General features: G+C 72.6%; 53 protein-coding genes, 1 tRNA gene and 1 riboswitch (1 of these 55 only partly in view). Of the genes, 29 read left to right on the forward strand and 25 right to left on the reverse strand.

Annotated features, from left to right (window positions below):
- Nucleotides 1-1,568, reverse strand: a 1,568-nt coding sequence (locus OJ962_RS13660; RefSeq protein ID WP_270006399.1) for a peptidoglycan DD-metalloendopeptidase family protein, incomplete at its 3' end; no start/stop codon positions are given.
- 97 nt (nucleotides 1,569-1,665) lie between these two features.
- A riboswitch (cyclic di-AMP (ydaO/yuaA leader) is annotated at nucleotides 1,666-1,834 on the reverse strand.
- Between the two features lie 50 nt (nucleotides 1,835-1,884).
- Complete coding sequence (locus OJ962_RS13665) at nucleotides 1,885-3,360, reverse strand: sensor domain-containing diguanylate cyclase (RefSeq protein ID WP_270006400.1); 1,476 nt, start codon at nucleotides 3,358-3,360, stop codon at nucleotides 1,885-1,887.
- Between the two features lie 52 nt (nucleotides 3,361-3,412).
- Here OJ962_RS13665 and OJ962_RS13670 point away from each other — a divergent pair, with 52 nt between their 5' ends.
- Nucleotides 3,413-4,198: a fumarylacetoacetate hydrolase family protein gene (locus OJ962_RS13670; protein ID WP_202955235.1), complete on the forward strand. Its 786-nt coding sequence runs from the start codon at nucleotides 3,413-3,415 to the stop codon at nucleotides 4,196-4,198.
- On the opposite strand, the gene clpP is transcribed toward OJ962_RS13670, so the two are convergent.
- From clpP to OJ962_RS13685, 3 genes are read right to left on the reverse strand one after another with little or no spacing between them, the layout of a single operon-like run.
- Entirely contained in the window at nucleotides 4,187-4,768 is a 582-nt protein-coding gene (gene clpP / locus OJ962_RS13675; protein WP_202955236.1) for an ATP-dependent Clp endopeptidase proteolytic subunit ClpP, read from the reverse strand. The two genes, OJ962_RS13670 and clpP, sit on opposite strands and share 12 nt — an antisense overlap.
- A 19-nt stretch (nucleotides 4,769-4,787) precedes the next feature.
- Nucleotides 4,788-5,345: a response regulator gene (locus tag OJ962_RS13680; RefSeq protein ID WP_202955237.1), complete on the reverse strand. Its 558-nt coding sequence runs from the start codon at nucleotides 5,343-5,345 to the stop codon at nucleotides 4,788-4,790.
- Between the two features lie 34 nt (nucleotides 5,346-5,379).
- A complete protein-coding gene (locus OJ962_RS13685; RefSeq protein WP_202955238.1) occupies nucleotides 5,380-6,615 on the reverse strand; it encodes a hemolysin family protein in 1,236 nt (411 codons plus the stop codon).
- Nucleotides 6,616-6,650: 35 nt separating this feature from the next.
- On the opposite strand from OJ962_RS13685, the gene pgsA reads away from it, so the two are divergent.
- Entirely contained in the window at nucleotides 6,651-7,205 is a 555-nt protein-coding gene (gene pgsA, locus OJ962_RS13690) for a CDP-diacylglycerol--glycerol-3-phosphate 3-phosphatidyltransferase (protein ID WP_202955239.1), read from the forward strand.
- Here the strand turns inward: pgsA and OJ962_RS13695 are convergent.
- Genes OJ962_RS13695 through OJ962_RS13705 form a run of 3 tightly spaced genes read right to left on the reverse strand, consistent with a single transcriptional unit; the run spans nucleotide 7,159 to nucleotide 9,889 of the window.
- Complete coding sequence (locus OJ962_RS13695; RefSeq protein WP_270006401.1) at nucleotides 7,159-8,235, reverse strand: hypothetical protein; 1,077 nt, start codon at nucleotides 8,233-8,235, stop codon at nucleotides 7,159-7,161. The two genes, pgsA and OJ962_RS13695, sit on opposite strands and share 47 nt — an antisense overlap.
- A gap of 16 nt (nucleotides 8,236-8,251) precedes the next feature.
- A complete protein-coding gene (mptA, locus tag OJ962_RS13700) occupies nucleotides 8,252-9,235 on the reverse strand; it encodes a GTP cyclohydrolase MptA (protein WP_202955241.1) in 984 nt (327 codons plus the stop codon).
- A gap of 18 nt (nucleotides 9,236-9,253) precedes the next feature.
- Nucleotides 9,254-9,889 carry an alpha/beta hydrolase gene (locus OJ962_RS13705; protein WP_202955242.1) on the reverse strand — a complete coding sequence of 212 codons (636 nt, stop codon included), beginning with the start codon at nucleotides 9,887-9,889 and terminating at the stop codon, nucleotides 9,254-9,256.
- A gap of 286 nt (nucleotides 9,890-10,175) precedes the next feature.
- On the opposite strand from OJ962_RS13705, the gene OJ962_RS13710 reads away from it, so the two are divergent.
- Nucleotides 10,176-11,306: a sigma-70 family RNA polymerase sigma factor gene (locus OJ962_RS13710; protein WP_238931817.1), complete on the forward strand. Its 1,131-nt coding sequence runs from the start codon at nucleotides 10,176-10,178 to the stop codon at nucleotides 11,304-11,306.
- A 22-nt stretch (nucleotides 11,307-11,328) separates the two neighbouring features.
- On the opposite strand, the gene OJ962_RS13715 is transcribed toward OJ962_RS13710, so the two are convergent.
- From OJ962_RS13715 to OJ962_RS13725, 3 genes are read right to left on the reverse strand one after another with little or no spacing between them, the layout of a single operon-like run.
- The gene (locus OJ962_RS13715; RefSeq protein ID WP_202955244.1) at nucleotides 11,329-11,961 is read right to left on the reverse strand and encodes a nuclear transport factor 2-like protein; all 633 of its coding nucleotides are present in this window, start codon (nucleotides 11,959-11,961) and stop codon (nucleotides 11,329-11,331) included.
- A 13-nt stretch (nucleotides 11,962-11,974) separates the two neighbouring features.
- Entirely contained in the window at nucleotides 11,975-12,694 is a 720-nt protein-coding gene (locus OJ962_RS13720; RefSeq protein ID WP_202955245.1) for a ParA family protein, read from the reverse strand.
- Nucleotides 12,691-14,148 carry a CYTH and CHAD domain-containing protein gene (locus OJ962_RS13725; RefSeq protein WP_202955246.1) on the reverse strand — a complete coding sequence of 486 codons (1,458 nt, stop codon included), beginning with the start codon at nucleotides 14,146-14,148 and terminating at the stop codon, nucleotides 12,691-12,693. The genes OJ962_RS13720 and OJ962_RS13725 overlap by 4 nt, the downstream gene beginning before the upstream one ends.
- 232 nt (nucleotides 14,149-14,380) lie before the next feature.
- Between OJ962_RS13725 and OJ962_RS13730 the strand changes: the two genes are divergently transcribed.
- Nucleotides 14,381-15,553 (forward strand): BtrH N-terminal domain-containing protein, encoded by a 1,173-nt coding sequence (locus OJ962_RS13730; protein ID WP_270006402.1) that lies wholly within the window; start codon nucleotides 14,381-14,383, stop codon nucleotides 15,551-15,553.
- A 46-nt stretch (nucleotides 15,554-15,599) separates the two neighbouring features.
- On the opposite strand, the gene OJ962_RS13735 is transcribed toward OJ962_RS13730, so the two are convergent.
- Together OJ962_RS13735 and OJ962_RS13740 are read right to left on the reverse strand one after the other, a co-directional pair.
- Entirely contained in the window at nucleotides 15,600-15,992 is a 393-nt protein-coding gene (locus OJ962_RS13735; RefSeq protein WP_202955248.1) for a hypothetical protein, read from the reverse strand.
- A gap of 19 nt (nucleotides 15,993-16,011) precedes the next feature.
- A complete protein-coding gene (locus tag OJ962_RS13740; RefSeq protein ID WP_202955249.1) occupies nucleotides 16,012-16,713 on the reverse strand; it encodes a hypothetical protein in 702 nt (233 codons plus the stop codon).
- Nucleotides 16,714-16,801: 88 nt separating this feature from the next.
- Here OJ962_RS13740 and OJ962_RS13745 point away from each other — a divergent pair, with 88 nt between their 5' ends.
- The 12 genes from OJ962_RS13745 to OJ962_RS13800 all read left to right on the forward strand — a co-directional run bounded on the left by OJ962_RS13745 (nucleotide 16,802) and on the right by OJ962_RS13800 (nucleotide 28,313).
- Complete coding sequence (locus OJ962_RS13745) at nucleotides 16,802-17,833, forward strand: LacI family DNA-binding transcriptional regulator (protein ID WP_202955250.1); 1,032 nt, start codon at nucleotides 16,802-16,804, stop codon at nucleotides 17,831-17,833.
- Nucleotides 17,834-17,929: 96 nt separating this feature from the next.
- The gene (locus OJ962_RS13750) at nucleotides 17,930-19,285 is read left to right on the forward strand and encodes a sugar ABC transporter substrate-binding protein (RefSeq protein WP_202955251.1); all 1,356 of its coding nucleotides are present in this window, start codon (nucleotides 17,930-17,932) and stop codon (nucleotides 19,283-19,285) included.
- Complete coding sequence (locus tag OJ962_RS13755) at nucleotides 19,285-20,274, forward strand: carbohydrate ABC transporter permease (RefSeq protein WP_202955252.1); 990 nt, start codon at nucleotides 19,285-19,287, stop codon at nucleotides 20,272-20,274. The genes OJ962_RS13750 and OJ962_RS13755 overlap by 1 nt, the downstream gene beginning before the upstream one ends.
- Complete coding sequence (locus tag OJ962_RS13760) at nucleotides 20,271-21,107, forward strand: carbohydrate ABC transporter permease (protein ID WP_202955253.1); 837 nt, start codon at nucleotides 20,271-20,273, stop codon at nucleotides 21,105-21,107. The genes OJ962_RS13755 and OJ962_RS13760 overlap by 4 nt, the downstream gene beginning before the upstream one ends.
- A complete protein-coding gene (locus OJ962_RS13765; protein WP_202955254.1) occupies nucleotides 21,104-22,462 on the forward strand; it encodes a GH1 family beta-glucosidase in 1,359 nt (452 codons plus the stop codon). The genes OJ962_RS13760 and OJ962_RS13765 overlap by 4 nt, the downstream gene beginning before the upstream one ends.
- Entirely contained in the window at nucleotides 22,462-23,580 is a 1,119-nt protein-coding gene (locus OJ962_RS13770) for an ABC transporter ATP-binding protein (RefSeq protein WP_202955255.1), read from the forward strand. The genes OJ962_RS13765 and OJ962_RS13770 overlap by 1 nt, the downstream gene beginning before the upstream one ends.
- 112 nt (nucleotides 23,581-23,692) lie before the next feature.
- Nucleotides 23,693-25,300 (forward strand): flavin monoamine oxidase family protein, encoded by a 1,608-nt coding sequence (locus tag OJ962_RS13775; RefSeq protein ID WP_202955256.1) that lies wholly within the window; start codon nucleotides 23,693-23,695, stop codon nucleotides 25,298-25,300.
- The gene (locus OJ962_RS13780; RefSeq protein ID WP_202955257.1) at nucleotides 25,300-26,010 is read left to right on the forward strand and encodes a Rid family hydrolase; all 711 of its coding nucleotides are present in this window, start codon (nucleotides 25,300-25,302) and stop codon (nucleotides 26,008-26,010) included. Before OJ962_RS13775 ends, OJ962_RS13780 begins: the two co-directional genes overlap by 1 nt.
- Before the next feature lie 24 nt (nucleotides 26,011-26,034).
- Nucleotides 26,035-26,116: transfer RNA gene (locus tag OJ962_RS13785), tRNA-Tyr, on the forward strand.
- Nucleotides 26,117-26,417: 301 nt separating this feature from the next.
- Nucleotides 26,418-27,245, forward strand: a complete 828-nt coding sequence (locus OJ962_RS13790; RefSeq protein ID WP_270006403.1) for a hypothetical protein — start codon at nucleotides 26,418-26,420, stop codon at nucleotides 27,243-27,245.
- Nucleotides 27,242-27,430 (forward strand): hypothetical protein, encoded by a 189-nt coding sequence (locus OJ962_RS13795; RefSeq protein ID WP_270006404.1) that lies wholly within the window; start codon nucleotides 27,242-27,244, stop codon nucleotides 27,428-27,430. Before OJ962_RS13790 ends, OJ962_RS13795 begins: the two co-directional genes overlap by 4 nt.
- Before the next feature lie 127 nt (nucleotides 27,431-27,557).
- Nucleotides 27,558-28,313, forward strand: a complete 756-nt coding sequence (locus OJ962_RS13800; protein ID WP_202955259.1) for a phosphatase PAP2 family protein — start codon at nucleotides 27,558-27,560, stop codon at nucleotides 28,311-28,313.
- 182 nt (nucleotides 28,314-28,495) lie between these two features.
- On the opposite strand, the gene OJ962_RS13805 is transcribed toward OJ962_RS13800, so the two are convergent.
- From OJ962_RS13805 to OJ962_RS13815, 3 genes are read right to left on the reverse strand one after another with little or no spacing between them, the layout of a single operon-like run.
- Nucleotides 28,496-29,914: an acyl-CoA synthetase gene (locus OJ962_RS13805; protein ID WP_202955260.1), complete on the reverse strand. Its 1,419-nt coding sequence runs from the start codon at nucleotides 29,912-29,914 to the stop codon at nucleotides 28,496-28,498.
- Nucleotides 29,911-30,462, reverse strand: coding sequence for a thiamine pyrophosphate-dependent enzyme (locus OJ962_RS13810; RefSeq protein ID WP_202955261.1), 552 nt, complete (start codon nucleotides 30,460-30,462; stop codon nucleotides 29,911-29,913). Before OJ962_RS13810 ends, OJ962_RS13805 begins: the two co-directional genes overlap by 4 nt.
- Nucleotides 30,459-30,962: a thiamine pyrophosphate-binding protein gene (locus OJ962_RS13815; RefSeq protein ID WP_202955262.1), complete on the reverse strand. Its 504-nt coding sequence runs from the start codon at nucleotides 30,960-30,962 to the stop codon at nucleotides 30,459-30,461. Before OJ962_RS13815 ends, OJ962_RS13810 begins: the two co-directional genes overlap by 4 nt.
- Nucleotides 30,963-31,010: 48 nt before the next feature.
- Here OJ962_RS13815 and OJ962_RS13820 point away from each other — a divergent pair, with 48 nt between their 5' ends.
- The 5 genes from OJ962_RS13820 (at nucleotide 31,011) to OJ962_RS13840 (ending at nucleotide 37,487) form a co-directional block, all read left to right on the forward strand.
- Nucleotides 31,011-31,748, forward strand: a complete 738-nt coding sequence (locus tag OJ962_RS13820) for a FadR/GntR family transcriptional regulator (protein WP_202955263.1) — start codon at nucleotides 31,011-31,013, stop codon at nucleotides 31,746-31,748.
- On the forward strand, nucleotides 31,745-33,784 hold the full coding sequence (locus tag OJ962_RS13825; protein WP_202955264.1) for a hydantoinase/oxoprolinase family protein: 2,040 nt from the start codon (nucleotides 31,745-31,747) through the stop codon (nucleotides 33,782-33,784). Before OJ962_RS13820 ends, OJ962_RS13825 begins: the two co-directional genes overlap by 4 nt.
- Before the next feature lie 76 nt (nucleotides 33,785-33,860).
- A complete protein-coding gene (locus tag OJ962_RS13830; protein WP_202955265.1) occupies nucleotides 33,861-35,528 on the forward strand; it encodes a hydantoinase B/oxoprolinase family protein in 1,668 nt (555 codons plus the stop codon).
- The gene (locus OJ962_RS13835; RefSeq protein ID WP_202955266.1) at nucleotides 35,525-36,319 is read left to right on the forward strand and encodes an SDR family NAD(P)-dependent oxidoreductase; all 795 of its coding nucleotides are present in this window, start codon (nucleotides 35,525-35,527) and stop codon (nucleotides 36,317-36,319) included. The genes OJ962_RS13830 and OJ962_RS13835 overlap by 4 nt, the downstream gene beginning before the upstream one ends.
- 4 nt (nucleotides 36,320-36,323) lie before the next feature.
- A complete protein-coding gene (locus OJ962_RS13840; protein WP_202955267.1) occupies nucleotides 36,324-37,487 on the forward strand; it encodes an NAD(P)/FAD-dependent oxidoreductase in 1,164 nt (387 codons plus the stop codon).
- A gap of 13 nt (nucleotides 37,488-37,500) precedes the next feature.
- Here the strand turns inward: OJ962_RS13840 and OJ962_RS13845 are convergent, their stop codons facing one another.
- Nucleotides 37,501-38,004: a MarR family winged helix-turn-helix transcriptional regulator gene (locus tag OJ962_RS13845; RefSeq protein WP_202955268.1), complete on the reverse strand. Its 504-nt coding sequence runs from the start codon at nucleotides 38,002-38,004 to the stop codon at nucleotides 37,501-37,503.
- A gap of 99 nt (nucleotides 38,005-38,103) precedes the next feature.
- Here OJ962_RS13845 and OJ962_RS13850 point away from each other — a divergent pair, with 99 nt between their 5' ends.
- Complete coding sequence (locus OJ962_RS13850) at nucleotides 38,104-39,045, forward strand: NADP-dependent oxidoreductase (protein ID WP_202955269.1); 942 nt, start codon at nucleotides 38,104-38,106, stop codon at nucleotides 39,043-39,045.
- On the opposite strand, the gene OJ962_RS13855 is transcribed toward OJ962_RS13850, so the two are convergent.
- Together OJ962_RS13855 and OJ962_RS13860 are read right to left on the reverse strand one after the other, a co-directional pair.
- On the reverse strand, nucleotides 39,042-40,229 hold the full coding sequence (locus tag OJ962_RS13855; RefSeq protein WP_202955270.1) for a TerC family protein: 1,188 nt from the start codon (nucleotides 40,227-40,229) through the stop codon (nucleotides 39,042-39,044). The genes OJ962_RS13850 and OJ962_RS13855 overlap by 4 nt on opposite strands.
- A 45-nt stretch (nucleotides 40,230-40,274) precedes the next feature.
- Complete coding sequence (locus OJ962_RS13860; RefSeq protein WP_202955271.1) at nucleotides 40,275-40,619, reverse strand: STAS domain-containing protein; 345 nt, start codon at nucleotides 40,617-40,619, stop codon at nucleotides 40,275-40,277.
- 203 nt (nucleotides 40,620-40,822) lie between these two features.
- Here OJ962_RS13860 and OJ962_RS13865 point away from each other — a divergent pair, with 203 nt between their 5' ends.
- Nucleotides 40,823-41,752 carry a DUF5996 family protein gene (locus tag OJ962_RS13865; protein WP_202955272.1) on the forward strand — a complete coding sequence of 310 codons (930 nt, stop codon included), beginning with the start codon at nucleotides 40,823-40,825 and terminating at the stop codon, nucleotides 41,750-41,752.
- Here OJ962_RS13865 and OJ962_RS13870 read toward each other — a convergent pair.
- Nucleotides 41,749-42,735 (reverse strand): aldo/keto reductase, encoded by a 987-nt coding sequence (locus OJ962_RS13870; protein ID WP_202955273.1) that lies wholly within the window; start codon nucleotides 42,733-42,735, stop codon nucleotides 41,749-41,751. The two genes, OJ962_RS13865 and OJ962_RS13870, sit on opposite strands and share 4 nt — an antisense overlap.
- A gap of 66 nt (nucleotides 42,736-42,801) precedes the next feature.
- On the opposite strand from OJ962_RS13870, the gene OJ962_RS13875 reads away from it, so the two are divergent.
- A complete protein-coding gene (locus tag OJ962_RS13875) occupies nucleotides 42,802-43,383 on the forward strand; it encodes a TetR family transcriptional regulator (protein ID WP_202955274.1) in 582 nt (193 codons plus the stop codon).
- Here OJ962_RS13875 and OJ962_RS13880 read toward each other — a convergent pair.
- A complete protein-coding gene (locus OJ962_RS13880) occupies nucleotides 43,372-44,562 on the reverse strand; it encodes an MFS transporter (protein WP_202955275.1) in 1,191 nt (396 codons plus the stop codon). The two genes, OJ962_RS13875 and OJ962_RS13880, sit on opposite strands and share 12 nt — an antisense overlap.
- A 178-nt stretch (nucleotides 44,563-44,740) precedes the next feature.
- On the opposite strand from OJ962_RS13880, the gene OJ962_RS13885 reads away from it, so the two are divergent.
- Nucleotides 44,741-45,589, forward strand: coding sequence for a DeoR/GlpR family DNA-binding transcription regulator (locus OJ962_RS13885; protein WP_202955276.1), 849 nt, complete (start codon nucleotides 44,741-44,743; stop codon nucleotides 45,587-45,589).
- A 67-nt stretch (nucleotides 45,590-45,656) separates the two neighbouring features.
- Here OJ962_RS13885 and OJ962_RS13890 read toward each other — a convergent pair whose 3' ends face one another.
- Nucleotides 45,657-48,338 (reverse strand): helix-turn-helix transcriptional regulator, encoded by a 2,682-nt coding sequence (locus OJ962_RS13890; RefSeq protein WP_202955277.1) that lies wholly within the window; start codon nucleotides 48,336-48,338, stop codon nucleotides 45,657-45,659.
- 22 nt (nucleotides 48,339-48,360) lie between these two features.
- On the opposite strand from OJ962_RS13890, the gene OJ962_RS13895 reads away from it, so the two are divergent.
- Entirely contained in the window at nucleotides 48,361-51,402 is a 3,042-nt protein-coding gene (locus OJ962_RS13895) for a helix-turn-helix transcriptional regulator (protein WP_270006405.1), read from the forward strand.
- 239 nt (nucleotides 51,403-51,641) lie between these two features.
- Here OJ962_RS13895 and OJ962_RS13900 read toward each other — a convergent pair whose 3' ends face one another.
- Nucleotides 51,642-52,136 (reverse strand): winged helix-turn-helix transcriptional regulator, encoded by a 495-nt coding sequence (locus tag OJ962_RS13900; RefSeq protein ID WP_202955279.1) that lies wholly within the window; start codon nucleotides 52,134-52,136, stop codon nucleotides 51,642-51,644.
- 49 nt (nucleotides 52,137-52,185) lie between these two features.
- Here OJ962_RS13900 and OJ962_RS13905 point away from each other — a divergent pair, with 49 nt between their 5' ends.
- Both OJ962_RS13905 and OJ962_RS13910 read left to right on the forward strand, forming a co-directional pair.
- Nucleotides 52,186-53,406 carry an MFS transporter gene (locus tag OJ962_RS13905; RefSeq protein WP_202955280.1) on the forward strand — a complete coding sequence of 407 codons (1,221 nt, stop codon included), beginning with the start codon at nucleotides 52,186-52,188 and terminating at the stop codon, nucleotides 53,404-53,406.
- Nucleotides 53,403-53,546 carry a hypothetical protein gene (locus OJ962_RS13910; RefSeq protein ID WP_202955281.1) on the forward strand — a complete coding sequence of 48 codons (144 nt, stop codon included), beginning with the start codon at nucleotides 53,403-53,405 and terminating at the stop codon, nucleotides 53,544-53,546. Before OJ962_RS13905 ends, OJ962_RS13910 begins: the two co-directional genes overlap by 4 nt.
- Here OJ962_RS13910 and OJ962_RS13915 read toward each other — a convergent pair.
- Nucleotides 53,543-54,727, reverse strand: coding sequence for a WD40 repeat domain-containing protein (locus tag OJ962_RS13915; RefSeq protein WP_202955282.1), 1,185 nt, complete (start codon nucleotides 54,725-54,727; stop codon nucleotides 53,543-53,545). The genes OJ962_RS13910 and OJ962_RS13915 overlap by 4 nt on opposite strands.
- Nucleotides 54,728-54,752: 25 nt before the next feature.
- On the opposite strand from OJ962_RS13915, the gene OJ962_RS13920 reads away from it, so the two are divergent.
- A complete protein-coding gene (locus tag OJ962_RS13920) occupies nucleotides 54,753-55,268 on the forward strand; it encodes a 2'-5' RNA ligase family protein (protein ID WP_202955283.1) in 516 nt (171 codons plus the stop codon).
- Here OJ962_RS13920 and OJ962_RS13925 read toward each other — a convergent pair.
- On the reverse strand, nucleotides 55,258-55,686 hold the 3' end of the coding sequence (locus tag OJ962_RS13925) for an alpha/beta fold hydrolase (RefSeq protein ID WP_270006406.1). 462 nt of this gene lie beyond the right edge of the window; 429 of the gene's 891 nt are visible here — the last part of the coding sequence; its start codon lies beyond the right edge, outside the window; its stop codon occupies nucleotides 55,258-55,260. The genes OJ962_RS13920 and OJ962_RS13925 overlap by 11 nt on opposite strands.

Below are 55,686 nucleotides of genomic sequence, written 5' to 3' on the forward strand. Positions count from 1 at the left end.
GTCTCGACCGGGGCCTCGGCGGCCGGCTCGGGCGTGGGCGCGGTCTCGACCGGGGCCTCGGCGGCCGGCTCGGGCGTGGGCGCGGTCTCGACCGGGGCCTCGGCGACCGGCTCAGGCACCGTCTCGACGGGGGCCTCGGCGACCGGCGCGGCCTCGGACGGCGCGGCGGCCTCGACGGCCGCGGCCGGCTCCGTCGCGGCCGGATCCGTCGTGGCGGCGGGGTCCGTGGCCGGCGCGGTCGTGGCGGCCGGGTCCGTCGCCGGGGCCGTGGCGGGGGCGCCGTAGGCCGGGGTGGTGGCCGTGTCCGTCACGGCCAGCGCGGACGGGGCGGTGGCGGCGGCCTGGGCGGCGGGCGTGCTGGCCTCGGCTTCGGCGGCCCAGGCGGCGGCGAGCGTGGCCTCGACCTGGGCGGAAGTGGCAGGGGTCGCTTCGCCCCAGGCGGCCTCGGAGCCGGCCTGGTTGACGGCGAGCTGGGCGTTCGTGGACTTGCCGGCCTTGGGGGCGGCGCCGGCGATCGTCTTGGAGCCGTTCAGGTAGTTGTCGGGGTTGACGGCCTTGCCGTTCTCGCGGACCTCGAAGTGGAGGTGCGGCCCGGTGGAGCGGCCGGTCGAGCCGACCTTGCCGATGACGTCGCCGACGTGGACGTAGGTGCCGACCTTGGTGTCCACGGTCGAGAGGTGGGCGTAGCACGTGCTGACGCCGCCCTCATGCTCGATGCAGACGAGGTTGCCGTAGCCGCCGTTGTCCCAGCCGGCCTTGGTCACGGTGCCGCACTGGGCGGCGCGGACGGCGGTGCCGGTCGGCGCGGAGATGTCTTTGCCGGCGTGGGCGTGCGAGCCGCGGTCCTCGCCGAACGCGCCGGTCGCCGTGCCCGCGACGGGCGTCGCGATCCGGCCCGCGCCGCAGCCGGCGCCCTGGCTGACCGGCGCGGGAGCCGGGGCGGGGGCGTTGACGGCCTGCGTGTTGGTGATCGCGTTGCGGTTGGTCTCGGGATCGGTCGAGGTGGCCGGGGTGGTCGAGCGCGGCGTCGTGGCCGCCTTCTTCTTCGTGCCCGACTTCTTCTTGACCGCCGGCTTGGTCGCCTCGGCCGGAGCGACCTCCACCTCGCCGGCGGGAGCCTCGGCCCCGCCGCCGCGGTGCTTGATCGTCACCGACGTCGACCCGTCCTTGCCCACGTAGGACACCTGCGAGCGGAACATCGCCGCCCACGTCTTGGCGTCCACCTGCCCCGTCACAGGCAGCCCGGCGCGGGACTGGAAGCGCTCGACGCCGCCCCGGGTGACCGGCCCGAAGATCCCGTCGTCGTCCACGCCGACGGCCTGCTGCACGGCCGCGACGGCCGCGCCCGTGTCCCCGTACTCGACCAGCGCGCCCGAGGGGAGCGCGATCGCGGAGCGCTGCGTGTCAGCCGTCTTGGTGGCCACCGCGCGTGGACCCCCAGCCGACGCGACGGCCGCGAACGGTGCGGCGACCGGCCCGGCGGCCATCGACGCCGTCACGGCCACGGCGGCGCTCTTGCGCCGCATGGCGTGCTTGCGCGCCGCCTCCGTGATCTCGCGCCGGTGCACGGAGCGCCGCAGCGACCGTGCCCACAGCTCCGCGTCGCTCAGATCGCGGTTACGGGATGATTCATACGGGAACGACAACTCGTGAGCCGACAACTCTCACTCCTTAGGGCCTCGTGCCTACGGGGTTAGCTGTCGGGCTCGCGCAAAGGCCTGCGCTACGCCGCCAAGCAGGCGGCGATTCGCCCCAGTCGGCCTGACCAAAGCCGCAACACTGGGTCCCCCGTTCCTCCCGTCCAGGGGACGGAAGAACTCGGCGTTACTCGATTTCTGGCCGGGAAGCCTACACGAAGCCCGAGCGGACTTCTGTAAACCTGAGTTACTCGGCCGGAATCGTCACGTTTCGGCCGGACGACTTCGCCGCCGCCAGCGCTTCCTGGGCACGGGCGATCAGCAGCTCGGCCGGCTCCTCGCCGTCCCAGCGCGCCACTCCCGCCGAAGCCGTCTGCCCGCGCGGCGTCGCGCCGCGCACGCGGTCCACGACCTCGACCGCCTCGCTCAGCCCGCAGCTCGGCAGCACCAGCGCGAACTCGACGCCGTCCAGCCGCGCCAGCACGTCCACCTCGCGCAGCTCCGAACGCCAGCGCGCCGCCGTCTCCTTGACGAGCCGGTCGCCCTCGCCCTCGCCGCGCATCATGTTGAACGCGCTCATGTGGTCGAGATCGAGCACGGCCACCGAGACCGGCGTGTCGCCGCGACGGGCGCGCGCGAGCTCCCGCGGCAGCTCCTCGTCGAACACGCGCCGGGTCACGAGCCCGGTCAACGCGTCCGTCAGAGCCAGGGCCGCGACCCGCGCCCGCAGGCCCGCGTGCTCGATCGCGATCGCCGCCTGGGCCGCGACCAGCTTGAGCATCCCGCCCGACGCCTCGGGCAGCTTGTCGAGCGGCCGCTGCCAGATCACGATCAGCACCCCGCAGACGTCCCCGTCGCGCAGCACCGGCTCGAACACGGCGGACCGAGCCGACGTCGCCTCCACCAGCGGCGCGGCCAGCGCCGGATGGTTGCGGGCGTCGGCGACGAAGTAGGCCTCCTTGGCGGTGAACGCCTTGCCGCCCCCGGAGCCGTCGCCACGCGGTTGGATCGTCACGGGCTGCACGTTCGCGCCGGCCATCGCCGTGGACGCGAAGTCGCGGCCCGACGGCTCCAGCAGGAACGCGACCGGCGCGTCCATGACCTCGCAGGCCGCCTCGCAGATCGCCTGGCGGGCATCGTCACCCGCCGCGAGCGCCTTGGCCACCCGGCCGATCGCACCCATTCCCTTGGCCTGATCTCGAAGCATGTCGTTGAACCTGCGCAAATCTCGTGCGTTGGACTCTCGTTCAAGCTCGCCCGCCAGCACCCGGGCCAGCATCACGAACAGCTGCTCGTCGGCAGCTACAAAGGCATTGCGGCGACGGGACACCGCCGCCAAGGACCCGACCCGCGTCCCGTCGGAGAGCTCCAGCGGCACACCGACGTAGGACCGCGCCCCGGTGCGCTGGCGCATCGCCAGCCCCGCGTACTCCTCGACGCCGCCGACGTCACCCGTCAACCGCGGCCCACGGCCCTCGGCCATGTGCGAGCAGAACGCGTCGCCCAGGGGCAGCGCCTGATTCGAGCGCAGTCCGTAGTCTGCGCCCCGGCGTACATCCACGATCCGGTGGATGAACTGGCCCCGGTCCAGGTGCGCCATGAACACCGCGGCATCGGGCACGTGGCGCTCGAGCAGGTCGAGCACGGAGCGCGTCGCGTCCGCGAACGAGCGGTAGGTCGTCGAGGTGGCCGCCGCGGCAGCCTGAATCGCGCTCACATCCACGTCCGACATCATCGACAAAGGAACGCCGTTCCCATAGCCGGTCATTTGTCCAATGAAACTCGCCACGTTCATTCCTCCAGGCGGCACCTCGGGTCTCACGGGTGAGGTTCGCGGCAGCCGCATCGTGACCTTCACCACCGGCGCGTCGCTGCTCGAAACCCTCCAGGACGCCGACCGCGCCCCCGCCACCGGCCCCGACCACGCGCTCAGCGAGGTCTCGCTGCTGGCGCCGATCCCCCGCCCGCCCGCGATCTTCTGCGTCGGCCGCAACTACGCCGAGCACATCGCCGAGCTCGGGTCTGAGCGGCCCGAGAAGCCGCTGATCTTCCTCAAGCTGCCGCTCTCCAGCGCGGCGCCCAACCAGCTGGTCTCACCGCCCGCGGCCACGCAGGCGCTCGACTACGAGGCCGAGCTCGTGCTCGTCATCGGCGACGAGAACCAGATCATCGGCTACGCCGTCGCCAACGACCTCTCCGCGCGCGACCTCCAGCGCTCGGAGAAGCAGTGGGCGCGCGCCAAAGCGTTCGACGGCTCCTGCCCGTGGGGCCCGTGGATCACGACCGCGGACGAGATCCCCGACGCCCTCGGCCTGCGGATCACGACCCACGTCAACGACGAGATCCGTCAGGACGGCAACACGCGGGCGATGATCTTCAACCCGCGCGAGATCGTCGACTTCATCGCCGAGACGTGCACCCTCGAGCCCGGCGCGATCGTGCTGACGGGCACGCCGAGCGGCGTCGGCGAGGCGTTCGATCCGCCTCGCTACCTGCAGCCCGGCGACAAGGTCCGCTGCGAGATCGAAGCCCTAGGCGTGATCGAGCACTCAGTGCTGTGAGATGACCCGGTCGATGAGGCCGTACTCCGCGGCCTCATCCGCCTTGAAGAAGCGGTCGCGCTCCATGTCGCGGTGCACCTGCTCCTCGGGCTGCCCCGTGTGCTTGGCGTAGATCTCGTCGATCCGCTTGCGCGTCTTGATGATCTCTCGCGCGTGGATCTCGATGTCCGTGGACTGGCCCTCGAACCCGGCGCTCGGCTGATGGATGAGGATGCGCGAGTTCGGCAGCGAGAACCGCTTGCCCTTCGCGCCGCCGGCCAACAGCAACGACCCCATCGACATCGCGATCCCGACGCACATCGTCGCCACGTCGGGCTTGATGAAGTTCATCGTGTCGTAGATCGCAAGGCCCGCGTAGATCGACCCGCCCGGCGAGTTGATGTACAGCGAGATGTCCTTGTCGGGGTCCTGAGACTCCAGGTGGAGCATCTGGGCGACGATCAGATTGGCGATCTGGTCGTCGACGGGCTGGCCGAGGAAGATGATCCGCTCGTTCAGCAGCCGCGAGAAGATGTCGAACTCGCGCTCGCCGCGGGCGGTGCGCTCGATGACCATGGGGACGAGAGGCATTACGCCCCACGATAGTGCGCTAGACGGCGTGGGGGCGCGCCGGGCGTAGCCGCGCCAGCAGGCGCTCGATCCGCCGCGCCAGCTTGCGCGGGTTCAGCCGCAGCGTCGCCGCGACCTCGGAGGGCTCCGTCCGGTCCACGAGCATCGCCAGCAGCGCGAGGTCCTCGGGCTCCACACGGTGCGCGGCGGCGTCCATCGCGGCGCGGTCCAGCGCCGGCAGCGCGGTGCCGCCGCGGCCCACGGCACGCAGCGCGGCGTACAGCACCTCGGCGTCGGCCTCCTTGGAGACCAGGCCGTCGGCGCCCGCGACGCGGGCGGTCACGACGAGCGTCGGGTCCTCGAAGGCGGCGTAGAGCACGACGCGCGGCGCGGGGTCGAGCGCGCGCAGCTTGCGGACCAGGCCGAGGTCACCGGCATCGAGCAGCACGACGTCCGGGCGCTGGCGCTCGACGAGCTCCAGTCCGTCCTTGGCTCCCAGGGCCACACCCACCGGAACCAGGCCCGGCTCGGTGCGCAGCATCATCGCGAGTCCGGCGCGAACGGCCGGCTGCGGATCGATGACCACGATGCGCGTCATGTCCGGAAGCATTTCTAAGCCGAATGAACTCACCCTAAAGGGAGGCTCGGAGCTTGGTGATACGCAGGCCGTCGACGTCCTCGATCCGGAGCGTCACGCCGTCGAAGGCGGCCTCGTCGCCCGGCTGGGGGCGCCGCCCGAGCGCGTCGAAGACCAACCCGGCGAGCGTGCGCGGTCCCTCCTGGGGAAGCTCGGTGCCCAGTTCCTCATTGAAGTCGTCGATGCTCATGGACCCGGACACCTCGACGGTACGGTCGTCGATGCGCTCGAGCTCGTTGTTGGGGAGGTCGAACTCGTCCTCGATCTCGCCCACGATCTCCTCGAGCACGTCGTGCACGGTCACGATCCCGGCCGTCGAGCCGTACTCGTCGACCACGACGGCCATCGCCTGCCGGCCCTCGCGCATCTCGCGCAGCAGCGCGCCGAGGTCCTTGGTCTCCGGCACGATCGGCGGCTGGCGCGCCAGGGCGCCCACCAGCTCCCCGCGCGAGGCGAGCAGGTCACGGAAATGCACGACGCCGACCAGGTGGTCCAGCGACTCGCGGCCGACCGGGTAGCGCGAGTGCCCGTGCTCGACGACCAGCCCGAGTGCCTCGTCGCCGGTCAGCGACGCCTCGATCCACACCACGTCCGGCTGCGGGACCATCACGTCCCGCACCTCGCTGCTGGCGAAGTCGAAGACGTTGTGGAGCATCTCTTCCTGGGCGCGCGGGATCACGCCCTGGCCCTCGGCCTCATCGACGAGCGCGCGCAGCTCGTCGGCGGATTGGATCGACTCGCCGGCCATCACCTCGGTGATCCCGAACGGCCGCAGCAGGTAGCTCGCGGTGCCCTGCAACACCCACACCACCGGCCGCAGCACGCGCGCGAGCAGCTCGATCGGGCGCGCCACCAGTGACGCCAGCAGTTCGGCCTTCTCCAGGGTCAGCGCCTTGGGCACGAGCTCGCCGAGCACGACGCTGAGGTAGGTGACGACGCTGAACGCGATCAGGAACGCCAGCCATGACGGCACGGCGTCGCCGAGCAGGTTGCGGATCGCGGTCTCGCCGACGATGCCGCTGAGCACCCCGATCGCCGTGATCCCGACCTGCACCGTGGAGATCACCCGCACGGGGTCCTCCATCAACCGCAGCGCCGCCTGCGCCCCCTTGCCGGTGCGCTGGCGCAGCGCCGAGCGGCGTGCGGTGACGATCGAGTACTCGCCGACCACGAAGAAGGCGTTGCCGGCGATCAGCGCCAGCAACGCGAGCATGCGTAAGAGATCGTCCACGTGGTTCGGCTACCCAGGCTAACGTTCAGCCCCGGTTGTTCGAGCTCAATGTCCCGAACGTCCTGACGCTTCTGCGCATCCTGCTGGTGCCCGTGCTCGTCGCGGCGCTCGTGCAGGAGGGCGGGGGGTTGGACGGAGTCGCCGCTGCGGTGTTCGCATTCGCGTCGTTCACGGACGCCCTCGACGGCTGGATCGCCCGCCGCCAGAAGAGCATCACGACGTTCGGCAAGCTGATGGACCCGCTGGCGGACAAGCTCCTGGTCACGGCCGCGCTGGTGAGCCTGGTCTCCCTGGACCGGGTCAGCGCCTGGGTGGCGATGGTGATCATCGCGCGCGAGTTCGCGGTGACCGGGCTGCGGCAGCTGGCGATGGAGCACGGCGAGGTCATCCCCGCGAGCATCTGGGGCAAGATCAAGACCGCCTTCCAGGTCGCGATGGTGATGGTGCTGATCCTCGTCGACGGCTCGCCCTTGTGGGTCGACGGTCTCGTGTGGGTGACGACGATCATCACCGTCATCTCCGGCGCGGACTACTTCTTCGGCTTCAGGACGCTCGTGCAGGCCCGCCAGGCCCGTCGCGCTCCAAGCTGAGCTCCTCCTCCTTGAACGGGACGTCGTCCACGCGCAGCGGGCCGACGTCGGCGAGCCCGTCGCAGACGACGCCGCGGAAGAACGTGTCCAGCCACGCGCACGCGCCGGTCGGCGCCCACGCGCTCCACGAGCGCGCGAAGCGGGCGGCGAAGCCGACGCGCACGAGGGCGAGCAGCACCCAGGTCGTCTCGATGTCGGACGACAGCGTCAGCGCGTCGACGGCCTGCGCGAGCCCCATCCGCTCGCGCTCGCCGAAGTCGTCGAGCAGGAACGGGAGCGCGGCCGTCCAGGTGATGTGCGGCTGGTCGCGGAAGTAGCCGTCGTGCAGGAACTTCGCCGCGACGGCGTCGCGCAGGTCGCCGCCGCCGAGCGAGCGCACCATGCCCCAGTGCCAGACGGCCTGGTCGAGCCGGGTGGGGACGGCGCTAAACCCGCCGCGCGCGAGCACCGCGTCCAGCGCCGCCTCCCGCGCGGCGAACAGCGACACCTGGTGGTGCTCGCCGAGCTCGATCGCGGGCGTGTACGGGTCGCCGGCGCCGTCCCAGACCGCGAGCCGGGCCTCGGCGCCGCTCAGCGCGCGCATCCAGCGCAGCTCCCGCAGCTTGAGCGCGAGCGGGCCCGGCCCGTCGGCGTACAGCGCGAACCATTGGGCCGCGTAGCGCTCGGCCAGCGCGGCCGAGTCCGTGGTCAGCCGCGGCGCGTGGCGCGCCAGCCAGGCCGCGAACGGCCGCTCGTCCAGCGAAGCGCCGAGCGGGGACCCGCCGCGCAGCGGGATCCGCAGGCCGGTCGCGGGCCCGCCCTCGACCTTCACGCGCCCCGATCCCTCGTAGGACCAGTCCGCGCACAGCACGTCGCCGCGGATGCCGCGGCGCTCGTGCAGCCGCAGCGCGTCCGTGAGCGCATACACGGTCTCCGTGAGGTCGGGGTCCCAGCGGTGCGCGACCACGCGCGGCTCCACCGGGACGCCGTCCACGAGGAACGTCACGCGCGAGCGCGAGAACCCGGGGACGAGCCCCGGGTCGATGCTCACCCCCGGCCCGACGAGATCAGTGCGCGCCGTCGAGCCACTCACGGAGCGACACGTGGTGCGACGAGTGGTCGCCCGTGGCGATCTCGTTGCGCAGCTCGCCCATGAGCCCGAAGCGCTCGGCGGTGACGTTGTGCTGGTGGATCGTCTCCAGGTTCTCCTGGCGGGCCGAGACGAAGTGCCGGTCGCTGAGGTCGCCGAAGCGCTCGACGGTCCCGCGGATCATCTCGCGCACGCAGTCCTCGACGAAGCGCGGCCGGCGGTGCGCCTTCTCCACCACGGCGCCCTCGTCGGAGCGCTTCATCAGCTCGTAGATCTCCGAGGACATCGACTCCTCGACGATCTGGACGAGCCACTGGGCGTCGATGTCGGTGTCGCAGTCCTCGGGGCAGCCGATGTGCAGCGTGCCGAGCCCGCGCTGGTTGTGGGTCGCGACCGGCACGGCCTCGAAGATGCGCGCGATCTCGTCGTCGGAGAAGCCGTCCTCGAGCAGGCGCTCGTGGGAGCGGGCCTGGACGGCGGTCTGCGCGCACGGGCACGCGGTCATCCCCTGGGCGCGGACGCCGATCAGCCGGCGCGTGCCGGCCCCACTGGCGACGGCGGCGCCGAGCAGCGAGTAGATCTCCTGGGTCTGGATGCCGGAGACTGGGGCCGGCTTGTGCTCGGGATAGCGCGCCTCGATGTGGACCTCGGCGCGCAGGGCTTCCTGGCGGTCGCGGACCTTCTCTGCGATGTGCGCGGCGAGCGTCTCGGCGCGGAAGGCGGCCTCACCGAGCACGACCTCCCCGATGGCGTCGTTGACGACCTCCTCGAAGCGGCTCATGTGCGCACCTTTCTGATGCGGGCCGAGGTCGACGAAGCAGTCCAGTTTCGCGTAGAAGAGCTGTTCGGCGCCGTTCGCAGCGATGCGGATGACCTTCTCGACGTTGGTCACGCCCACGCGCGAGAGGGAGAGCGAGAGCGTCGGAGCCTGGCTCTGAACGTCCTCGAAAGGCAGAGTCATGACACCCAGCGTACGGGTTCAGCGTGCGAGCCAGGCGAAGGCGGCGTCCGCGAGCGCGGGCGGGACGACGTGCCCGCCGTCGAACTCCTCGTAGCGGACGTCGTAGTCGGCGCCGTGCAGCCGCCACGCGACCCGTCGACCGCAGCGGTCGATCGGCAGCACCCGGTCCTCGGTCCCGTGCGTGATGAGCACCTTGGGCCACCCGACCGCTGAGCCGCCCGTCGCGAAGCCGGGCGAGAACGCGATCAAGTGCGTCGCGAGGTCGCCGTTGCGCAGGCCCAGCGACAGCGCATAGGAGGCACCGTCGGAGAAGCCGGCGAGGGCGATCCGCGCCGGGTCGACGGCGAACGAGGCGAACACGTGCGCGAGGGCTGAGTCGATGGTCGCGACGTCCGGGCCGAAGTCACGCTCGATCATGTCCCACGTCCGGCCGGCCGACTGCGGCGCGAGGACCGCGACCTGGTGCGCTTCGGCGGCCTCGCGGACGAGCTGGAGCGCGCTCGCGGCCGAGCCGCCGGCGCCGTGCAGCATCACCGCCAGCGCCGTCGGGGAGGGAGCGTCGGCCGGTACGTGCACGAGCGTTCCGGGCGGCAGCGGAGCCGGTCCGAGCGCGGCGTCGGGGCGCGCGTGCAATCGGGCCAGGGCGGCACTCACGGAACTGGGCTACCCCGGTCCGGGGATGCCCGCGGGTCCTGAAGCTGACGCGGTTCGGGCGTATACCGACAAACCTGGACGAATGGACCAAGGTTTTGCCAAAGACAGACCACGTATCCCGTGCTACAAAGCCGGGACGGCGCAGACAGGTTCCCCAGGATCACAAGGGGTAAACCACGAACTCGGCGCCCATTGCGACAACTCGTCGCGGACAGACGGATAGGCACGGATGGGAGCGGCCCCGGGGGCGGGGATCGCTCAAGTTACGTCCCGAAGGACTAGAGGGTTGGGCACCAAGACCGACGCATTGCTGGTGGACGAGGCTCCGATCAGCGAGATCGACGAGCTGAAGCCGCTCATCGCCGAAGGCCAGGAACGGGGGATCCTGACCGTCGAGCAGATCGCCACTTCACTGGAAGAGGTGGAGGTCACCAAGGAGCAGATCGCAGAGCTTCACGCGTACCTGCTGGACCAGGGGATCGAGATCGTCACGGCCGATGGCAAGCCGGTGACCAACTCGGAGCCCGAGGCGCGCCGGGAGAAGGATGCTCCCGAGGGTGCCCGCAAGCCCGAGATCGACCTCACGGTCGAGCCCAGCCTGGATTCGCTGCGGCTCTACCTGCGCTCGATCGGCAAGGTGCAGTTGCTCACGGCCGACCGCGAGGTCGAGCTGGCGCGGCGCATCGAGCGCGGCGACCTCGTCGCCAAGCAGGAGATGGTCGAGGCCAACCTGCGCCTCGTCGTCTCGATCGCCAAGGGCTATCTCGGCCGCGGCCTGTCGTTCCTGGACCTGATCCAGGAGGGCTCGCTGGGCCTCATCCGCGCGGTGGAGAAGTTCGACTACCGCCGCGGCTACAAGTTCTCGACGTACGCCACCTGGTGGATCCGTCAGGCCGTCACGCGCGCGATCGCGGACAAGGGCCGGACCATCCGCATCCCGGTGCACATGGTCGAGAAGCTCAACAAGGTGGTGCACGTCGAGCGCCAGCTCGTCCAGCAGCTCGGCCGCGAGCCGCTGCCGGAGGAGATCGCGAACGAGCTGGAATGCTCGGTGCGCGAGGTGCGCGACATCCTGCGCATGGCCCAGCAGCCCGTCTCGCTCGAGAAGCCGATCGGCGAGGAAGAGGAATCCGAGCTGGGCGACTTCGTCGAGGACGAGGCCGCCGAGTCGCCCTTCGAGGTGGCCTCGGAGAACCTGCGCAAGGAGAACGTGCGGCGGGCGCTGGACGCGCTTCCGCAGCGCGAGCGCGAAGTCATCGAGATGCGCTTCGGCCTCACCGGCGCGCGTCCGTACACGCTGGAGGAGGTCGGGCGGGCGTTCAACGTCACGCGCGAGCGCATCCGGCAGATCGAGAACCACACGCTCAAGAAGCTCGAGTCGCTCCCCGAGGCCCAGCGCCTCCGCGACGCGACCTGACCGTGGTCTGGGCCGCGGCGTCCTACGCCGCGGCTCGCACCGCCACCGCCTTCGAGTCGAAGCTGACCGCGCGGACCAGCCGGCGGCGCTCGAACAGATACACCGACCACACCTCGCCCGCGCCGGTGAAGTGCACGAGCACGTGCTCGCCGATGGACTCGACTCGCACGGGCTGCGGCACCGGCCCGCCCGGCGGCCGCTCGGCCAGGAACGCCCGCAGCTCATGCGTCCCGCGCAGCACGCGGCCCTCGGCGATGCGCGGGATCCACTCGACGTCGTCCGGGATCAGCTCGGCGAGCGCGTCCACACCGCCGCGCACGTACGCCGCGCACAGATCCCGCACGTAGGCCACGTTGTCGGCGGTCTCCTTGTCGCGCCGCGCGCCGTCGGCGAGCGCGCGCCCGCAGCGGGCGCAGCGGAACCCGACGACGCTCGCCGCCCCGTCCCAGCGGCAGTCCCACACCAGCCCGAGCCGGCGGATGATCACGTCGTAGCCGACGGCGACGTCCTCGCCGAAGCGCTCGCGATAGAGGTCCAGCAGCGCCGCCGAGGTCAGGACCGCGTGGTGGGTCCGGCGGGTCGTGTCGTCGAACGCCGGGTCGGGCCCGCTCACGACGGCCCACGGGGGATACGCAGCGTCCGACCTTCGCGCCATCGCTGGAAAAAGGCTAGAGCCGCTCGCGGATCTCCGTCCACAAGTCGGCGTATGCGCGCGCGGCCCGGCTGCGCGGCGCGAAGTCGACCAGCGCGGCCCGTTCAGCGCCCATGCGCTCGACGTCCGCCGAATTCGGGATCACCGTCTCGAGCACGTCGTGCTCGCGCCCCAGCTCCTCCATCAGCTCGCGGTGCAGCTTCTTGCGCCGGTCGGCCATCGAGAAGAAGCCGAGCACCTTGGCGTCGCTGTTGAGCACCTCGTGCAGCTGGTCGAGCGTCCGCGAGCTGAGCGTCGCCGGGATGATCGGGACCAGCAGCGCGTCGGCCGCCTCGAAGACGTTCTCGGACACGAGGCTGATGCTCGGCGGACAGTCGAGGAAGACGTAGCGGTACTCGCTGAGCGGCTTGATGACGCGGTCGAGGCGGTTGGTCTTGGCGCCGTCGAGCGCCAGGTCCATGTGGCGGTAGGAGAAGTCCGCGGGCAGCAGGTCCAGGCCCTCGGTGTCGGTGCCCTTGATCTGGCCGTCGGCGTCCGTCTTGCCGCGCACGAGCTTCGCGCCGCCGCCCTTGATCTTGGGCTTGACGCGGAACAGGTACGTGCTCGCGCCCTGGGGATCGAGGTCCCACAGCAGCGTCTGGTCGCCGCCGTGGGCGGCGAGCGTCGCGAGGTTGACCGCGGCCGACGTCTTGCCGACGCCGCCCTTGATGTTGTACGTCGCCAGGACCTGGCTCACCCGAAGTGCTCCTTGACGACGTCGCGCTGCGCCTTCGACGCGAAGACCGCGAACCGGTCGGCGAACTCGGCCCGCGCCGCGATCTCCTCCTGCATGAAGCGCTCGATCAGCACGCCCATGGCCATCAGCGTGAACGGATGCCCCTTGACCGCAGGCGCCAGGTCGCGCAGCGCGTTGGCCTGCACCTCGCGGTCCTGGAAGCGGCCGAGCTGGTCCTGCAGGCCCTTGAGCGTCTTCACGAACGGCTTGACGATCTCCGGCGGGTACAGGCTGGCGAAGAACTCGAGCAGGTAGCGCAGCTCCTTGCCGACCTTGCGCAACTCGTGCAGGTCGTAGGCGGGCGAGTCGTCGTCGATCGCCCGGCCCATCTTGACCATCTTGCGGTAGACCCGCGTGATCCGGTGCGACGCGAGGTCGGAGACCGTGCGGTCGGACGGGCGGCGGCTCGTGACGAACTCGTTCCACTCGGCGAGCGCGTCGCCCGTGCGCTGCGCGCGCAGGGCCCGGCGCGTGGCCGTGAGCGCCTTGACCCGGCGCTGTTCGAGCACGTCGCGCAGCGGGTCCAGGTCGGCGCGCATCTTCTCCGGCAGCGAGTCGCGCAGCTCGGGGAAGTCGAGCAGGTAGACGTCGAGGTCGCGCAGGTCGCCGGTCACGGCCTGCAGGCGCTTGAACTCGTCGCGGAAGTGCTGCAGGCGCTCGGGGTAGACGCCCTTGAACTGGCGCTGCAGGCTGCGCGTGCGGCGGATGGCGACGCGCAGGTCGTGCAGGAACTCGGAGTCGACGTCGTCGAGCGTGCCGGGCAGGTTGAGGTCGATCACCTCGAGCAGGCGGCCGAATACAGTCGCCGCGGCGAGGCTGGCGGGCTCGTCCGGGTCCAGCGTGAGCGCGAGCTTGGAGCTCGTGCCCGCGGGGTCGCCGCCGGCGGCCGCGATCGCCTCGTCGACGAGCGGGACCGTCGCCTCCGGCAGCGCGAGCGTCTCGGCCAGCGTGGCGCGGACGCGCTCGATCTCGGCCTCGTAGCCGCGCACCGCGGTGGCGGTGACGCGCCCGCGGGTGCCGTTGTCGGCGGTGGTCAGCTCCAGCCGGACCACCGTCTTGGCGTCCCCGTTGAGCACGGCGAGCGGCAGCCGGTGGGTGCGGACCTTCGCCACCGGCAGCAGCGCGCGCATCTCCATCTCGGGTGCGAGCCGGGCGCGCAGCGCCTCGGGCAGGTCGCGGTCGAACAGGCGCTTGGCGGCGGGTGCGGCGGCGCTGGCGAGCGTCGCGCCGGTCTCCCGGTCGAGCAGGACCAGCTCCGTGCCGCTGTGGCGCAGCGTCAAACCGGCCGCGTGCAGGCGGCCGTCGAACGTGTCGTAGAAGGTCGTCGTCCCGCTCGTCGCGCGGTCCGCGCGCACGTCGAGATGCTCGGCCAGCGAGGCCTTCGCCGAGGGCAGGTCGGCCCCCTCCGGTAACACGTGAGTAACAACTTCCATCGGACGCGGCAGTCTCGCAGAACCGGCGTTAACATTCCCAAGTGCGGCGATTTCTCTCTCGCCGGACTCCCTGAGCCGCCGTCCACACCGGTCGCCTACGCGGGAGCAAAGGGGATCCTTGTCCTCGGGATGAACAGTTGTCGTGATCCGCGTTCCCGCACCCGGCGGGCGCTGCGTCGTGTGGAGGCCGGCGCCGGCCGTCCGGAGACCGATCATGACCGCTCGCAAGCACTTCAAGCAGCTCGTCCGCGACCGCATGGCGCGCACCGGCGAGGCCTACACCGTGGCCCGCCGGCACGTCGAGGCCGGGGCGCCCGTCCACTGGGAGCTCCGCGGCGGCGTCGAGGGTGAGACGGCCGCGTTCGCCAACGTCCTCGCGAACCTCGGCGTCGAGCACGACGGCGCGCCGTTGAGCGAGGCGATGATCCTGGGGATCGGCGGCGGGCTCGGGGCCGGCTACATCCTGTGGGAGTTCGACGCGTGGGGTTACCGCGCGCTGACGCTCGGCTTCCGGCGCCAGTGGCAGTACCCCGCCCGCTGGGCGTCCGGGCTGGCCGAGCGGCTCGGGCTGCAGGCGGTGCTGCACGAGACGGGCGGGCGCAAGGCCGCGGCGGCGGCGCTCGACGCCCAGCTGGAGCAGGGACTGCCGGCGATCGCGTGGATCGACCCGTACCAGCTCGGGCACCGCGGGCTGCCGGAGAGCCGCGACGGGTTCGGCGGCTCACCGGTGGTGGTCTACGGGCGCTCGGGCGACTCGTACCTGATCGACGACCGCTCGACCGAGCGCGAGGTCGTCAGCGCGGAGCGCGTCGCGGACGCGCGGGCGCGCGTGAGCTCCTACAAGCACCGGCTGATCACGATCGACCCCGCGCGCGTCGACGTGGGCGACCTGCGCGCCGCGATCGAGGAGGGCCTGCGCCTGCAGGTCGAGCATCTGAGCGAGAAGTCGGACTCGTTCTCGCTGCCGGCCTGGCGCAAGTGGGCGCGGATGATCACCGACACGCGCCACAAGAAGGGCTGGCCGACGGTGTTCGCCGACGGCCGCGGCACCGCGAGCGCGCGCGGCTCGATCTACGCGGGCGCGTCCGGCGGCGCGCATCTGCGCGGGCTCTACGCCGACTTCCTCGACGAGGCGAGCGCGCTGCTCGGCCGCGAGCTGCCGTCGGCCCCGTGGCGCGAGGCCGCGGCGCGCTGGGAGGCGATCGTCGACGCCGCGCTGGAGCCGGGCGACGAGCTGCGCGAGCTCATCGACCGCGAGGACCCGGCGCGCTGGAGCGTGCAGGCCGAGCGCGACGTGGCGGGCGAGATGCCGCCGCTCGCCGACGAGGTGACCGCGATGTACGAGGCCGAGGTGGCCGCGCTGGACCGGCTGAGGGCCGCGCTCTGACGCGTGCGTGGCGGGTTGAGCCGCGTCACAGGGCTCAACCCGCCACCTACCCGCGTTTGAGCTCGATCTCGGCGTGGCCGGACGCGCCGCTGTCCTCCTGCCAGCTCAGCTTCGCGCGCTCGGCGCGCGAGCCCGGCGGCAGGGGCAGCGCGTACCGCATCGTCCGCGCGCCCGGCAGCGCGTACGGCGCGCTGCCGACCTTCTCGCCGAGCTCGATCGTCATCACGCCGCGGCAGCCGCCGGCGGCCGGGCAGACGAGGTCGAGCATCGCCATCTCACCGCGCACGCGCACCTCACGCTCGAGCAGCCGCGGCGCGGTCGCACCCGTCTGCTCGTTCGCGTCGGCCATCACCGCCATGCCCATCTCGTGTGCCGAGCTCAACAACGAGTACGCGCCGAGCCCCACCAGGAGCAAGGCGACGAGGACAACCCATCTCATGCCCGCCAGTCTGGACTGCTCAGGCGTCCCTTCCCATTCCGTTCGTCCTGGGGTCCAGGCCCCAACCGTGCAGTGGCGCCCGCCCGCGCTTGCCCGCGTCGGCGAAGACCTCGAGCGCGCGGCAGCACGCGGCGGCCTTCTGCGCCAGCGGCAGCGGCACCTTCATGGCCGCGGCGAGCTCGCGCGTGGTGAACGGCGCCTGGAGCTCCGGCAGCAGGGTGGCGAGATCCGCCGGGCCGCGCAGCTCGACGCGCTCGAGCACCTCGCGCAGGACGCGCTGTCCGGGGTCGCGCAGGTAGCGGCGGCCACGGACGGGCGCCGGCGCGCGCACGTGGTCCTCGCGGCACAGCAGGACCTCGATCGTCAGGTGCGGGTGGCTGAGCAGCGTGGGGAAGGAGACGAGCCCTTCGAAGATCGTCGCCGCGCCCGGCTTCTTCGGTGAGGGCCGCGTCGAGAGCACTTCGCCGTGTTCGTCCACCCGCACGATCCGTCGCTCCGTCGGGACGGGGTGCACGATCCGCATGCGATGGCGATCCAGCAGCGCGTCCAGCTTCGTTCGCAGCGCGGAGAAACCGCCCGTCTGGACCTCGACGAGTTCCCCGTCCGCCCGCACGAGGTCGATCACGAAGCCGTCCACCCGGACCTCGAACGCGTCGCCGGGCGCGGCCAGACGCCGCTTGAGCTCGCGGTGGAGCGGACCTTCGCGCAGCTCGCCGATCACGCCGTCCAGTTTCGCGCAGAAAGTTCCTTGACCTTTGCTCGGACTCCGTGCATACTGCCGCCCACGGTTTCCGAAACCGTTTTTGGAGATGGAGGAGAGAGTCACTATCCGCGAGCTCGCGCGGCGGTCCGGCGTGTCGGTCGGCACCGTATCGCGAGCCCTCAACGGCTACGCCGACGTGCGTCCCGAGACGCGCGAGCGCATCATGCGCCTCGCGTCCGAGCTCGACTACACGCCGGCCGCCGCGGCGCGCTCGCTGGTCACCCAGCGCTCGCACGTCATCGGCGTGTTCATGGAGACGGGCGAGGGTCATCCGGATCTCCAGCACCCCTTCTTCCACGAGGTCCTCGGTGGTCTCAAGCAGCGCGTCGGCCGTGAGGGCTTCGACCTGTTGCTGTTCGCCTCCGAGCGCCCCGGCGGCGGCTACGGCCCGCACGACTACCTCAAGCGGGCCCGCCACCACAACGTCGATGGCTGCGCGCTGATCGGGCTCGACCCCGACGACGACGAGGTCCGCCGGCTCGTGCGCGGGGAGATCCCGTGCGTCGCGATCGACATGCAGCTCGAGGGCCCGCGCACCGAGGTCGTGATGAGCGACAACGAGGCCGGCGCGGCCGCCGCCGTGCGCCATCTGCACGAGCTGGGCCACCGCCGGATCGCGACGGTCACCGGCATGATCGACTCGCGCCCGGGCGTGGACCGGCTGCGCGGATACCGCGCCGCGATCCAGGCGCTCGGGCTCGCCTACCGTGACGAGTACGTGCGGTACGGCGACTTCTACGCGGAGTCCGCGCGCGAGCAGACCGCTCAGCTGCTCGCCCTCGACGAGCCCCCGACCGCGATCTTCGCCGCCGCCGACATGATGGCCATCGGCGCCATCCGGGCCGCCGCCGAAGCCGGCGTGCGCGTGCCCGAGCAGCTTTCCATCGTCGGGTTCGACGACATCCAGCTCGCCCCTCACGTGAACCCGCCCCTCACCACGCTGCGCCAGGACAAGCTCGGCCTCGGCGCAGCGGCCGGCGACGCCCTCGTGGCGCGCATCGCCGGCGACCCGGACCGCCCCTCGCTCCGGACGCTCCCCGTCGAGCTGGTCGTACGCGGTTCCACCGCGGCTCCTTAGGAGGCTCCACCCAACCCCGCGGCCGCCCCGGCCGCTTTCGTTCGCGCCGTACCAAAACCGTTTTTGTCAGCATCGCAATGGAGGAGGGAGAACCCCATGCCGAAGAGGCTTGCGGTCGCCGTGGCGGCGACCGCGCTCGCGCTCGCCGCGTGCGGCGGCGAGGACAACAGCAGCACGGACAACACCAAGGCCGCGCAGGGAGAAGCGCTGCAGAAGGGCGTCACGTTGACGCTGTGGACGATGCCCAACTCGCCGCAGCCGAAGGAGGACCTGCAGAAGATGGTCGCCCCCTTCACGGCCAAGACGGGCGTGAAGGTCGACGTGCAGGAGGTCGGCTGGGACGTCCAGTTCGACCGCATCCGCAACGCAGCCGTCGCCGGCGAGGGCCCCGACATCACGCAGGCCGGCACGACCCAGGTGCCGTTCTTCGCCGCGCTCGGCGGGTTCATGGACCTGAGCGACCGCGTCGAGGAGATCGGCGGCAAGGCGGCCTACGCCGAGGGCATCTGGAACACCACGCAGGTGCAGGGCCAGGAGGGCACGTGGGCCGTGCCGTGGTTCACGGAGGCGCGCTCGATCTACTACCGCAAGGACGTGCTCGAGAAGGCCGGCGTCGATCCGGCCACGGCGTTCCAGGACCTGGACTCCTTCAAGGCCACGCTGCAGGCCATCAAGGACAAGGTGCCGGACATCGAGCCGTTCGGCGCGCCCGGCAAGAAGGCCTACGACCTCGTGCACCAGGTCATGCCGTTCGTGTGGGACAACGGCGGTGCGGAGCTGTCCGCGGACGCCAAGCAGTCGACGATCAACTCGCCCGAGTCGCAGGCGGGCGTGGAGTTCATGGGCGACCTGATCACGTCCGGCCTGTTCGACAAGTCCCAGCTCGAGCGTGACGGCACGCAGGTCGAGAACCAGTTCAAGGGCGGCCGGCTCGCGGTCTGGATCGGCGGTCCGTGGGTGCTCGGCTCGATCGATCGGGCCGAGGACGACACGTGGTCCGAGGAGGCGCGCGCCAACGTCGGCGTGGCCCCGATGCCGACCGGCCCGGGCGGCAAGGCCTACACGTTCGTCGGCGGCTCGGACCTGATGGTGTTCAAGAACACCAAGTACCCGAACGAGGCGTGGGCGCTGGTGAAGTTCCTCAGCTCCGACCAGACCCAGATCGACTACGCGAAGCTCCTCGGCATGTTCCCGGCGCGGCTGGATCCCCAGCAGCAGGTCGGCGACAGCTCCGAGAACCACAAGGCGTTCTTCCAGGCCATCCAATCCGGGCGCACCTACGCCCCGATCCCGCAGTGGGGCCAGATCGAGAACGCGTACAAGACGCGCTTCGGGAACATTCTCGACAGCGCGGCAGGCGTCGGCACGGACTACAGCGCGGCGACCGTGAAGTCCCAGCTCGACGCCGCGGCGAAGGAGGCCGACGGGCTCTTGGCCCAGTCGGCGGGGTAGTGGCACCCACGACCCTCCAGCCGCCCCCCGAGGCCCGCTCCGCACGCGTTCTCCCCTCGCGTGCGGGGCGGCCTCGCCGCCCGCGCCGGCGCCGGAACTGGTTCGCCTACGGGCTGATCGCCCCCGCCGTCACGTTCATGGTGCTGGTGCACCTGATCCCCACGACGGGCGGGATCCTCCTCTCCTTCAAGCGGCTCAACACCTTCACGTTCTCGCGCCTCTTCGACGCCCCCTGGAGCGGGCTCGAGAACTACCGCGGCATCCTCTTCGACACCGCGAACCCGCTGCACGACGGCTTCTTCGGCGCCGTCCAGAACACGTTCGTCTACACGTTCTGGACCGTCGGCGGCACGATCGTCGGCGGCCTGGCGATCGCGCTGCTGCTCAACCGGCCGATGCGCGGCCAGCGGCTCGTGCGCACGCTGATGCTCACCCCGTGGATCGTGCCGAGCTTCGTCGTCGCGGTGCTGTGGGGCTTCATGTGGCAGAGCGACGTCGGGATCGTCAACAAGATCCTGGTCGACTACACCGGGCTGCTCGGCGAGCGTCCGATCTGGCTGCTGGGCGAGAACTCGATGTGGGCGATCGTGATCCCGTCGATCTGGCGGGGGCTGCCGTTCGCGATGATCTTCTTCCTCGCCGGCCTGCAGGCGATGCCGCAGGAGCTCCACGAGGCCGCCGCGATCGACGGCGCCGGCCCGCTGCGGCGCTTCCGCTACATCACCCTGCCGCTGCTGCGGCCGCTGATCGCCGTGCAGCTGCTGTTCTGCGTGATCTACGCCGCGTACCAGTTCGCGATCCCGTACATCATGCTCGGCTCGAACCCGGGCCCGGACGCCGACCTGATGATGACGCTGATCGTCCGGCAGTCCTTCTCCAACAACCTGTTCGGCTTCGGCGCCGCGGCCTCGGTCCTGCTCACGCTCGCCATGTGCGTGTGGGTGGCCGTCTGGTACCGCGCGTTCAAGCGAGATCTGGAGGCGACATGAGTGCTCGCTTGGTGAACCGGGGCCTGGATGCCCTGACGTGGCTCGTGCTGGCGTTGATGCTCTCGCCGATCCTGTGGCTGGTGCTGTCCTCGTTGCAGACGGACGGCCAGCTCTCCCGCGGGGCCTATGACCTGCTGTCGCCGACGTTCGACGCGTTCACGCGCATGTGGCAGAGCGTCGACTTCGAGCGCTACCTGTTGAACTCGTTGATCATCTGCACGGCCGCGGCGTTGTGCGCGACGGCGTTCGCGGCGTGCGCCGGCTACGCGCTCGCGCGCTTCCAGTTCCGCGGCGGGAAGGCGCTCTCGCTCGGCGTGGTCGGCACGCAGCTGATCCCCGGCTCCCTGTTCCTGCTGCCCGTGTTCATGGGCTTCGTGTGGCTCAAGCAGAACACGCCGATCGCGCTGTTCGACACGCACCTCGGGATGGTGCTGGTCTACACCGCGTTCTTCACGCCGGTGGCGATCTACTTCATGCGGTACTTCTTCATCGCGATCCCGCGGGATCTCGAGGAGGCCGCGATGGTCGACGGGTGCAACCGCTTCGGCGCGTTCGTGAAGATCGTGCTGCCCGCCGCGGCGCCCGGGCTGGTCGCCACGTTCGTGTACGCCTTCCTGTTCGCGTGGGACGAGCTGCTGTTCGTCGCCGCCTTGACGCAGGAGAACGCCGAGACGATCCCGATCGGCATCCGCAACTTCATCGGTAACTATCAGGAAAGGACGGCCCAGCTGATGGCGGCCGGTGTGGTTTCGACGTTGCCCGTTCTGATCGCGTTCTTCGCGACGCAGCGCTGGCTGGTGAAGGGCATCACCGCCGGGGCGGTGAAGGGATGACGGCGACCGCTCCCCAGCCGTGGCTTGCCGCGGCCGACGGACTGCCCGCCGGCTTCCGCTTCGGCGCGGCGACTGCCTCCTATCAGGTGGAAGGTGCCGCGCGCGAGGACGGCCGCGGCGAGTCCATCTGGGATCGGTTCAGCCACCTGCCCGGGAATGTGGTCAACGGCGACACCGGTGACGTCGCGTGCGACCACTACCACCGGTGGACCGACGACCTGGACCTGATGGTGTCGCTCGGGCTGGAGTCCTACCGCTTCTCGATCGCCTGGCCGCGCGTGCAGCCGGACGGGCGCGGGCCGCTGAACGCCCGGGGCGTCGCCTGGTACCGGAGATTGGTGGAAGGGCTGCTGGAGCGCGGGATCGAGCCGGTCGCGACGCTCTACCACTGGGACCTGCCGCAGGCGCGGCAGGAGGCCGGTGGCTGGGCCGTGCGGGACACCGCGCTGCGCTTCGCCGAGTACGCGGACTCGATGGCGTCCGTGCTCGGCGACGTGGTCGAGGGCTGGATCACCCACAACGAGCCGTGGGTGGTGGCGTTCCTCGGCCACGCGCACGGGCGCAAGGCGCCCGGCATCCGCGACTGGCCGACGGCGCTGGCCGTGTCGCACAACCTGCTGCTCTCGCACGGGCTGGCGGTGGACGCGCTGCGCGCGCGGGTGCCGGACACGCCCGTCGGGATCACGCTCAACCTGAACCCCATGCGCGGGGAGCCGGAGGCCGCCGCGCTGATGGACGCGCACCAGAACCGCTGGTTCCTGGACCCCGTGCTGCGCGGGACGTACCCCGCCGAGATGATCGAGGCCTACGAGCGCGTCTTCGGCGCGCTGCCGGTCAATCCCGAGGACCTGGACGTGATCTCGCGCCCGATCGACTTCCTCGGCGTCAACTACTACAACCCGACCTACGTGCGGGCGTCTTCGGAGGCGCCGCTGGGCGCTTCCACCTACGCGCCGCGCGGCGCGCTGACCGCGATGGGCTGGCCGGTCGACGCGAGCGGCTTGCACGAGCTGCTGGTCCGACTGCGCGCCGACTACGGCGACCTCGAGATCTGGATCACCGAGAACGGGGCCGCGTTCGACGACGAGAAGCTGGTCGACGGCGTGGTCGAGGACCCGTCGCGCGTGGCGTACCTCTCGTCCCATCTCGAGGCGTTGCGGCGCGCGGCGCGCGAGGGCGTGAACGTCAAGCGCTACCACGCGTGGTCGCTGCTGGACAACTTCGAGTGGGAGCACGGCTACGACAAGCGCTTCGGGATCGTGCGCGTCGACTACGAGACGCAGGAGCGGATTCTGAAGCGGAGCGCGCTCTGGTACCGGGATCACATCGCGGCGACGCGGGGAGGGGGTGCGTGATGGCGTCGATCGCCTTTGAGGGCGTGTCCAAGGTCTTCGACGACGGCACGAGGGCCGTGGACGAGCTGGACCTGCAGATCCCCGACGGCGAGTTCACGATCCTCGTCGGCCCGTCCGGCTCGGGCAAGTCGACCGCGCTGCGGATGCTCGCGGGCCTGGAGGAGACGACGTCAGGCGAGATCTCGATCGGCTCCCGGGTCGTCACCGACGTGGCGCCGAAGGACCGCGACATCGCGATGGTCTTCCAGTCCTACGCGCTGTACCCGCACATGAGCGTGGCCGAGAACATGGGCTTCGCGCTGAAGCTGCAGAAGGTGCCCAAGGACGACGTGCGCGCGCGCGTCGCCTCGGCCGCCTCCCGCCTCGGGATCGGCGAGCTGCTCGAGCGCCGGCCGAAGGCGCTGTCCGGCGGCCAGCGCCAGCGCGTGGCGCTGGGCCGCGCGATCGTCCGCTCGCCCGAGGCGTTCCTGATGGACGAGCCGTTGTCGAACCTGGACGCGAAGCTCCGGGTGGAGATGCGCGCGTACATCGCGCGGCTGCACCAGGAGCTCGGAACGACGACCCTGTACGTCACCCACGACCAGACCGAGGCCATGACCATGGGCGACCGGGTCGCGGTCATGCGCGACGGGCGCCTGGAGCAGGTCGACACGCCGCAGGCGTTGTACGAGCGGCCCGCGAACGTGTTCGTGGCCGGCTTCATCGGCTCCCCCGCGATGAACCTGCTGCGCGGCGTCGCCTCCGAGGCCGGGGTGATGCTCGGCACCCAACGGCTCGCGGTTCGCACGCCGCACCGCGGCGAGGTGATCGTCGGCATCCGGCCGGAGGCGCTCGAGCCGGCGGGTGAGGACGGCCCGGACGTGCTGTCGCTGCGCGTGGTGCTGAGCGAGATGCTGGGCAGCGACGTGCTCCTGCATCTGGAGGCCCCCACCTCGTCCGTGCTGACCGGCGACATGCTCGACACGCCGGACGAGGAGCTCGTCGACGACACGACGCGCTTCGTCGCGCGCGTCCCGCCGTCCTTCCGCGCGGACCCGGGGGTGCACGTGCACCTGCGCGTCGATCTCGACCGCGTCCACCTGTTCGACCCGGAAACGGAGCGGGTCATCCCGCGTTGACGACCGTCGGTCGAACCGGATTCGGCCCGCATGTCCATGTTCGTCCGCACAACATGCTCACAGAATGCCCCTCGGCAACGAGGGACGGGGGGCGTTCAGTATGCAGGAGGGCATGAAGCGTCGGGATTTCCTGACGCGGGTGGGGCTCGTCGGCGGAGCGGGCGCGATGTACGGGACGATGGATGCGCTCGGGCTCATCGCGTCTCCGACCAACGCGCCGGCCGCCTGGGCCGGTGAGCAGGCGGCCTGGCGACCGCCGCACAAGGCCGACTTCGACTACGCCGGTCACCACGGCCGGCCCAGCGTGGTCGTGCTCGGCGCCGGCGTGGCCGGGCTCGTCACGGCCTACGAGCTCGGCAAGGCCGGGTACCGCTGCACCGTGCTCGAGGCGCGCGGGCGGCCCGGCGGCCGCAACTGGACCGTGCGCGGCGGGACGGAGGAGACCGAGATCGGCGGCGTCCGCCAGCGCGCGGACTTCAGCAAGGGCCAGTACCTGAACGCCGGCCCCGCGCGCATCGCCGGCCACATGGTGACGCTCGACTACTGCCGCGAGCTCGGCGTGCCGATCGAGGTCTTCACGAACGCCAACGCCGACGCCTACTACTACAACGAAGGCGTCGGCCCGCTCAGCGGCAAGCCGATCCGCCACCGCACCGGCAAGGCGGACATGTACGGCTACGTGTCCGAGCTGCTCGCCAAGGCGACCGATCAGGGCGCGCTCGACGGGCGCCTGAACGAGGCCGACCAGGCGCGGCTGATCAGCTTCCTGCGCTCGTTCGGCGCGATCAACGCCCAGAACGCGTACACGGGCGGCTCGCGGCGCGGGTACTCCGTCGAGCCGGGCGCCGGAACCGAGGCCGGCACGCCGCTGGGACCGCCCTTCGCGCTGGAGGAGCTGCTGCAGAGCCAGATCGGCAACAACTTCTCGTTCGAGTTCGGCTGGGATCAGGCGATGCTGATGTTCCAGCCCGTCGGCGGCATGGACCGGATCCCGTACGCGCTGGCCGAGGCCGTCCGGCGGACGGGCGGCCGGATCGTCTCCGACGCGCCGGTCGTCGAGGTGCTCAACGTGGGCGGCGGGGTCCGCGTCGCCTACCGCGACGGCTGGCGCACGCGCGTGGCCGAGGGCGACTTCGCCGTCTGCACGATCCCGCCGCAGGTCATGAAGGGCGTCGCCAGCAACCTCGCGCCGGCGACCAAGGACGCGCTCGCCTACGCCGTCGGCGTCGCGACGGGCAAGATCGGGCTCGAGTACAAGCGCCGCTTCTGGGAGGAAGACGAGCAGATCTTCGGCGGCATCACCAACACCAACATGGACCTGTCCACGATCTGGTACCCGTCCTACGGCTACCTCGGGGACCGCGGGCTCGTCGTCGGCTACTACAACTTCGGCGCCAACGCGGTGTCCTACGGCGACGCGCCGTTGCCCGAGCGGTTGTCGCGCGCGCTCGCGCAGGGCCGCAAGATCCACGGTGACGCCTACGCGCGCGAGCTGCGCACGTCCTTCTCGGTGGCCTGGCAGAAGATCCGCTACAGCGAGGGCGGCTGGGTCTCCTGGCCATCGCGCACCAGCGGCCAGTACACCCGGTTGCTCGAGCCCGACGGCAACGTCTACTTCGCCGGCGACCACCTCAGCTACTACATCGCCTGGCAGTCAGGCGCGATCGAGTCGGCCCGCAAGGTCGTCATGCAGATCCACGACCGAGTCAGGAGCGCCTGATGAACCTGCATCGCGCGGCCGTGCTGGCGGTGGCGTTCGTGCTGGTGTTCGCGGGCGGCGTGGCCGCCTCCGGGCGCCTGGCCCCGGGCTGGGACTTCTCGAAGTTCCCGCCGCGCCCGGACTCGCCCCCGACTCGCCCGGACCAGGCCATCCACAACATCGACACGTCCGTGCCCGACCCGTTCATCGCCAGCGGCGTGAGCGTGGGCGACGGCGTCGAGCTCTACTACTCGAGCGGGATCGGCCCGGGCGCGCTGAACCCGGCCGCGCCGAACGGCACGCCCGAGCGGTACGTCGACCCCGCGCACTTCCCCGGCGGCGTCCTCTCACCCGGCGTCACGATCACCGAGGCCCAGGGCATGAACGCGCTCGCGCGGATCGCCGACAACCTCGCGTCGGTCGGCCTGACGATGCGCGACGTGCTGACCCTGCGCGTGTATATGGACAACGCTCCGGGCTCAAACACGATGGACTTCGCGGGCTTCAACCGCGCCTACCGCCAGTTCTTCGCCAACGTCAATTTGCACACGGGCGCCGTGATCCCACAGCGTCGCGGTACGGGCGAACCCGCGCCGCCGCTGGTGGTCAACCCGGTACGGCCCTCGCGCACGGCGCTGGAAGTCGCGGGCCTGCCGGTCGCGGGGTGGCTCGTCGAGATCGAGGCGGTCGCGAAGCGGCCCTCGGACAAACGGGGCCGTCACGACGATTGAGGGTCGCTAAACTAGCCGCCGCCCGGTGGGATTCCCGAGCGGTCAAAGGGGACGGGCTGTAAACCCGTTGGCTCAGCCTTCGCAGGTTCGAATCCTGCTCCCACCATCTGAAGGTCCGGCGCGTCTTTCGTGCCGGACATCGTGTTTCGGGGGCGTTTGGCGATCACCCGTCGTGCGCATCCTCAGCGCGTGACGGCCACTGTCATCGACGTAATCGAGCGGGTGCTCGGCCCGCTCGACCCGCAGTTGATCGACCGAGCCGAGAGGCTACGATCGACGAGCTGAGCGCACTCGACGCCGAGTACCGGCAGTACGCGAAGGCGTTCGAATCACGGTGCGCGCCGCCGGATGAGTTCTGGCCCGCCGCCCGCTCGCTGGTCCGCAACAACTTCAGGCGGGACCGCGAGGTGGCGGAAGCGGCGCTGCAGCGCGTGCTGAGGCAGCTGCTGTACGCGCACGGCGCGTACGGCAACGACTCGTTGGGTCGCATCCTGAGCAGGGCGCTGAATCCCAAGTACGTCGCGGGATCGGGAACGCCACGCTGGCTGGCGTGCGACTCCGACAAGGCATGGCTGACCAACTACCTGGAGACGCTCGCCTACCTGCGTCCTCTCATCGAGGCGGGGATTCTCGTCCTTGTCCCGCGCGCCGTCGAGATGCTGCCCGGTCCGATGGGACAGGTGGTGTCCGAGGACGCCGGAACGCATCCGGACTCGGTCGCGTGTGCCATCGAGTGGGCTCTGGGTCGCGCGGCACGCGCGGACTACGAGCGGTGGCAGGCGCTCGAATCCGGGCAGCGAGGAACGTACTCCCACGGCGTCACGGAAAGTCGGATGTTCCAACCCTTCGGCTCGGTCCTCGACAAGTTGCTCGCCGTGGAGGCCGGCGAGCCGGGGGACCTCGTGGTGGAGAGCCACGAGGAGGACATCGCGCTGCAGTGGCTGGTCGCGCAGAGCGTCGCCTCGCCGCCGGGTCGGGATTCGAGCAACGCGGCGGCGTTGAATCGCCTCGCCCTCCCCGGGCTCGCTCGGGTCGGAGCCGAAGACGTGCTGGCTCTCCGAGGGCAGGACGCCTGGGTCGACTACCGCCTTGCCCTCAGCCGCGGTCTCGATCGCGTGCGTGGCGAATCCCCGGAGGACATGGCGCGGGTCCTGCGGGAGGAGGTGCAGTCGATCCAGCGATCCGCCGCGCGGACCTCCAAGACGAGCAAGCTCGTGAGGCGCAGAGCAAGGTGAAAGCCGACGTCGGGATGGTGTTGCGGCAGCGTACGCGGGCTGGTTGGCGGCGAAACACGGCGGGTGCGTTGATCGGGCTCGGGGGGGTCACCGCCAAGACGGCGACGGATTTGACCCGCGCGTGGCTCAAGGCGCGCAGCGCCGACGACCCCGCCGCGGCGCGCTGCTACGGGATCTTCACGTGACCAGTTGTCCCTTGCGTCAAGCGACGCAGTCGAGCCGCCGAGCCGGCAGCGCGCGGAGCATCAGCGCGCACTGTGGCGGGCGCGTCGCGCGTTAGTCGCGCTCACGCTGAGGGGACCTCGTCGTCTGATGAGCGACCGGTGGGTGCCCGCACTGTTGCGCCCGCGGCCGTCCGGGCCGGCCGCGCGGGTGGTGGCGTGGCTGCCGGCGTGGCCGCCGGCGGCGGTGTTCGTGGTCGCGCTGCTCGCCGGCTTCGTCGCGTTCGCCGCGGTCTCGGTGCTGCTCGGGACGCTGGTCACCGAGGTGGTGTTGGGCAGCGGCGGTATCCGGGATGCAGACGAGGGCGTGGTCGACGAGCTCGCCGCCGGGCGCACGCCGCTGCTCGACGACGTCTCGTCCGTGGTGTCGTGGATCGGCGGCGGTCCGGCACTGGCCTCGCTGGCGGGGCTGGTCGCGCTCGTGGCCGCCGTGCGCCGCAACTGGCTGATCGCCGTGTTCGTCGCGTGCCTGCTGCCGGTCGAGACGGCGGCGTACCGGCTGACGCTGAACCTGGTCGCGCGCGACCGGCCCGGGGTCGAACGGCTCGACGGCCTGCCTCTGGGCGGCAGCTACCCGTCCGGGCACAGCGCCGCCTCGGTCGCGGTCTACGCGGGCCTGATGCTGCTCGTGATTCCGGCGGTGCGGAGCCGCCACACGCGGGCGATCGCCTGGACGATCGCCGTCGCGGTGCCGATGCTGGTCGCGCTCTCCCGCCTGTACCGGGGGATGCACCATCCGCTGGACGTGGTCGGTGGGGTGGTCGTCGGCCTCGGCACGCTGACCGTCGTCGTCTTCGCGTGCCGAGCCGCCGCATCCGTCACGCGGCCACGGCCTGCGGATCGCTGACGGTCTTCACATCCCGCGGCGCGACCAGCGCGCAGACGATCGCGGCCAGCGCGGCGAACCCCGCCGCGACCAGCAGCGCGACCTGGTGGACGCCGACGCGCAGTCGCTCGGGCCGGACGAGCAGCGCGTCGTCGCGAACTACCTGCAGCGCGTTATCGAGGCGATGGGGCGCCCGCGGGACGTCACCTGAGCGCGCTGCGGCGCAGCTTGCCGCTGACCGTGCGCGGCAGCGCGTCGACGAAGTCGACCCGCCGGGGGTACTTGTACGGCGCCGTGATGCCCTTGACGTGCTCCTGCAGCTCGCGCGCGAGATCCGGCCCAGCGGCGAACCCGTCGCGCAGGACGACGACCGCGCGGACGATGCTGCCCCGCTCGGAGTCGGGCGCCGCGACGGCCGCCGCGTCGGCGACGGCGGGATGCTCGAGCAGCGCGGACTCGACCTCGAACGGGCCGATCCGGTAGCCGGCGGAGACGATCACGTCGTCCGCTCGCCCCTCGAAGTACAGGTAGCCGTCCTCGTCGGCGTGCACGCGGTCGCCCGTGCGCCACGGCCCGACGGGCGCCGGGTGGTCGTGGTAGCCGAGGAAGAAGGTCGGCACCGTGCTCGGGTCGAGCACCAGCTCGCCGTCCTCGATCCAGCAGCGCACGCCCGGGAGCGGCCGGCCCATGCTGCCGGGGCGCGCCGGGACGCCGGCCGGCATCGCCGTGATCTGGCCGGTCTCGGTCTGGCCGTAGCCGTCGCGGATCTCGACGCCGGTCGTCTCGCTCCAGACGCGCAGGATCTCGGGGTTGAGCGCCTCACCGGCGGCGAGGCAGCTGCGCAGCGTCGGCGTGGGCCGCAGCGCGTCGCGCTTGACGATCACGCGGTACTCGGTCGGCGCCATGCACAGCACGTCGACGCGCTCCTCGGCGAGCAGGTGCATGCGCTCCTGCGCGTCGAAGCGCCCGTCGTGCAGGACGGCGGCGGCGCCCTGCAGCCACGGGGCGATGAACGCGTTGCGGGCCGACTTCGACCAGCCGGAGGCGGCGGTGCACCAGACGCGGTCGCCCGAGCGGACGTCCATCCAGTGCCGGCCCTGCAGGCGCTGCCCCCACAGGTAGCGGTGTGCGTGCACGACGCACTTCGGCAGGCCGCTGGTGCCGGACGTGAACGTCATCAGCGCCGGCTCGTCCAGGCCGGTCGCGACGACCGCCGGAGCGGCGTCGGTGTGCTCGGGCAGCTCGTCCGTCCACAGAACCGGGCAGTCGACCCGCGCGGCCTCGAGCTCCGCCCGGTTGCGCGGGTCGGCGACCACGGCGCAGACCGGCACCGTGCCCAGGCGCTGGCGTAGGTCCTTCGCGCGCAGCTGCTCGTTGCACGGCAGGACGACGTACCCCTGCCGGAACGCGGCCAGCATCGTGAACACCCACGCCGGGCGGTTGCCGATCAACGTCAGCACGACGTCGCCGCCCCGCAGGCCGAGGTCGTCGAGCGCGCGGGCGAGCGCCTCGACCCGCTCGCGCACCTGCGGGAACGTCCACTCGCGACGCTCGCCGGAGCGGGTTCGCTCGATCAGCGCGAGCCCGTCCGCCTGCAGGATGCGGGCCGCGAAATTGCTCATCGCGCGGTCGCGGCCGCCTCGAAGCGCCAGCGCACCACGGGCGCGTCGACGAACGGCGACGGGCCGGGCCAGGCGCGGTCCTCGTAGCGGACCTCCAGCAGGCCCGGGCGCGGCAGGTTCGCCACGTGCTCGGCGACCTCGTCGGCGGTCCGCGCGGTCGCCGTGTGCAGGCCGAGCGCCGCGGCGACGCCGGCGAAGACGTCCGGGACGCCGAGCGCCTGGCCGCCCGTGATCGAGTAGTGGCCGTCGACGAGCACGATCGCGAGCAGGTTGCGCGGCGCGAGCCCCGCCAGCGACCACAGCGAGCCGGCGCCCATCAAGGTCTCCCCGTCGCCGAGCAGGGCGAGCACGGTGCGGTCGGGTCGCTTCTCGGCCACGCCGAGCGCCGCCGCGAGCGCGGTGCCCATGGAGCCGCCCATGTACAGGTGCGGGCCGTCGTCGCTGGCCGCGCGCAGCGCTGAAGTGGCGGTGCCGAGCGAGGAGACCGCGAGCGCGTCGGGCGCCGCCTCGAGGATTGCGCGGACGATGTCGGTCGGGTTCAGGCTCACAGCTCCAGCTCCGCCTCGAGGAGGATCGGGGCGAGCACGCGCGCGCCCTCGGCGACCGCCACCGCCCCCTTGACGATCCTGGCCGCGTCGTCGGGGTCGCGCAACGGGAAGGCCTGGACGCCGAGCGCATCCAGCGTCGCGACCGTCGTGCGGCCGAGCGGCATCTGCGCCGGGTTGCGCTCGCCCAGCGTGCCGCGCATCGAGAGGACGACGGGAAACGCGAGGCCGTAGGGGATGACGAGCGAGCCGATGGCGTTGAGCGAATTGCCCAGGCCCGAGCACTGCGCCAGCACGACGGGCAGCCCGCCGGCGGCGCGGTACCCCGCGGCGTAGCCGAAGCACTCCTCCTCGCGGGTCAGCGTGCGCAGCGGGACGCCGCGCTCGGCGAGGCGGCGGCCGATCGGCGCCAGGCGCTTGTCGGGAACCCAGGCCGCCACTTCGACGCCCGCCTCGAGCAGGGCGTCGGCCAGCGTCTGCTGCCATGTCGGTGACGTGAGCACTTATTGGTCATACCACAAATGGCCCAAAGCTGGTACAACCTCGACGTGATGAGCGAGACCCGTGCCTCGCGGTCGTTCGACGACGTCGTCGAGCAGCTGCGCGAAGCGATCTACTCGGGACGAATCCGCCCGGGGCAGCGGCTGCCGGTCGAGCGTCAGCTGTCCGAGGAGCTCGGCGTCGGCCGGCCGACCCTGCGCGAGGCGCTGCGGGCGCTGGAGGCGGTCGGGCTGATCGAGGTCCGCCCGGGCAAGGGCGGCGGCTCCTACGCGGCCGCGCCGCCGGCCTCGACGGTCGGTGAGGCGCTCGCCGCGGTCGTCAACCTGCGCGGCGCCTCGCTCGAGGACCTGGCCGAGTACCGGCTCGACTTCGAGAGCGAGAACGCGGCGTGGGCGGCGCGCCGCGCGAACGCCGATGACATCGCCGAGCTGCGCGCGCTCGTCAGCGAGGCCAAGGCGGCCGCCGGGGACCCTGAGACGCTCGCGGCGGTCGTGGAGGTCGACGTTCGCTGGCACGAGGCGCTCGCCCGCGCCACCAAGAACCGGCTGCGGATCGGGATCGCGCTCGGCATCCACGAGGCGGTGCTGCGGCGCCACCGGGCGGCGACCCGGCCGCATACGGTGGAGCTCGTGCCCACGGTCCCCGGCGACATGGCGGCGATCACCCAGGCCGTGGCGGACGGCGACGCCGAGGCCGCCCGGCGCCTGATGCGCGCGCACCTGGAGAGCTGGAACCGGCGCGGGCTCGGAGATATTGGTATGACCGAAGCGGTGGAGCACGCGCAATGAGAGCAGGAGTCGACATCGGAGGGACGTTCACGGACCTCTGCATCGCCGGCCCGGACGGGATCGTCGCGATCGGCAAGGCGCTCGGCACGCCCGCGGCACCCGCCGACAGCGTCGAGACGGTGCTGCGCGACGCGCTCGAAGACCAGCCGTTCGACGGCGGCGACCTCACGCGGGTGGTCCACGCGACGACGCTGGTGACGAACGCGCTGATCGAGCGCAAGGGCGCGAAGATCGCGCTGCTGGCCACGGCTGGGTTCCGCGACGTGATCGAGCTCGCGCGCGAGCGGCGGCCCGACATCTACCGGCTCGACGTCTGGCGTCCCGACCCGCTCGTCCCGCGGCACCTGCGCTTCGACGTCCCGGAGCGCACGCTCGCCGACGGCACCGTCGAGCTCGAGGTCGACGTCGAGGACGTCGCGGCGCTGGCGGCCGAGCTGGCCGAGCGCGGCGTGGAGGCGGTTGCCATCTGCTTCCTGCACAGCTTCACCAACCCCGCCAACGAGCGCGCCGCGCGCGACGCCGTCCGGCGCGCCGCGCCCGACCTGCGCGTCGCCCTCTCCAGCGACATCGCGCCGGAGATCCGCGAGTACGAGCGCACCCAGACGACCGCGGCGAGCGTGTTCGTGCAGGACCGCGTCGTGCGCTATCTCGACGACCTGGAGGCGCGGCTGAGCGCGCTCGGCGCCGGCGACCGCCTGCGCGTGATGCTCTCCAACGGCGGCGTGGCCACCGCGCGCGACGCGGCCGACCGCCCGATCCGGATGCTCGAGTCCGGGCCGGCCGCCGGCGCGCTGGCCGCCGCCCGCTTCGCCGCCTTCAACGGCTTCCGCGACCTGATGTCGTTCGACATGGGCGGCACGACGGCCAAGCTGTGCCTGATCGAGGACGGCCGCCCGCTCGTCACGCACGAGTTCGAGGCCGCGCGCACCGACCGCTTCACGCGCGGGTCGGGGCTGCCGATCAAGACGCCGACGATCGACATGATCGAGATCGGGGTGGGCGGCGGGTCGCTCGCGCACGTCGACACGCTCGGGCTGCTGGCCTGCGGACCGCAGTCCGCGGGCGCCGATCCCGGACCCGCGTGCTACGGCGGCGGAGGCACCCGGCCGACGGTCACGGACGCCGACCTCGTGCTCGGCTATCTGGACGCCGGGTTCTTCCTCGGCGGCGAGATGGCGCTGGACGTCGAGGCCGCGCGCACCGCGATCAAGACCCACATCGCCGACCCGCTCGGCCTGAGCGTCGAGGAGGCGGCGTGGGGCATCCACCGCCTCGTCAACGAGGACATGGCGAGCGCCGCGCGCGTGCACGCCGCCGAGCGCGGCCACGACGCGACCGGGCTGCCGCTGTTCGCGTTCGGCGGGGCCGGCCCGGTGCACGCGTTCGGCGTCGGCGCCGCACTCGGCACCACCACCGTGATCGTGCCCGCCGCCGCGGGAGTGATGAGCAGCGTCGGCGTGCTCGCCGCGCCGCTCGCGACCGACGGGGTGCGCAGCAAGCTCGAGCCGGTCGACGAGAGCACGCTCGAGCGCGCCGAGCCGCTGTTCGCCGAGCTGGAGGCCCAGGGCGCGGAGATCCTGTCCTCCTCCGGCCTCGCCGACGAGGACATCACGCACGAGCGCTCGATCGACATGCGCTACGTCGGCCAGGGCTTCGAGGTGACGGTGCCGATCGCGCCGGGCGAGGACCTGCGGGCGGCGTTCGAGGCCGCGTACGTCCGCGCGCACGGCCGCACGGGGCCGGACGTGCCGATCGAGGCCATCAGCTGGCGCGTGCTCAGCCGCGGGCCGGACCCGGACCTGCGGCTCGTGGCCGCCCCCGCCGGTGACGGCGACGCCCGCAAGGGCACGCGCGACGTGTGGTTCGAGGACGGCTACCGCGAGACGCCGATCTTCGACCGCTACCGGATGGCGGTCGGCACGCAGGTGGAGGGCCCCGCGATCGTCGAGGAGCGCGAGTCCACCACCGTCGTCGGCCCGGGCGCGACCGCCCGGGTCGCCGAGGACGGCAGCCTGATCATCGAGGGGGACGCATGACTCGCGCTGGGCGCTCGCATGCTTCGGCGAGAACTCGCCTGGCGGCTCGCTCCCGCGTGGCGCGGAAGGAGCGGATGTGACACTGGACCCCGTCACCGTCGGGATCGCCGCGGGCCGGCTGACGTCGATCCTGGACGAGCAGCAGGCGACGCTCGTGCGGACCGCCTTCAGCACGATCGTGCGCGAGTCCGAGGACCTCGCGTGTGGCGTGTTCGACCGCGCGGGCCGGATGCTCGGCCAGTCGCACAGCGGGACGCCGGGGCACATCAACGCCATGGCCACGGGCCTCGAGCACGTCGTCAACGCCTACCCGGCCGACACGCTCGACCCCGGCGACGTGCTGATCACCAACGACCCGTGGATGACCGCGGGCCAGATCAACGACCTGACCGTCGTCACGCCCGTCTTCCGGGGCGAGCGGACGGTGGGCTTCTTCGCCTCCACCTGCCATGCGCCGGACATCGGCGGGCGGCTGCTCTCGGCGGAGGCGTCCGACGTCTTCGAGGAAGGGCTGCGGCTGCCGATCCTCAAGCTCGCCCGCGGCGGCGAGATGAACGAGGACCTGCTGGCGCTGATCCGCGCCAACGTGCGCACGCCGCGCGAGACCGTCGGCGACCTCTACGCGCAGATGGCCGCCAACGACGTCGGCGCCCGCTCGCTGCTGCGCTGCCTCGACGATCTGGGGCTGGAGGACCTCGAGGCGGTCGGCGCCGAGATCCGCCGGCGGTCCGAGGACGCGATGCGCGCGGCGATCGCCAAGCTCCCCGACGGGCGCTACGAGGCCACCGGGTACAGCGACGGGTTCGGCGAGCGGATCGTGCTGCAGCTCGCGGCGATCATCGACGGCGACGAGATCACGCTCGACTTCGCGGGCTCCTCGCCGCAGAGCGAGCACGGCATCAACGTCGTCCTCAACTACACCCACGCCTACGCGTCCTTCGCGCTCAAGGCGGCGGTCGCGCCGGGCGTCCCGCACAACGACGGCTCGTTCACGCCGGTGCACGTGACCGCGCCGGAGGGGTCGATCCTCAACTGCCGCCCGCCCGCGCCGGTCGCCTCCCGGCACGCCGTCGGCCACTTCCTGCCGGGCGTCGTGCTGGCGGCGCTCGCGCCCGTGCTCGAGCGCCACGCCGCGGGCAGCTCCGACGCGCTCTGGATCACGGTCTGGAGCCCGTTCAACCTCACGCTGTTCCAGTCCGGGGGCGCCGGGGCGTGGAGCGGGCGCGACGGGCGCAACAGCAGCGGCTTCCCGTCCGCGGTGGCCTCGGTCCCGACCGAGGTGTTCGAGCTGTCGGCGCCGGTCGTGCAGCGGGAGCGCTCGCTGCGCACCGATTCGGGCGGCGCGGGCCGGTGGCGGGGCGGGCTCGGCCAGACGTCGATCATGAGCCTGCGCGAAGGCGACGCGTGGCGCGTGTCGGCGCTCGGGGACCGCACGACGGTCCCCGCGCCCGGTGCCGACGGCGGCCACGACGGCGCGGTCGGCGAGATCACCGTCGACGGCTCCGCGCTGCCGACCAAGCGCCTCACCTCGCTCGCGCCCGACGCGCACGTGCGCCTCGACCTGCCGGGCGGCGGCGGCGTGGGTGACCCGCGGGAGCGCGACCCGCAGGCCGTGCTGCGCGACGTCGTCGACGGCTACGTCAGCGTCGAGGCCGCCAAGACGCTCTACGGCGTCACCGTCCGGCAAACCCGTGAGGGCCGTGTGCTGGGGCCCGAGGACTTCGAGATCGAGGAGAACGCATGAGCAAGTTGGCCGGCAAGGTCGCGGTGATCACCGGTTCGGGGCGTGCCATCGGCGCCGCGATCGCGATCCGCTACGCGCAGGAGGGCGCAAAGGTGGTCGTGGCCGACATCAACGGCGACAACGCGAGCTCGGTCGCGGAGCGCATCAAGGCCGAGGGCGGCGAGGCGATCGCGGTCACGATGGACGTCTCCGACCCCGCGCAGGTCGACGCGCTCGTCGCCACCGCGGTCGACACGTTCGGCGGCCTGCACGTGATGCTCAACAACGCCGGGCGCGTGCGCGACGCCGTCAAGCACGTCTTCGAGGCCGACATCGAGTTCTTCGACTCGGTGATCGCCGCCAACCTGCGCGGCCACTACCTGTGCGCGGTCGCGGCCGCGCGCCACATGGCCCGCAACGGCGGCGGCGTGATCATCAACACCTCCTCGGGCGGCGCGACCCGCGCGCACCGCGGCATGACCGCCTACGACGCCTCCAAGGGCGGCATCGAGGCGCTCACCCGCGCGCTCGCGCTGGACCTGGCGCCGTACGGCATCCGCGTCTGCTGCCTCGTGCCCGGCTTCATCGCCCCCGACGACGCGCCGCAGGAGGCGCTGGACCGCAGCGCCGCGACGGTCCCGCTCCAGCGCGCCGGGCGCTCGGAGGACATGGCCGGCCCCGCCGTCTTCCTCGCCTCCGACGACGCCGCCTACGTCACGGGCAGCAAGGTGGTCGTCGACGGCGGCGTGCTGTTCCAGCAGCGCTCGCCCGAGGTCGAGACCTTCCCCGTCGAGAACTTCCCGAAGGTCTGACGCCATGGCCCGGCCTCGCGCTCCGCTGCCGTCCGGTGCCGACGTCGTCGTCGTGGGCGGCGGCGTGGTCGGCGCCAGCGCCGCGTTCCACCTCGCGGAGGCGGGCGCGGAGGTCGTGCTGCTCGAGCGCGACCAACTCGCGGGCGGGTCCACGTCGAAGGCCGCCGGCGGGCTGCGCGCGCAGTTCTCCGACGCGCTCAACATCCAGATCGCCAAGCGCAGCCTGGAGGCGTGCAAGGCGTTCGGGGAGCGGCCGGGCTGGGAGATCGACTTCGAGGAGATCGGCTACCTGTTCGTGCTCACCACCGAGGCCGAGGTGGAGGCGTTCGGGCGCAGTGTGGCGCTGCAGAACGAGCTCGGCGTGCCGTCCCGGATCGTCGGCCCGGAGGAGGCGCTGGAGCTCTGCCCGCTGCTCACCGGACAGGACATCCTGGCCGCCAGCTACTGCCCGACCGACGCCCACGCCACGCCCGAGGCGGTCGTGCAGGGCTACGCGTTCGGCGCGCGCGAGCACGGCGCGCACCTCGCCGTCGCCACGCCGGTCGAGGGCATCGACGTGGTCGACGGGACGATCACGGGCGTGCGCACGCCGCACGGGAACGTCACCACCGGCACCGTGATCTGCGCGGCCGGGGCCTGGTCGCGCGCGTGCGGCGCGTTGGCCGGGGTGCACCTCGACGTCACCCCCTTGCGCCGCCAGGTGCTGTTCACCGCCCCGCTGCCCGACCTGCCGGCCAAACTCCCGCTGACGATCGACTTCGCGTCCGGCTTCTACTTCCACCGCGAGGGTCGCGGGCTGCTGATGGGGATGGGCGATCCGGACGAGCTGCCGGGCTTCTCGACCGAGCGCACCGACGACTGGATCCCGGCGCTGCTGGAAGTCGCCGAGCGGCGCGTGCCGGCGATCGTCTCCGCGCCGATCCAGGGCGGCTGGGCCGGGCTCTACGACATGAGCCCGGACCACAACGCGATGATCGGCGAGGCCGAGGACGTCTCGCGCTTCCTGTACGCGACCGGGTTCTCCGGCCACGGGTTCCTGCAAGGGCCCGCGACGGGCGAGATCCTGCGCGACCTCGTGCTCGGGCGCGAGCCGTTCGTGGACGTCGCGCCGCTGAGCGCCAAGCGCTTCGAGCGCGGCGAGCTCGCGCCGGAGCTGCACATCGTCTGAGCCACCGGTGCGCCTACGAGGCGTGCCTGCGGCGGCGCGGTGCGGCCGAGCGGGGCGGGATCGCGCGCATGTGGTCGCGCACCGGCTCCAGCAGCGCGGCGAGCGCCTTGACGTCGGCGCCCGAGAGCGGCTCGAACAGCAGCTGCTGGACGATCTCGATGTGGCCGGGGAACACCCGCGCGAGCCGCTCGCGGCCGGCGTCGGTGATGGTGACCGTGGTGCCGCGCTCGTCGTCTTCGGCCTGTGCGCGGGTGACCAGGCCCGCCTTCTCGAGCAGGCCGGCCTGGTAGGTCAGCGCGCTGCGGCTGTAGACGACGCCGTCGGCGAGGTCGGTCATGCGGTGGCTGCCCGTGGGCGCGTCGCCGAGACGGGCCAGCAGCTGGAACTGGACGTAGCTGAGGTCGCCGGCCTCGCGCAGCTGCTGCTCGACGGCGTGGCGCAGCAGGCTCGTCACCTCGATCAGCGCGAAGTAGGCGCCGAGCTGGACGGGGTCGAGGGACGGTGGCGGATCGGGCATGCCCAGAAGTCTACTTGCTTCAAATTCGAAGCAGTGCTACGGTGGTCGACAGATGCTTCAAATTCGAAGCACACACCGAACACAGAAGCGAGGCGCGACATGAAGGCAGTGCGATTCCACGAGTACGGCGACGCCGATGTCCTCCGTTACGAGGACGTCGAGCAGCCGGTCCCCGGCGCCGGCGAGGTGCGGATCCGCGTCGCGGGCACGTCGTTCAACGGCGTCGACGCGAACATCCGCGCCGGCAACATGCGCGGCCCGATCCCGGTGGAGCTGCCGCACACGCCGGGCATCGACGTCGCCGGCACGGTCGACGCGGTCGGCGAGGGCGTGACCCAGGTCAAGGTCGGCGACGACGTCGTCGGCTTCCTGCCGATGAACGCGCCGGGCGCGTCGGCCGAGTACGTCCTGGCGCCGGCCGAGATCCTGGCGCCGGCGCCGGCGAGCCTCCCGCTGGCCGACGCGGCGGCGCTGCCGGTGGTCGGCCTCACGGCGTGGCAGGCGCTGTTCGAGCACGGCGGGCTCACCTCCGGGCAGCGCGTGCTCATCAACGGCGCCGGCGGTGCGGTCGGCGGCTACGCCGTGCAGCTGGCCAAGCGGGGCGGCGCGCACGTGATCGCCACGGCCAGCGCGCGCAGCCGGGACCGGGTCACGGCGGCGCGCGCCGACGAGGTGATCGACCACACCGGCACGGACGTGACCGCGGCGGTGACCGAGCCGGTCGACGTCCTGCTCAACCTGGCGCCGATCGACCCGGAGCAGTTCGCCGCGCTGGCCGGCCGAGTCCGCGACGGCGGCGTCGTCGTCAGCACGACGGTCTGGATGCGGGCGCCCGCCGACGAGGCCCGCGGTGTGCGCGGCGTCGACGTCTTCGTCCGCAGCGACGCCGCGCTGCTCGCCCGCCTGGTCGAGCTGATCGACGGCGGCGAGCTGCGGGTCGAGGTCGCCCAGCGGGTGCCGCTGGCCGAGCTGCCCGCGCTGCACGCGCAGGCGGCCGCGGGCGAGCTGCCCAGCGGCAAGGTCGTCGTCCAGGTGAGCTAGGCGGCCATGGCGTTCTGCTCGGCGTGCTCGGCGTGGGCACGCCGCAGCAGACCCATCAGCTCCTGCTCCTCACGGATGCGCTTGCGGTACTTCTCGGGCAGCGCCTTGAGCTCGTTCTCCTCGGCGCACAGCGCGGCGAAGATCCGCTCGCGGTGCGCGTGGTCGGTCTCGATCTCGATGTACTCCTTGGCGTGGCGGCGGGCGGCGGCGATCGTGTTCTGCGCCCGCCCCCACGGACTCAGCAGCGACGCGATCACGGTGATGACCAGCACGCCGAGGATCACGGTGAGCGAGAGCCCGGTGCTGATCTCGGTGACGTCGACGTGCTCGCCGTTGTTGATGAACGGCACGTTGTTCTCGTGCAGGGCGTGCAGGATGAGCTTGACGCCGATGAAGCCGAGGATCGCAGCGAGGCCATAGCCGAGGTAGACCAGGCGGTCGAGCAGGCCGTCGATCAGGAAGTACAGCTGGCGCAGGCCCAGCAGCGAGAAGGCGGTCGCGGTGAACACGATGAACGTGTTCTGCGTGAGGCCGAAGATCGCCGGGATCGAGTCCAGCGCGAACAGGATGTCGGTGCCGCCGATCGCGACCATGACCAGCAGCATCGGGGTCAGCACGCGCTTGCCGTTCTCGACCGTGAACAGCTTGTCGCCGTCGAACTCCTTGGTGGTCGGGAACAGGCGGCGGGCGAGCCGGACGACGATGTTCTCGCCCGAGTGGCTGTCCGAGCCGCTCGGGCGCAGCATGTTGCCCGCGGTGATGAGCAGGATCAGCCCGAACAGGTAGAAGACCCAGGCGAACGAGTTCAGCAGCGCGGCGCCGAGGAAGATGAACCCGGTGCGCGCGATCAGCGAGAACACGATGCCGAACAGCAGGACCTTCTGCTGGTCCGCGCGGGGCACCGCGAAGCTCGACATGATGATCAGGAAGACGAACAGGTTGTCGACCGAGAGCGCCTTCTCGGTCACGTAGCCCGCGAAGTACTCGGTGCCCATGGTCGTGTCGCCGAGGACCATCACGCCGACGCCGAACAGCAGCGCGATCCCGATGTAGAGGGCCGACCAGGTGCCGGCCTCCCGCAGCGTTGGCACGTGCGCCTTGCGCACGTGGAAGATGAAGTCGAACGCGAGCAGGCCGGCGATGCCGACCAGGGTCAGGGCCCAGACGAGAGGAGAGACGTCCACGGTCGGCATGCTCGCAGTTCCGCGCCGCGAGGCCGACCGTGGGGTCTACACGCTGCCCGTCCAGTCGAAGAGATCGCGCGGCACGCCGGTCAACGCGAGCAGACGGGTCACAGCGGGCGACCCGTCGACGAGCACCATTGTCCAGCCCTCGGCCCGCGCGGCGCGGGACGTGCGGACCAGCCAGGCGAGTCCCGTCGACCCGATGACCTCGACCCGGTGCAGGTCGAGGACGATCTCCATCCAGGAGACGCCGCGCAGCTCGCGGACGGCCGCGTCGAGATCGTCGATCGTGGCGACGTCGATCTCGCCGCCCACCGTGACGACGACACGGCTGCGGTCGGGCCGGACGCTCAGCGCGAGCGACGGCCGACGTAGGGTGGAGGACAACACGGCTCCCTTCTCTCGGACAGGACGTTCGGGAGCGACTGCAAGGCCAAGGGAACCGCTCGAGGTACAGCGTAGGGTGGGCGCGCGCTCGCGCCGGAACGATGATCAGCGCGCTGACCGTGACGACGCGCGGGTCGGCCGTCCGCCTGCGCGCCCACCGCGGCCGACGCGTTCGACCGCGAGTCCGTCCGCGTAGGGTGAAGCGAATGAGCGGATCGACGGCGGGCTGGCCCGCGCTGCGGGTGGACGAGTGGACCGAGACGCGCGAGACGCTGCACATGTGGCTGCAGATCGTCGGCAAGCTCCGGATGGCCGGTGCGCCGATGGTCAACCACTGGTGGCAGGTGACGCTGTACGTGACGCCGCGCGGGCTCACCACGGGCGCCATCCCCGCCGGGGCGGGCACGTGCGAGCTCACGTTCGACTTCCACGACGACCAGCTGCGCATCGACGCCTCCAGCGGCGCGCGGGCGACCGTGGCGCTGGAGCCCAAGACCGTCGCGCGCTTCTACGCGGAGGTCATGGACGCGCTGAAGCGCCTCGAGCTCCCGCTCGCCATCACCGCCACGCCGAACGAGGTCAATCCGGCGATCCCGTTCGCCGAGGACGAGCAGCACAGCGCCTACGACCCGGACGCCGTCCACACGTTCTGGCGCCAGCTCGTCCAGGCCGATCGCGTCCTGCAGCGCTTCCGCAGCCGCTACCTCGGCAAGGTCAGCCCCGTGCACTTCTTCTGGGGCGCGATGGATCTCGCGTGCACGCGCTTCACCGGGCGCTCCGCGCCCAAGCACCCGGGCGGCGCGCCCAACTGCGGTGACTGGGTGATGGTCGAGGGCTACTCGCACGAGCTGAGCAGCTGCGGCTTCTGGCCCGGCGGCGGCGAGGAGGGAGCCTTCTACGCCTACGCCTATCCCGAGCCCGACGGCTTCAAGGCCCACGAGGTGCTGCCGGAGCAGGCGTACTACTTCGAGGACGGCGGGCAGTATCTGCTGCCCTACGAGGCGGTCCGCAGCGCCGACGACCCGGAGGCGACGCTGCTCGACTTCCTGCAGACCACCTACGAGGCGGCCGCCGTCCACGGTGGCTGGAACCGCGCCGAGCTCGAGTACGAGCCCGTTCCCGGCGCGCGCCCCTAGCCCTTCGGCATGAACGGCTCCGGGTAGCGGCTGCCGTACCCGCCCTGCGGCAGCGCCTCGCGGATCGTCTCCAGGTCGGAGGCGGTGAGGGTGATGTCGGCCGCCGCCGCGTTCTCGACCGCGCGCTTGGCGCTGCGCGTGCCCGGAATGGGGACGATGTCGTCGCCCTGGGCGAGCAGCCACGCGAGCGCGAGCTGGCCGGTCGTGATGCCCTTCGTCGCGGCGAGCTGCTTGAGCTGCTCGACCGCGGCGAGGTTGCGCTCGTAGTTGCCGGGCTGCCAGCGGTCGTCCCAGCTGCGCATGTCGTTGGCCGGGTACTCGGCGGCGGGGCGCACGTCGTCGGTGAGGAAGCCGCGGCCGAGCGGCGAGTACGGCACGAAGCCGATGCCGAGCTCGCGGACGGTCGGCAGCACGTCCGCCTCGACCTGGCGCTCGAACACCGAGTACTCGGTCTGCAGCACGGACACGGGCTGCACGGCGTGCGCGCGCCGGATGTTCTCGGGGCCGGCCTCGCTGAGGCCGAACCAGCGGACCTTGCCCTCCTCGATCAGCTCCTTGACGGTCCCGGCGACGTCCTCCATCGGCACGTCCGGGTCCACGCGGTGCTGGTAGAGGACGTCGATCACGTCGACGCCGAGGTAGCGGAGGCTGTTCTCGGTGACCTCGCGGATGCGCTTCGGGCGGCTGTCGACGCCGCTGCCGAGCGGCTCGACCTCCATGTCGAAGCCGAACTTGGTGGCGATGACCACCTCGTCGCGGAACGGCTTGACGGCCTTGCCGACGAGCTGCTCGTTGGAGCCGGTGCCGCCGCCGTAGAGCTCGGCGGTGTCGAAGAACGTGACACCGGCCTCGCGGGCGGCGCGGATGGTCGCGATCGCGTCCGCCTCGCTGCTGCCTTCGCCGTAGGCCATCGTCATGCCCATCGTGCCGAAGCCGATCGCCGAGACCTTCAGGCCCTGTGTTCCGAGTGTGCGCTGCTGCATGGGGGCTCCTTCGCCGAGATCCAAACCAAACTGTTCGGTTTGGACCGTAGCAGCTAGGCTCGAGGTGTGACGAAGGTCGCCACACCCAAGGAGCGGGTGCTCGCTGCGGCGCTCGAGGAGTTCGCCCAGCACGGCGTCGCCGGCGCCCGCGTGGACCGGATCGCGCGGTCGGCGAAGACCAGCAAGGAGCGCGTGTACGCGTACTTCCGCTCCAAGGAGGAGCTGTACGCCGCGGTGGCCGCGGACCAGCTCCAGCAGATCATGGACAGCACCGTGCTCGATCCCGCCGACCTGCCCGGCTACGTCGGCGAGCTGTTCGACTTCTACACCGAGCACCCCGAGCTGCTGCGCCTGGCCGGATGGAGCCGGCTGGAGCCCAACGAGGCGCTCGTCGGCCTCGGCGAGGCGGGCATGGCGTCGCTGCGCACCAAGCTCGACGCGATCGCGCGCGGCCAGGCCGAAGGCGCGCTCGACGACGCGTTCGAGCCGATCGACGTGCTGCTGCTGCTCGTGCACCTGAGCATGGGCTGGCTGTCGGCGATCGAGCTGCACGTGTTCGAGGACGCCTCGGACCCCGGCGTGCTCGCGCGCCGGCGCGCCGCGGCCGTGCTCGCCGCCGAGCGCCTGTTCCCGCGCTCAGGCGAGTGAGCGCCGCCGGGTGCCCGCGAGCGTGATCGCGCACGCCACCGCGGCGAGCACGCCGTAGCCGAGCGCGACGTGGAACAGGCTCGCGCTGCGTGACAATTGGCCCGCGACGAAGTTCGGCAGCGCCGCGCCCGAGTAGGAGATGAGGTAGATCGCCGACAGCAGGCCGGCGCGCTCGGCGGCGGTCGCCCGGCTGAGCAGCGCGCGCATCGACGCGGCGAAGGCGGCGCCCTGCGCGATGCCGGCGACCGCGCTCGCGACCAGGAACCCGGCCACCGCGCCGGCGCTGAGCGAGGCGAGCGCGCCGATCACCGCCAGCACGAACACGACCATCCCGGCGCGCTGGCTCGTCTCCGGCAGCGCGCGGCCGGCGCAGGCGGCGCCCACCGCGGCCGGCGCGTTGAAGGACGCGAACACCGCGGCGGCGACGAACGGGCTGGCGGTGCCCAGCTCGTCCGCGGTCACCGACGGGCCGAACGCCTGGTAGAAGCCGCCGAAGGCCCAGGTCGCAACGAAGATCGAGCACGCGACGGGCAGCAGCGGGCGCGCGCGGGACGGGACGGCCACGCGCGGGCGCAGGGAGGCGAGCAGCCCCGGCACGCGGGCCACGGTCTCCCGGCTCGCGACGATGAGCACCGCGCACACGGCGAGGGCGACGACGAGCAGCTCGTAGACGAGCGTGCGCGGTGCCGGGCCGTACTCCGCCAATGCGCCGGAGCCGAGGGCGCCGATGGTCAGGCCGGCCATCGGCGAAGCGGTGGTTACCACGCTGCCCAGCCAGCCGGGGGACCGCGGTGCGCTGTCGACCACGAAGGCCGCGATCGCGCTCGAGGCCAGCCCGCAACCGAACCCCTGCAGCGCGCGGCCCGCGATCAGCGGCAGGACGCTGTGGACGTCGGTCAGCACGAGCGTCCCGGCCGCCGCCAGCGCGAGCGCGACCAGCGCGGCCGGGCGGCGTCCCACGTGGTCGGACACGCGCCCGAACACCAGCAGCGCGACGATCACGGCGAGAAAGTACGCGACCGCGGTCATCGCCAGGTCGGCGTGCGTCAGGCCGTCCGCGCGCCGGTAGTACTCATACAGCGGGATCGCCGCCGCCGACGCGGCGAACACGACCACCAGCGACGCGGCCGCGCCGGCGAACCCGACGCGCGCACGCACCCCGTCCAGACGAGCTCCCACCGCCTCCAGGCTACGGCGACGGGAGTTCCGCGAGCGTCTGGCGCAGGTGGCCGGCCAGGTCGCCCGACCGCCCAGACCTGACGAGCTCTTATACGACGCGCCCGAAGGATGGGGGTTCCTCTGATGCGAACCCGCCCCGCGCTCGTGTAGATCTCTCTGCGGTCGATGAGGAGGGCGCGTGGGTGAGACGAACGGGCGGCTGCGCTCAGCCGCCGTGACGGCCACGGCCCTCGCGGGCGGCGGCCGGTCGCCGCTGCTCTCGGAGGAGCGGCGGCGGCTGATCGCGGAGCAGCTGCAGGCGGCGGGCGCAGTGACGATCACCGAGGTGCAGGCGCGCTTCGGGGTGTCGCCGATGACGGCACGGCGGGACCTGACGGTCCTGGCGGAGCGCGGCGTCGCGCGGCGCACGCACGGCGGCGCGGTGCTGCCGTCGCTCGCGGCGACCGAGAACTCGTTCGCGCAGCGGCTGCGCGACGCGCCGGAAGCCAAGACGCGGCTGGCGGAGGCGGCGTTCGCGCTGCTCACGCCGGGCGAGACGGTGTTCCTGGACGCGTCCTCGACCACGTACTTCCTCGCGCGGCTGATCGCCCAGCGGGCGCTGCCGCTGCGGGTGATCACCAACAGCCTGCCCGTGCTGCAGGAGCTGTCCGGGGCCGAGCAGGCCGAGGTGATCGCGATCGGCGGCACGTTCCGACGCCTGACGTGCTCCTACGTCGGGCCGGCGGCGGTCCGGGCGGCGCGCGACCACTTCGCCGACCGGCTGCTCATGAGCATCACCGGCATCACGGCGACCGGGGTGATGACCGACGCCGACGTGCTCGAGGCCGAGATCAAGCGAACGATGCTGGCCCAGGCCGAGCAGTCCGTGCTCCTGCTCGACGACTCCAAGCTCAGCGCGCGCGGGCGCCAGGCCGTGGCGCCGGTGGCGCGCGTCTCGCTCGTGCTCGTGGACGGGCTCGCGCGCACGGACGCGGCGCGGCTGAGCGACCTCGGCGCGCTCGTGCTGGGGACGCGTCAGTCGCTGTGAACACGCTTGCCGCGTGCGGTTCGTCAACCGTCGCAAGGCGGAGCCGGACGGGGAGCGGCGGCGCTCGTCAGGCGAGGAGGGCGCGCAGCTCGCCGCGTGAAGTCACCCCGAGCTTGGGGAAGACGCGGTACAGGTGCGAGCCGACCGTGCGGTGCGAGAGGTAGAGCGTCGCGCCGATCTCGCGGTTGCTGAGGCCGTCGGCCGCCAGCCGGGCGATCTGCAGCTCCTGCGGTGTGAGCAGCTGCGACGCGTCGACCGGGCCGGCGTGCACGGACTCGCCGGCGGCCCGCAGCTCCTGGCGGGCGCGCTCCGCGAACGCCGTCATCCCGAGCGCCTGGAACGTCTCCCGCGCCCCGCGCAGCAGCGGGCGCGCTTCGTTGGTGCGCCGCCGGCGGTGCAGCCGCGCGCCGTGGGCGAGCTGGACGCGGGCGCGCAACGCGGGGAGGCCGGCGCACGCGGGCAGGGCCGCTTCGGCGGGCGCGTCTTCGTCGGCGAGCAGCGCGGCGTAGGCGGTCGCGGCGTGCAGGTGCGCGCTCGCGGCGGCCGCGCAGCCGAAGCGGACGATCGCGGCGAGCGCGTCGCGGTCGCCGGCGCGGTGCGCCGCTTCCGCGGCGTCGGCGACGACCCAGCGCGCGACGAACGCGCTGTGCCACGGCTGCGCGGGGTCGAGAATGGCGGTGAAGTGGACGAGCGCCTCGTCGGGGCGTTCGGCCGCCAGGTGCGCGGTGGCACGGGCCAGCTCCACGAGCGCGCGCATGCCGTCCGCGGCACCCGGCGGGAGCAGGGCGAGAGCCGCTTCGGCGAGCTCCGCGCCGCGCTCGGGGTCGCCGCGCAGGGCGGTCAGCGTGGCCTGGGCGGCCGTGGCCGAGACGGTCCACAGCGGCTGGGCCGTCTCGCGTGAGATCGCGGCGGCCTCGGTCGCCGCGGCCAGCGCCGCGCCCCAGTCGCCGGCGTAGACACCGCTCCAGGCGCGGCCGGCCAGCGCGGGGGCGAGCAGCCCGTAGCGGCCGCGCGCTCGCAGCCGCTCGATCGCGCGGTCGGCGATCACGACGCCGCGGTCGAACTCGCCGACCACGGCGGCCGAGACCGCGGCCAGGCGCAGCAGCTCGCTGGGGACGGCCTCCAGGTCCAGCGTGCGCAGCGCGTCGGCGACTTGCGCGCGGCTTCCCACCGGGTCGACGAGCGACTCCACGATGGTCCGCACGAGCGCCCCGGAGGCAAGCGTCCGGGCCAGCGCGACGATGCGCGCGCGGGTGGCGGCCGGGACGTCCGCCCACCAGCATCGGAACGCGACGGTCAGCAGCGCCTGGCCGCCGCGGACTGCGTCCCCCGCGGCCAGCAGCCCCTCGGTGCGCTCGAGGTAGACCTCGAACCACGCCGGGCTCGGCGCCTGCACGCGGGCGGCGTCGTGCAGCCAGCGCCGGCGCGCCTGGTCGGCCGGCCCGAGCGGGAGCAGGTCGGCGTCGGACAGCAGCTGCTCGACGAGGTCGCCGCGGCCGACCTCCAGCGCGATCTCCGCCGCGTCCAGCAGCCGGCCGCCGCGCCGGATCGGGTCCGAGGTGAGCGTGCCCGCGCGGCCGAGCGTCTCGGCGGCGCTGATGACCGACCCGCGCGCGATCGCCGACCGGGCGAGCGTCGCGAGCTCGTCCGCGAGCGCGTCGTCGGGGGCCTCGACGCCGGCGACGCGGTGCCAGATCGCGCGCCCGGGTGACGCGGCGAGGGTGTCGGCCAGCGCGGCGTGGACGGCGCGCCGGAGGCCGTCGGTGGCGCGCTGCGCGACCGCGGTGCGCACGAGCGGATGCGCGAACGCGACGCGCAGCTCGTCGACCTCCAGCAGGCCCGCTTCGACCGCCGGGGTGAAGGCGGCGAGCGTGATCGGCTCCCCGGCGACCTCGCGCGCGGCCGCGAGCACCTCGTCGAGCGCGGCCGGATCGCTGAGCGCCGCGACGAGCAGCGCGACGCGGGTGGTCGGCGGCAGGTCGGCGACGCGGGCGGAGAACGTCCGCTCCAGCCGGGTGGTGAGCGGCAGCCAGGCCGGGAGCGCCGGTTGGCCGACGCCGCGCGCCGCCTCCGACAGCAGCTCGACCAGCCCCAGCGGGTTGCCCGCCGCCTGCTCGAAGATCTGCCGCCGGACGGCCGGTGCGAGCGCCGGGTCGAGCGCGTGCAGCAGCGCGTCGGCGGCCTCGGGCGTGAGCGGCTGCAGCCGCCGCATCGGCAGGCCGGCGCCGCGGATGCTGCGCGGGATCTCCTCGCGCGAGGTGATCAGCATGGCCACGGCGTCGGCTTCGATCCGCCGCGCGACGAACGCGAGCACCTCGCACGTCGGCGCGTCGACCCAGTGGGCGTCCTCGGCGACGACCACCACGGGGGAATGCTCGGCGACGTCGCCAAGCAGCGTCAGCAGCGCGAGGCCGGCGCGGTAGGCATCGACGGGGCCTTCGTCGGCGCCGAGCGCCGCCTCCAGCGCGGACCGCTGGGGACCGGGCAGCCGCGCGAGCTCCCCCAGCACCGGCCACACGAGCTGGTGCAGGCCTGAGTACGGGAACGCCGCATCGGTGCGGACGCCGGTCGTGGTCAGCACGGTCGAGCCCAGCTCCCGGGCGTGCCGGATCGTCGCTTTCGCGAGCGTGCTCTTGCCGATGCCCGGCTCTCCGTGGAAGACGAGCGCGCCGCCCCGCTCCTGTGCTGACACGAGCAACTCGGTGATGAGCGCGAGCTCCGTCTCGCGACCGAGCAAACGGTCAGCCATCGAACCGGTAGATTCGCGCCCCGTGACAGGACGATTTCGCGGGCGCGACGACGAGCTGGCGGGCCTGTCCGGGTTGATCGCCGACGCGGTCGCCGGGCACGGTGCGGTCGTCGCGATCGAAGGCGTCGCGGGCATCGGCAAGTCGCGCCTGGTCTTCGAGGCCGTGGCCATCGCGCGCCGCAACGGCGTGCGCGTCGCGGCCGCGGCGGCGGCCTTCCCGGGCGAGCCGACGCCGCTCGGCGTCCTGCTGCGCGCACTCGGCGAGGTGATCGAGCCTGGCGAGCTCGACGCGCACCGCGGCCGTCCCGACGAGCGCCTGTGGGTGCTGCAGGAGCTCGAGGCCCGGCTCGAGGCGGCAGCTCTGGAGGCGCCGCTGCTGATCGCGCTCGACGACGTGCACTGGGCCGACCCGCAGAGCCTCGACGCCGTCGCGCGGCTCGCCGCCGCGCTGGCCGCGCTGCCGGTCGTCTGGCTCGTCGCCTACCGCCCCACGGAGCTGGACGGGCGGCTGGAGCAGCTGCGCGGCGACCGCATCCGCCTGCAGCCGCTCGCGCCCGAAGCGGTCGCCGCGATCGTGCGCGACACGGTGCGCGCGGAGCCCGGCCCGCGCCTGCTCAGCGGCGCGCACGGCACCGGCGGCAACCCGCACGCGCTCGCCGAGTTCCTCGCGGGCGCGCTCGAGGAGGACCTGCTGACCCGCGCCGACGGCACCGCCGAGCTGGCGTCCGCCGCGCTGCCCGCCCGCGTCCGCGACCACATGCGTGACCGCCTCGCCCGCTTGTCGCCGCCGGCCCGCGAGGTGGTGGAGGCCGCGGCCGTGCTCGGCCGGCGCAGCGAACCGGGCGCGGTGGCCGCGCTGGTCGGCGATGCGGAGGCGGTGGGGCGCGGCGAGGTCGCGGCGGCGGGCGGCCGCGAAGCGGTGGGCGGCGGCGATGCGGCCGGCCGCGACGCGGCGGACGGCGACCACGGCCTCGTGGCGGGGGTCGACGGGCTCGCGGGGGGGGGTGTGGTGGGCGTCGGAGGCGAAGCGCACACGTTCGGGGAGGAGCTGGTGCAAGCAGCCGTGCTGGACACGCTCGACGGCGAGCGGCGCCGGGCGCTCGAGCGGCGTGCGGTGGACGTGATGCTCGCGCGCGGCGCGACGCCCGCCGCGGTCGGGTCGCGGCTCGCGGCGGCCGCCACGGCCGGGGGCGCGCGCGCCACCGCGCTCCTGCTCGACGCGGCGCGTGTGCTCGGGCCCTCCGACCCTGCCGGCGCGGCCGATCTCAGCCGGCGCGGGTACGAGCTGTGCGCGGACGACGGTCCGTCCCGCGCCGGGCTCGCGGCCGAGACGACGCTGCTGCTCAACGCCGCCAACCGCGGGCACGAGGCGCGGGAGTTCGCGGCGACGACGCTGGACGGGTTGCTCTCGCCGGTCGACCAGGCCGAGCTGCTGCTGCAGGTGGCATGGATGTTCACCATCTCGCCCGCCGATCAGGTGGCAGCGGCCGAGCAAGGGCTCGCGCTCGACGGCATCCCGGACCCGTTGCGGGCGCGGCTGTACGCGGCGCTGATCGTCGGGCTCGGCACCGCGGGCCGCCCGGAGGACGCGGCCGACGTGCTGCCCGAGGCGCTCGCGGTCGGCCGGCGGGTCGGGGGCGCGCAGGCCGAGTACGACAACGCCACGGCCGAGGGCTTCGTGCTGATCGCGACGGGCCGCTACGCCGAGACGATGGAGCTGATCGAGGCCGGGACCGCCGCGGCGGCGGGCGACCCGATGAAGCTGTGGCTGTGGCAGCACTGGCGCAGTGACATCCTCGTGCTGCTCGACCGCATCGACGAGGCGATGCCGCTGCTCGTCCAGGAGGTGGCGAACGCGCTGCGCACGGGGCAGGCGTGGGACGCGCAGCTCTACGAGCAGCGCCGTGGCCGGCTGCTGTTCCTCACCGGCCAGACGCTGGAGGCCCTGGCCGTGCTGGAAGGGCTCTACGACGCGGGCGACGGCACCGACGTGCCGGGCCCCGACGCGACCGCGATCGTCGGCCTCGGCCGCGCCGCGATCCACGCCGGCGACAGCGAGCAGACGCGCGTCGCCACGCAGCTCGCGCGCAAGATGCTGGGCGCGTCGGTGCCCGAGGTATGCCGCCAGGGCGCGCTGCTGCTCGCGCTGCTCGGCCTCGCCGAGGACGACGAGGACCAGCTTCGGGCCGGGCTCGGCGCGCTCACCGGCGACGGCGGCGCGCTGCACATGCCCACCGTGCTCGTCGACCCGGCGATCGGCCCGTATGTCGTGCGCGCGGCGCTGCGCGCGGACGACACGGCGCTCGCGCGGCGGGCCGTCGAGTGGCAGGAGCGCCTCGCGCGGCTGAACCCCGGCGTCGTCTCGATCGCGGGCGCGGTCCTGCACGCTCGCGCGCTCCTCCACGGCGCGCCGGTCCAGGCGCTCGCCGAAACCGTCGCCACCCTGCGCGAGAGCCCGCGCCCGCCGCTGCTCGCCTCCGCCGTCGAGGACCTGGGCGTCGCGCACGCCCGCGCGGGGGACGACACAGCCGCCATCGCCGCGCTCGACGAGGCCCTGCGGCTGTGGAGCGCGTTCGACTCGAGCTGGGACGCCGCGCGGGTGCGACGGCGCCTGCGCCGGCTCGGCGTCCAGCGCCGGCCCGCCGCCGGCGCCCGCACCGACGGATGGGAGCAGCTGACCGAGTCCGAGATGGCGGTCGCGCGGCTGGTCGCGTCCGGACTCACCAACCGCGAGGCGGCCGGGCGGCTGTTCGTCTCCCCGCACACGGTCAGCACGCACCTGCGGCGGGCGTTCGCCAAGCTCGGCATCCGCTCGCGGGTCGAGCTCGTGCACCTGGTGGCCGAGCAGTCGCCCGCGCTGCCGTGGGACAAGCTGACGCCGGCCGAGACCCGCGTGGCCGAGCTGGTCGCCGCTGGCCTGAGCAACCAGGCCGTCGCGCAGCGGCTCGTGGTCTCGACCAACACCGTCACCACGCACCTGCGGCGCATCTACGCGAAGCTCGGGGTCCGCACCCGCACGGAGCTCGCCGCCGCAAGATCGAATGGCCATCACGGCCGACCTTGACGGCCCGGCGGCTCGGCGTCATCGCACGATCTGGTGACGTCGACGCCTCAGGCGGCGCGGTCAGCGCTTGAACACGGTGGGCCGGGTCTGTCCAGGAGCCCGGCCCACCGCATCAATGCCCGTCGGCCGCCGCGGGAGGAGAGAGTTCGCGACGAGCGACGAGGACCATGATGTCCGCAAACGCTTGCGGCGACCATCGACCCGTGGTCGGTAATGAAGCGACCGGCGGTCGACTCGGATCAGGAGAGCGGCGTGAGCAGCCGGTGCGGGCGCCGCAGCGCGACGCTGATCGGGTCCGTGCGGACGACGACCGGCGTCCCGCTGCCCGGCCGCGTCTCGATGTCCGTCGGTGGCGGCGCGGTGCCGCACGTCGGACAGGCGCCGTCGTGTGCGAGCTCGGTCCCGCAGGTGGCATGCGCGAACAGGCGGACGGGACCGTCGGCGACGAGGTGGCGCTCGCCCCACTGCATGAGCTGGTGGACGATCGGCCACAGCTCGCGGCCGGCGTCGGTGAGCGCGTAGGGATCGCGCTGCACGATGCCGGCCTCCGCAAGCCGCGCGAGGCGCTGCGTCAGGACCGCGCGCGGGATGTCCAGGTGCGCCTGCAGGTCCGTGAAGCGCGTCACGCCGAAGAACAGGTCACGGACGATCAGCAACGTCCAGCGCTCGCCGACGACCTCGAGGGAGCGGGCGAGCGCGCAGGCCTGGGTCTCGTACTCGCGGGGAAGGGCCATCGCGCAACCACCCTACCGGTTCAGTCAATGAACTGATAGCGTCGCGGCCATGTCCACGAGCCGGCCCTGGTGGCGCAGCCCGACCGTCATCGTCGTCGCGGGCTGTCTGATCGCGATCATCACGTTCGGCGTGCGGACGAGCTTCGGCTTGTTCACGGCGCCGCTGACCGACCTGCGCGGCTGGGACCGCGAGGCCTTCGCGCTCGCGATCGCGATCCAGAATCTGCTCTGGGGCCTCGGCCAGCCGTTCGCGGGCGCCGTTGCCGACCGCTACGGCGCCGGCCGTGTGCTCGCCACCGGCGGGCTCGTGTACGCGCTCGGCGTGGCGTTGATGGCGTTCAGCACGTCGCCGGGCGCGCTGACGGTGACGGGCGGCGTGCTCGTCGGCCTGGGCGTCGCGGGCGGCTCGTTCACGATCGTGATCGCCGCCTTCGCGCGGCTGGTCGAGCCGTCCCGGCGCTCGTGGGCGATGGGCCTCGCGACCGCCGCGGGCTCGATGGGCCAGTTCCTGTTCGCCCCGCTCGGCCAGGGCTTCATCGACGCCTACGGCGCGGAGACGGCGCTGATCCTGCTCTCGTGCACGTTGCTGGTGGTGCCGCTGCTGGCGCGCTCGCTGACCGGGCGCGGCGACGACGTCGACGAGCCGGGCTCCGAGCACCTGTCCGCGCGCGGGGCGCTCAGCGCCGCCGTCCGGCACCCGAGCTACCTGCTGCTCACCAGCGGCTTCTTCGTCTGCGGCTTCCACATCGCGTTCATCACCACGCACCTGCCGCCGTACCTCACCGACCAAGGGCTGAGCAAGGGCCTGGCCGCCTGGTCGCTGTCGCTGATCGGCCTGTTCAACGTGATCGGGGCGTACTCGTCCGGCATCCTCGGCGGCCGCCACCCGCGCCGGCTGCTGCTGAGCGGGATCTACCTCGGGCGCGGCGTCGCCTTCGCGATCTTCCTGCTGATGCCGCCCACCACGGGGAGCGTGCTGCTGTTCTCGGCGCTGATCGGGCTGCTGTGGCTCTCGACCGTGCCGCTCACCTCCGGCCTGGTGGCGCTGATGTTCGGGACGCGCCACGTGGGCATGCTGTTCGGCGTGGTCTTCCTCTCGCACCAGGTCGGAGCGTTCATCGGCGCGCTGCTGGGCGGGACCATCTACGAGGCCAGCGGCAGCTACGACGTGATGTGGATCATCTGCATCGCGCTGAGCGTCGCGGCGGCGCTCGTCCACCTCCCGATCCGCGAGCGCAGCGCGGGGGCGCTCGCACCGAGCGCGGCGTGACGCGCGAGCGCGTCATGTACCTGCTCGTCGGCCTGCTGCTGACCGGCGTGAGCTTCCTCGGCGTGCTCTACCAGGTGAACGAGTCGATGGGCGCCTCGGCTGACGGCTCGGTGCCGCAGCTGATGTGCCCGCTGCACTAGTAGCGCCAGCGGATCAGCCGGTGGTCGGTGACCGCGACCAGCTCCCGCTCGGGCACGTGCTGGTGGGTCGGGGCGAAGCCGTCGATCCGGTGCACGCGGGCGCCGTCCCGGACGTCCCACACCTCGAGGCCCGCGGGCGCAGCGGCGAACAAGCGCTCGCCGTCGCCGAAGAAGCGGCCGGCGGGGCCGGCGAACGCGGTGAGCTCGCTGCCGTCGGCGGCGTCGAACACCCGCGCCCCGTCGACCATCCAGTCCTCGTCCTCGCCGATGCCGCTGATCGCCACACGCTCGGCGTCGAGCCAGCACAGGCTGCGGTTCCAGTAGTGGGCGCGCCAGGCGAGCCGGCGCAGCTGCGGCTCGGCCTCGAGATCGACGTCCCACACGCTGGGCACGCCGTGCGGGTGCCATACCCAGCCGTCGTCGAGCACCCGCGCGCCGTCCGGGCTGACGAGCAGCCGGCCGTGGAAGTAGTCCAGCTGCGGGCGTCCGCCGGACATGAGCGCGTCACCGGTGTGCAGGTCGAGCGCTTCGAGCCGGTTCCAGCCCGTGCGGTGCAGGGCGACGGTCCGCCCTTGGTGCTCGACGAACGCGAACGAGAACGGGACGGTCTCGGCGTGGTAGTCGCCGCCGTCCAGCTCCGCGACGGATGCGCCCGAGCTGAGGTCGTAGACGCGGCCGACATGGCCGAAGTCGTGGACGATCGCGGCGAACGCGCCGTCACGGGAGGCGTGCAGGCGCGCCGTGAGCGCGTGGCCCGCCCACGGCTCGCGCGGCGGCTCGGCCGGCGGGCGCTCGACCACGCACACCGGCTCGACCGCCTCGCCGGTCAGCCGGAACAACGCGCCGTCGGTGCGCGCGATCAACCACCCGCCGCCGACCGACGCCAGGTCGAGCACCTCGTCCGCGGGCCACGGCAGCGGCGTCTCGCGCAAATCCACCTCGAACGGCTCGGGCCGCGCCTTGACCTCCGGCGCGCCGTATCCGCCGTCGAGGTCGGCCTCCTCCTGGATCCAGGCGCGTTGCTCGTCGGAGACGGAGACGAGCTCGACCGGCTGCCCCGCCCGGCTGCGCGCGGAGCAGCTGACGCACAGCCACTTGGCCTCCAGGCCCACGCCCGTGTACCAGCGGTGATAGGCGACGTCCGTCGGCGCCGCGGCGAGATGGGGACAGACGTCGGCCACGGCCGCCGATGCTAGTCGTAGGCGGATGGACGTCCGGCCGCTCGTGCTCACCGCCACCCTGCCGGCACCCGAGCAGGCCTGGCTGAACGCCTGGCGGGAGGCGTACTTCCCGCCCGAGCGCAACCACCTCGCCGCCCACCTGACGCTCTTCCACGCGCTGCCCGGGGCCGAGCGGGCGGCGATCGAGGCCGAGTTGGAGGCCGTCGCGGCGCGCACGCCGCCGCCCGCGGCGCGGGCCGACCGCCTGCGCTTCCTCGGGGCCGGCGTGGCGGTCGACATCCACGCGCCCGCGCTCGTGACGCTGCGGGCGGAGCTGGCCTCGGCGTGGGCGGGCCGGCTGACGCGCCAGGACGAGCAGCCGCTGCGTCCGCACGTGACGGTCTGCAACAAGGTCACGCCCGAGCGCGCCCGCGCCGTCGAGCGCGAGCTGACCGCGCGCTTGGTGCCGCGCGCGTTCGCGCTCCCCGGCCTGGCGCTGTTCGAGTACGCGGGCGGCCCGTGGGTGCCGCTGCGCGCGTTCGAGTTCCGCGTCAGGGGCTGAGCAGCGGCCGCCAGTGGTCGGCGGTGAGCGTGGCGGGTGGCGTGTTCGCGCAGAACTCGGTCAGCACGGCGGCGAAGCGCTCGGGGTCGTGGTGATGAGGCATGTGGCCCGCGCCCTCGAACACCTCGAGCCGGCTTCCCGGCATCGCTTCGTGCGCGGCGTGGCCGTGCGCGATAGGGATGATCGAGTCGCGCTCGCCCCACACGATCAGCGTCGGGAGGACCGCCGCCAGATGCAGCCGGTCGTTGGCGCTCACGCGCTGACCGCCCGTGTCGATGACCGCGCGCACCGTGTGCAGGAACGCGCTGCGCGAGCCCGCGCTGTCGAGCGACGCGAAGCCCTTCGCCAGCACGCCGACGTCGCCCTTGGGCGCGAGGTGGCCCTGACGCAGCGCTGCAGCGATCCCGGAGCCGATCGT

It is taken from the genome of Solirubrobacter deserti (assembly GCF_027587175.1).
Classification (GTDB): Bacteria; Actinomycetota; Thermoleophilia; order Solirubrobacterales; family Solirubrobacteraceae; genus Solirubrobacter; species Solirubrobacter deserti.

Excerpts from the sequence above, each read along its gene's own strand:
- OJ962_RS13670 (WP_202955235.1), top strand. The coding sequence starts at position 3,413 with ATGAAACTCGCCACGTTCATTCCTCCAGGCGGCACCTCGGGTCTCACG.
- clpP (WP_202955236.1), bottom strand. The coding sequence starts at position 4,768 with ATGCCTCTCGTCCCCATGGTCATCGAGCGCACCGCCCGCGGCGAGCGC.
- OJ962_RS13680 (WP_202955237.1), bottom strand. The coding sequence starts at position 5,345 with ATGACGCGCATCGTGGTCATCGATCCGCAGCCGGCCGTTCGCGCCGGA.
- mptA (WP_202955241.1), bottom strand. The coding sequence starts at position 9,235 with ATGACTCTGCCTTTCGAGGACGTTCAGAGCCAGGCTCCGACGCTCTCG.
- OJ962_RS13715 (WP_202955244.1), bottom strand. The coding sequence starts at position 11,961 with ATGGCGCGAAGGTCGGACGCTGCGTATCCCCCGTGGGCCGTCGTGAGC.
- OJ962_RS13730 (WP_270006402.1), top strand. The coding sequence starts at position 14,381 with ATGACCGCTCGCAAGCACTTCAAGCAGCTCGTCCGCGACCGCATGGCG.
- OJ962_RS13735 (WP_202955248.1), bottom strand. The coding sequence starts at position 15,992 with ATGAGATGGGTTGTCCTCGTCGCCTTGCTCCTGGTGGGGCTCGGCGCG.
- OJ962_RS13745 (WP_202955250.1), top strand. The coding sequence starts at position 16,802 with ATGGAGGAGAGAGTCACTATCCGCGAGCTCGCGCGGCGGTCCGGCGTG.
- OJ962_RS13750 (WP_202955251.1), top strand. The coding sequence starts at position 17,930 with ATGCCGAAGAGGCTTGCGGTCGCCGTGGCGGCGACCGCGCTCGCGCTC.
- OJ962_RS13760 (WP_202955253.1), top strand. The coding sequence starts at position 20,271 with ATGAGTGCTCGCTTGGTGAACCGGGGCCTGGATGCCCTGACGTGGCTC.
- OJ962_RS13765 (WP_202955254.1), top strand. The coding sequence starts at position 21,104 with ATGACGGCGACCGCTCCCCAGCCGTGGCTTGCCGCGGCCGACGGACTG.
- OJ962_RS13770 (WP_202955255.1), top strand. The coding sequence starts at position 22,462 with ATGGCGTCGATCGCCTTTGAGGGCGTGTCCAAGGTCTTCGACGACGGC.
- OJ962_RS13775 (WP_202955256.1), top strand. The coding sequence starts at position 23,693 with ATGAAGCGTCGGGATTTCCTGACGCGGGTGGGGCTCGTCGGCGGAGCG.
- OJ962_RS13780 (WP_202955257.1), top strand. The coding sequence starts at position 25,300 with ATGAACCTGCATCGCGCGGCCGTGCTGGCGGTGGCGTTCGTGCTGGTG.
- OJ962_RS13800 (WP_202955259.1), top strand. The coding sequence starts at position 27,558 with ATGAGCGACCGGTGGGTGCCCGCACTGTTGCGCCCGCGGCCGTCCGGG.
- OJ962_RS13805 (WP_202955260.1), bottom strand. The coding sequence starts at position 29,914 with ATGAGCAATTTCGCGGCCCGCATCCTGCAGGCGGACGGGCTCGCGCTG.
- OJ962_RS13820 (WP_202955263.1), top strand. The coding sequence starts at position 31,011 with ATGAGCGAGACCCGTGCCTCGCGGTCGTTCGACGACGTCGTCGAGCAG.
- OJ962_RS13825 (WP_202955264.1), top strand. The coding sequence starts at position 31,745 with ATGAGAGCAGGAGTCGACATCGGAGGGACGTTCACGGACCTCTGCATC.
- OJ962_RS13835 (WP_202955266.1), top strand. The coding sequence starts at position 35,525 with ATGAGCAAGTTGGCCGGCAAGGTCGCGGTGATCACCGGTTCGGGGCGT.
- OJ962_RS13840 (WP_202955267.1), top strand. The coding sequence starts at position 36,324 with ATGGCCCGGCCTCGCGCTCCGCTGCCGTCCGGTGCCGACGTCGTCGTC.
- OJ962_RS13845 (WP_202955268.1), bottom strand. The coding sequence starts at position 38,004 with ATGCCCGATCCGCCACCGTCCCTCGACCCCGTCCAGCTCGGCGCCTAC.
- OJ962_RS13850 (WP_202955269.1), top strand. The coding sequence starts at position 38,104 with ATGAAGGCAGTGCGATTCCACGAGTACGGCGACGCCGATGTCCTCCGT.
- OJ962_RS13865 (WP_202955272.1), top strand. The coding sequence starts at position 40,823 with ATGAGCGGATCGACGGCGGGCTGGCCCGCGCTGCGGGTGGACGAGTGG.
- OJ962_RS13870 (WP_202955273.1), bottom strand. The coding sequence starts at position 42,735 with ATGCAGCAGCGCACACTCGGAACACAGGGCCTGAAGGTCTCGGCGATC.
- OJ962_RS13890 (WP_202955277.1), bottom strand. The coding sequence starts at position 48,338 with ATGGCTGACCGTTTGCTCGGTCGCGAGACGGAGCTCGCGCTCATCACC.
- OJ962_RS13900 (WP_202955279.1), bottom strand. The coding sequence starts at position 52,136 with ATGGCCCTTCCCCGCGAGTACGAGACCCAGGCCTGCGCGCTCGCCCGC.
- OJ962_RS13905 (WP_202955280.1), top strand. The coding sequence starts at position 52,186 with ATGTCCACGAGCCGGCCCTGGTGGCGCAGCCCGACCGTCATCGTCGTC.
- OJ962_RS13920 (WP_202955283.1), top strand. The coding sequence starts at position 54,753 with ATGGACGTCCGGCCGCTCGTGCTCACCGCCACCCTGCCGGCACCCGAG.